The sequence below is a fragment of the Paenibacillus sp. P4_E11 genome, assembly GCF_056401635.1.
Window position 1 is genome coordinate 1 of record NZ_JBFUIX010000061.1, and the last position, 42,013, is coordinate 42,013.

The window sequence follows — 42,013 nt, forward strand, 5'->3', positions numbered from 1 at the left end:
TATATGGATATTAACCCCTGCCAGGATATAAATGAAGCTATGGAAATTATCCAATTCCATATTAATGACACAGGCTGTCGTTGGGGAGTGTTTGATAGAACGGATAATAAACTAATCGGGACATGTGGTTTCCACTGTTGGACAACGAAGAATGAACCGAAGGCTGAGATTGGTTTTGATCTATCTAAGTCCTTCTGGGGAAAAGGGTTGATGAATGAAGCCATTCAGCCCATTATGGAGTTCGGCTTTAAGTATATGGGACTGGAGATCATTGAAGCAACTGTAGACCCTAAGAACGTGAAGTCGATCCAATTATTGAATCGATTGGGCTTTAATCGGTCAGAGGAATTATTGAACAATTTACTGTATTTCTATATCAATATACGGTCAGATACGGAGGGGTGAGGAAATGGATTGTGAACAAGTAATCAAACGTACAAAGCATTTTGATGTACAACGTATTGCAGATGGAGTTTATGCTGCAATAGCGAACGAAGGTACTGGTGCAGTGGCTAACGCAGGATTTGTAGACCTAGGAGAATCCGTACTAGTATTCGATTCCTTCAACACCCAACAGGCTGCATCAGAGCTTCGTAACGTAATTGGTCAACTTATCGGGAAACCCGTCTCCTATCTGATTAACAGTCACTGGCACGGAGATCATATTCGAGGCAACCAAGTGTTTCGAGATGTAACTATTGTAGCAACCGAATGGACAAAAATCATTATGCAGGAGCAACATCCTGCGAGAATTGTGGAACAGCGTGCAAATCTCAATAAACTATGTACCTACATCCAAGAACTAGAACAACGTAAGTTATCAGTTGACGAAATGCAGGGGGGACAATTAACACAACAGATTTCCTTTCTAAAAGAACTTGAAATTTCACTACCAAACTTGGAATTGACTTTACCCAATGAGACGTTTGAATCGGAATGGTATTCACAAGAAACAAAACGAAGAGTGGAGTGTCATACGCTTGGGGGCGGGCATACCACGTCTGATTCCTTGCTGTATGTTCCAGAAGCGTACGTATGTTATGTAGGGGATTTGGTCGCCGTTAATAATCATATGTTAATTGTGGATGGAGACATTCGGAGCTGGATATCCATTCTCAACGAACTAACTAGTTGGGAAATCGAATACGTCGTGCCTGGTCATGGACCAGTGGGTGGTAAGGAATGGATTACACGAGCAATAGAGTACCTGAGTGATTTGCTTGAAACAGCCGAAACACTTAGAGCCAAGTCAATTACTGCAGCCCAACTCAATGAAATTGATGTACCCGAGAGGTATAGACATTGGGCTGCTCGTGAGGTTTACGTGAAAAATGTAAAACATTTGGTCAGTCAATAGCAACAGGTGATTGAATTGATAACCAAAAACTAGTTTTCTGATAATCAGGAATCGCCCTGCCATTATCGGCGCGCACTGTAAGTCGTATCGAGCAAGTGGGCGGTACTCGTCTTCTATGAGTTGGAAAGCGGAGCCAAACGTTATTCCGATCTGAAACGGCAAATTGAGAGCGTCACCCAAAAAATGTTAACCCAGACGCTTCGCCAACTGGAGAGGGACGGACTCGTGCAACGCACTGTTTATCCAACAGCCCCCCCCTTCCGTCGAATATGTGCTTACCGATCTTGGCAGAACCTTGATTGAACCGATGAGTATACTCCACAAATGGACAGACTCACATTATGATTCGGTTTTGCGTGCAAGAAAGGCGTTTGATCAGGCGAGCTCGTAAACCGGGTTATTGCAGCGTTCGGAGTTCCCTGCGGATCAATTCGTACACATCGTTCCCATCTGCGAACACGTCCGTCATCGCATAGAACAAGTGGATCATTCCCGGATATCGCTTTAACGTAACTTTCACGCCGCTTTCGATCATTTTGTGCGCATAGCGTTCGCCTTCGTCGCGAAGCGGATCGTATTCAGCCGTGACGACCAGAGCAGGCGCAACGTCTGCAGTTTCTCCGAACAGCGGCGAAGCGAGCGGATTTTCCCGGCTCCATTGTCCCAAATAATGGCCGGCACAGCAGTCCAGAAGCGCTTTGGTCAAGAAGTAACCGGTACCGTAATTCTCTTTCGATTCATATTCGCCGGACCAGTCGGTCAATGGGCACAGCAGGATTTGATAAGCGATGTTCGGGACTCTATCTTTGCCGGCCTTCTGTGCCACGACAGCAGCGAGATTGGCTCCGGCGCTTTCACCCGACACGATAATGCGCTCCGGATCCAAACCCAGTGACTCTGCATGCTCGCCCAGCCAAGCCGCTGCAAACAGGGCTTCCTCGACTGGAACCGGGAAAGGGTGCTCGGGCGATAACCGATAATCGACGGATAAGACGGCACAGCCGCTAATCGCGGCAAGCTTGCTGCACATCGGATCATACTGTTCCATCGTGGTGAAGACGAAGCCTCCTCCGTGGAAGAACAGGATGACGGGGAGGGAGCTTTCATCCGATGGCCTGTAGAGCCGTGCGGTGAGCGGTCCGTGCGGACCATTCCATTCGAACGTATTCGTATCCGCAAGCTCATAGGTTTCCGAAATCGCTGTAGCGATGACGGCTTTTCTCATTTCCTCCGGCGTCAGCATATGCAACGACGGAAATTTCGCGGCTTCCTCCAAAAATACTTTGGTTTGCTCAGGCATGGCCATAAGTGTCAGCTTCCTTTCTTTATTGTGTTCTTTTGGAATTTGTCGACTGACGCCTTGCAGAGTTCGCGCTCACTTGCACTTATTGAGGCGATTGATGATAATCCATTCCGAAATGGCAAAATTGACGACCAACCCGACCCAAATATTGACTTCCAACACATGCTCCAGAATCGCTGGAACACCTTGGAACGGCTCGTTCCGATGCCCCGCGATATACACCAATATGCATAACGGCGTCACGAGGCGCGCGCTGGCTGCGACGAGGGTCAAGGCGTAATTGCGGGTCATCCACACGCCGTGGGCGTCGAATTGCTTGCGCCGGGCGGCCGAATATCCCTTCCATCCGGTAAAGAGCCATAATGCCACCAAGGTCAAAAAAGCCATTTGTCGAATATAGCTTTCCGTGTACATTCCGACGACGAGCCCAGAAACGCTGCCGACGGCCACGAAGGTTAGATAAAACCGCCCGACCATACGGTGAACGTGCGGCCGTTTGGCCCGCAGGCTGGGAAGAAATTGTAGCCATCCGACAAGCAGGGCGAAAAGCGACATGAAAATATGAAGGAGCAGCAGCGGGTAATGCAAGCTGAACGAATCGTCGATCGCGACCCGACTGTCCCCGGGATCGAATAAGAAGTACGGGTACACGGCAAATCCGGCGGCGATTAACGTAAGCGCGACGATGACTTTCCAGCCGGTCCGGACTTTGCGCTCCCCCGTCATCCTCTTCCCTCCGCTGTTGCCTATAGGAGCTATCGACACCCGTTCTTTGGACATCATGAAGATCGCGACAGCAGCCAGCACGGCCGGGATTAACGCCCACAAGAACGTGCGCGATATCGAGTACGACAACGCTTGTACCATCGTATCCAGCACGTCGTGAGGGATATGAGCCCTGCCTTCAGGCGTAAGGAAGCTGTTGGCCTCCGCGCCGTTCCCGCCGTTCGCGGCAAGCCCTTTAATGCCGCTGTCGGCGATCTTGTTCGTGAACAGATTGCGTTGGATAATGCCGAATGCGGTAATGCCGAGCGTCGTTCCCAGCGAAATCATAAACCGGTTCGTAGACGTCGCCGCGCCCCGCTGCCTCATGTCGAACGAATGGATCGCAGCCATGCTAAGTACCGAAAACGAAAATCCGACGCCAAACCCCGTCAATAACATGTCCAGCACGAGCATCGTTCTCGTCGTATCCGGCGTAAGCATGCCCAGCATACAGATTCCGGCGACGAAGAACGCGCTTGCTCCGAGCATGATGTTCCGATAACTCGTTTTCGTCGTCAGAAATCCGCCAAGCTGGCTGCCGACGACTGACCCGAGCATCATTGGCGTCAAAATATTGCCGGAATTCGTCGCGGAGCCTCCCAGCACCCCCTGCACGAATATCGGAATATAAACGGTCGCGGAAATAAACGTGATACCGATTAACAACGATGCGGCATTGCTTGTCGCGAACAGCCGTTTTTTGAACATCGCGAAGGAAATGATCGGTTCCTGCGCCTTCGTTTCCGCCCGGATGAAAACAAGTAAAAACAGTAGGAAAGCCGCGAATAATCCGATGATGACGCCGGAATCCCAGTCGTATTTGTTGCCGCCCAGTTCGAGCGCGAACATGAGACTGACGACGGCCGCCACGAGCGTAATCGCGCCCGTCCAGTCGATTTTTTGCTTCACATGCTGCTTCGATTCGTGATAAAAAAGAGCGACCAAGATAAGTGAAATAATGCCGAGCGGAAGATTAATGTAGAACACCCACCGCCAGTTCAGCGTCTCCGTCAAGTAAGCGCCGAGAAGCGGTCCGAAGATGCTGGATACGCCGAATACGGCGCCGAACAAACCGCCGACTTTCCCCCTCTTCTCCGGCGGAAACACATCGAAAATGATCGTAAAAGCGATCGGCATGATCGCGCCGCCGCCGATTCCCTGAATGGCCCGGTAAATGCTCAGCTCAACGATGCTTTGGGCGGTTCCGCACAGGATGGAGCCAACGATGAAAATCGCCAAACCGCTGACGAAAAAGATTTTACGGCCGTACATATCGGATAGTTTGCCGAAAATCGGCGTTCCCGACATCATCGCGACCATATAGGCGGAAGTCACCCATACGAAGAGGTCGAAACCTCCCAAATCCGATACGATCATCCCCATGGCGGTCGCGACGATCGTATTGTCCATCGCCGCCATCAGAATGCCGAGCAGCAGCGCTGCGATGACCCAGCCGATCTTTGACGTACGGATGCTTGACATCGGATTGCTCTCCTTTCTTTCCGTTTAATTGGATATTTCGACGACGGCTTGATAGGACGCCGGGTCATGAACCGATTTGATCATGTAGTCAGCCAAATCCGCCCGCGAAATACCCTGCGCCTTGGACAAATGCTTATTAAGCGCCGTCCGGTAAGTCCCCGTCTTCGGTCCGTTCGTCAGCCGCGGAGGACGAACAACGGTCCAGTCCAGCCCGGATCTCCGCAGCTTCTCCTCCATCTGGGCCATGTCCTCGTAAGCGTATTTATACATCGGCTGGATAATGAGCTTGATCGTTTGCCGCATCATCCACGGCGTATCGTCAGGGATCTCCAAGCCGGCGGAGGACAGGCCGATCAATCGGCGCACCCCCGCCTCCTGCATCGCTTTCACGATATTTCCCGTTCCTTTGGAGTAGACGGTTGTAGGCTTGCAATGATTGACGCCAAGCGCGGATAATACTGCGTCTTGACCGACAATCCGTTTGCTGAACGATGCTAGGTCAAGCACGTCTCCCTGGAAAATTTCCAACCGTTCGCTGCGAATTTCGACGGCTTCGGGATTCCGTGCGATGACGGTAACTTCGTGGCCCGCCTCAATGGCCTGGGCGACGACTTGGCGGCCGGTTCCGCCCGTAGCTCCGAATACGACGACTTTCATCTCTCTTTGCCCCCGGTAAGACTTTCGACAACCCAACGAACGATCGCGATGTGACCGTCGATCGAAGGGTGGACTCCATCCGGACCGATGTATTTTGCCTGCGCCGGTTGTCCGAAAACCGCTTGCATGTTTACGACCGGATCGGACATGCCGCGGATCGTTTCGCCCACGGCAACAATGTCTTCGTTTCTCCATCTGAGTTGCCCCATCTGGAAATATGGATACGCGGCAACTCGCGCTTCGTCGAAAGTCGTCGGCGTAATCCATACCCAGCGGGATTGGGATCTCGCCGCGGCAATCCGCCGAATCTCGTGAAAGTTTTTGGCTGTTTCATCGGCGCTCACTTGCGTTTTGGCGTATTCTGGACCGACCCGCATAGCGTCGTTGCCTCCGATCATGCAAAGGATCCAATCCGGTTGTTTGGCGACGATTCCATTGATTCGGCCAAGCACTTGGGTTGACGTATTACCGGATATCCCTTCGTTGATCAGGCGAATTCCGTCCTGCGGCCTTTGCAGTTCGAGCAGGTGACGAAGAATTTCGAACCACGAAAGCAAGTCGTCCGTCGTGCTTTCGCCCACTCCGATAACGGTTTCGCCCGCTTTGAACGGCAAGCGGTCGACTCGAGCGGCAAAATCGGGATACTCCAGCAGATGCTCCGCCGCTTCTTTCGCTTGCTGCGTCAATTGGCCTTTGACGATCAGGTACGTATCCACATCCATGCCGTAAATCGCCGCTAACACTTTGTCATCCAGATGACGCGCAAAAGTCAATACTTTCTCGGGATGCTGCGATTGAATAAGTTTAGCCCATTGCGGATTGAAATTAGTTTCCATGGTATTCGATTCTCCTTTTTTTACAATTAATTCTCTCTTAGATACATTTAACGCATGAACATGCCGCCGTTGATCTCGATCGTCTCTCCGGTCACGAACGCGGACAAGTCGGATACCAAATACAACACGCCGTTGGCTACGTCTTCCGGCAGCCCTTCCCGCCCCAGCGGGATGCCCGCGATAATGGACTTGCGGATTTCCTCGGTTTTGAACCGGTCGTTCGACGTGTTGGCAATGACACCGGGAGTGATGGCATTGACGCGAATGCCTTGGCCGGCGAATTCCTTGGCGATGTTCTTCGTAAAGGCGAGCATCGCCGCCTTAGCCGATGCGTACAGTGCGACGCCGGGACCTCCGCCGATGTGGGCCGCGAGCGAGGCAATATTCACGATATTGCCTTTTTTCTTTTCCGCCATCGCGGGCAATACGGCCTTGGATAAAAACACGCTAGACTTGAAATTGGCATCCAGCATCTCATCGTAATAATCTTTCGTCAGTTCGAACATCGGTACCCGGCGGCTCATCTGGCCGGCGTTGTTCACCAGGATGTCGACGGAAGCGCCGAACGCGGTTCGAACCTGATCGGCCAAGGCGTTAATTTGGTCAAGCTTCGTCAGATCGGCTTGAAAGGCCGCGGCCTTGCCCCCCTCCTCCCGGATGACGCGAACTGACTCGTCCGCGCCTTCCCGATTCCGCATGTAATGGACCGCGACGATCGCTCCTTCGGACGCAAGCCGTCGCGCGATCGCGCTTCCGATGCCTCCGCTTCCTCCTGTTACGAGCGCCAGTTGTCCGTCTAAACGTGTATTCATCGTTTAACCCTCCTCTTCAGCTTGTCGCTTGAATTTCTTTCGGATTGTTTTTTACCGTTTGGACCGAACCCCAGAACAACACCAAAGCGACTACCGGGTGCAACGCCGCGATTAAGCCGGCCGACGAGAAAACTTGAATCGACAGAAACTGGAACACGACGAGCGCGAACAGTCCAAGACTCACCCAACGTTTACGCCCCTTGATTCCGCCGACGAAAGTCAGCAGGTACATAAGCAGGGGAGCCAGGGCGAATATTTTGATGAACGATTTGTGCGTCTCCCAATTCGTAGCATCCGAGAAAGTGGCCATTCCGGCGATAAATACTTGTGCCACAATACAGGCTAAAAATACCCAAGCCAATATTTTGAAAATGAATCCCCCGACTTGCATGCGCTTTTCCTCCCTCCCGCAGTGATTTCGCATATCGACATTGCTAACGATAACCTGCGAATATCACAAAACACTGAGCGAAAAAGTCACAAAACGCTCAACATGCGGTTACATTCCGCTCAATCGGGATACGGGCTAGGGTGGATATGCTATAAAGGTGCCAATTCAGGATCATCTGCGCTAATTTGGAGGAAACAACATGAATATGAAACGCACGGTATTGATCGTCGACGACGATATAGAAATCGCCGAATTAATGAGGGATTATCTCGAAGACGAACAGTTCGAAGTCTTGGAAGCATCTAACACCGCTCAAGCGATAGAAGCATTGGAGTGCAACCGGGTCGACTGCATTTTGCTGGACGTGATGATGCCCGGCCAGAGCGGGCTGGAGCTTTGCAGGCAAATTCGGAAAACGTAAGATACGCCGATTCTATTCTTTAGCGCGCGCGGCTAGGACATGGACAAGATCAGAGGCCTCAGCTTGGGCGGCGACGATTATATCGTGAAATCCGCGGCGTATGTGAATGAGACACCCATGGTATGTTAGATCAAAAAGAAAAACCCTTCCTAAGAAGAGTTTCATTTGAGGGTATGGTGCGGTCAAGAGGACTCGAACCTCCACGGTATTGCTACCACACGGACCTGAACCGTGCGCGTCTGTCAATTCCGCCATGACCGAGGATTTCCCCGATGTTATAAGTGTCATTCTCATGTCCAAACAATCTTATTGTGAAATTACGCCGAGAAAACTGTGCCAATACTTCTCTTTGGAAAGGGATGCTTGTTCTCCCTCAAGGGCGCTCAACAATAACATTTCTTCTTCCGGATCGGTTACTTCGTAATACCCGGATGGATTGACTTCCTCAACTTCAAAAAGAATAAATGTGACTTCCAATATGGATGTACATGTCACCGCTTGAAATGGCATTGAAAAGTCACAAGGAATTTAAGCTAAAGTAACATATTATTTATTACTTTTCCGCAAAACAATAAACTCTCCAAGATCACTTGGAGAGTTTATTCCATCGCTTATGATGCGGTCGAGAGGACTCGAACCTCCACGGCTGTTACCCCACTAGAACCTGAATCTAGCGCGTCTGCCAATTCCGCCACGACCGCATGTTGTCTTTAGCGGCGACAAGAAACAATATATCACATCTTCACAATCGATGTCAACAACCGATACAAATTTATTTGGCAGCCGCGCGTTGCCGCATCACTTCCAAGTAATCCAGCGCCGCTTGTTTCCCGGCGTCGTACACCGTTCTACCGATCAAATAACCCAGTCGTGTGGCTGTACCCGCATAAGAATAGCTCCTCCCCCGATCCGTCGCAGCAATCACAACCGCATCAGTCGTAGTACCGGTGGCGAGACGTCCGTCCGTACCGACGGTGATAACTAGATCCTGCAGCAGCGCTGTCTTTGCTTCCGTCACGGTAATGACCGCGTTGACCATGGCTGCGTCGCTTAGCTGGCCGTCCACCAGGACGATGCAGTTGATCGTCCCTGGATACAACCGATCGGTATCCGCGCAATCGCCGGATCTAGCCGTGTTGCCGAGCCCGACAGTTACCCACGAGCAGACGCTAAGCTCCTCCAGCGTCATCAGGCATCGGCCGGCGTGATCGACCCACGCGGCGGTCAACATACCTACGGACTCATCGGCTGGATAACCCGCCCTTTGCAGAAACTGCTGCATTTCCTCTGCTGGGTCATCGCTCATGTATGATTTGGGTACTTGTCGGTTCATAATAAACCGACTGCTTGAGAATCCGCCTCCCCATATGGAGGAATTCAATGTTTTCAATGGATACTCCGAAACAACACACAGTACCGGACTGTCCAGCGTTTCAATCAGGCCATGCTTAATCCCCGGGAAAGCATCTAATTCCAAGATGGGCCATTGCCCCATCGTATTCACTCCTATCCCATCACGTTCAACAACTAGAATTACTCCGGTTCGTTGCGATCGTGAGCTGTCGGCTGATACTTGTAGGTTCGCGCCAACTTAACGATCTTCCGGTTCGACTTGCGCACCATTACCGTCTCGTCGTCCCACGCTACAACGAAGCCCCGTACGTCATTCTCCGGCTCTGAATCTCGAACCACCCTGATCTTTGTGCCGTTCAGCCGGTACTCATCCAATTGCTCGTCCGTAATCATCGTTCTATGCTCCTTCCATTCCCGTGATCAAGGATAATCGCCTGACGGCGTCCTGACGCCGTGCGTTTACCGAGACGATGAACAATCAGCGAAGTTATACTTTCTGAATCGTACAAAAAAACGAACAGGACCGACAATGGCCGCCGCCACCTCGTCCTGTCCGCCTTCTATGATGATCAGCCTACATGTTCTTTGGAATCATTCTTCTCATACCAATCATCCAACACCTTGCCGGACATAACACGGCTTTCGACATAATCGACCTGTTGCTGGGTAAACATAGGCATCCATTCAATGGATAATTCCTTGCACAGCTTGACGATAGTCAATAGCTCCGACCACGCCACATAACGTTTATACCAGAAAAACTGAGGATGCTCGATCATATAGGGGTACAAATCATCAAACTCTGTGTGTTTACAATCGAGAGCACGCTCAAAATGAACCTTCGCTTCAGACAACTTGGTCTTCATGTAATCCGTAGATACTTGCTCATTCCCCATACCGATGCCTCCTCTCTAACGCATACATTTATTATAAATGAAAATGCACGCGTAGGAAAGATTCCAATTCATCTCAGTTTTGAGTTTAGAGGAAGCGTACCTCACCCTGATCAAGAGATTGAATTTGAACTAACGATTCCAACCGAATACCGCTTTCACGGATCGTACGCGCTCCGGCTTGGAAGCTTTTCTCAATGACAATACCAAGTCCGACCAGCGTAGCTCCAGAACGCTCGATGACACGTATCAGGCCGCGTGCAGCATCACCGTTCGCGATAATGTCGTCGATCAGCAAGACACGGTCTTCAGGTCCAAGGACGCGCTTCGATACGAGAATGTCCGTTACAATCCCTTTAGTAAAAGATGGAACCCGCTCGGCATACACTTCGGTCTCCGTCGTCAGCGTCTTCTTCCTACGAGCGAATACGAGTGGAACACCAAGCTCCAGTGCCGTAGCGAAGCCTACGGTAATTCCGGAAGACTCAATCGTCAGCACCTTCGTAATCGATTGTTCACGGTATAGCTTGGCGAATTGCTTGCCCATCTCCATAATAAACGGTGGATCCACCTGATGATTCAAGATCGTATCCAAATTCAACACATGATTGGACACGATGTTACTTTCTTGTATGATTCTTCTTTTCAGTTCTTCCATGTGATTCCTCCTAAAGCAATGTGGTTCGTGCGCTAAGCCCAAAGATGTTTCCTTTCCGTTAAAGTACCACATTCAAGAAAGAACATTCAAGAGGAGCTTACGAATTGGATTTCAAAATAATATAAAAAAGATGCAACTATTTTCCAATTACAATCGTCTTAATTAGTGAATACAACGTAAATGGTGCAATTTCATTGATACATATCGCTTCAAGTTCAACGAGTTGCTTTTATACTCATAAATCATCTGATTTGCGAACATTTGGTCTTTGTCGGAATTACTTCGGCGGAGTATGATGGATTGGTGCTTGTTGTTCAACTACAAAGAGATGCTTATACCGGAGAAGGAGTCCCATTATGAGAAAAAACCAGGTTGTGCAGTTGACAATGGCCGCCGTGCTGCTTGGAATGACAGCGGTAATCGGTGGTTGCAGCGGCGGTAACAAGGCGGATGACCCGCCAATAGAGCACGCCGAACAGACCGGGGTCAAGCTTATACCCGCCACACCACAAACAACAGACCGCCTGCTCGAACAGGTTCCTAGCAAGCCAACAGGTACCGAACCGCCTGATGCAGCGAATGGCGGACTTCAAACCGCTTCGGGCAACGGAACAGCGGGTGCGGACAACACTCCACCTGCAGGCAAGAATGTAGCAACATCTTCCGACAAATCGGTCCCTGACAGCAAGACCGCTCAACCTCCTGCAGTAGAGGCCTATTCGGTGAAGAAACCGACACTAATGGGGATTTCCTTAACGGACACCATCACAACCGTAACACAGAAGCTCGGAAAACCAACGGACGATTATTCCATGGACGATGAGGATGATCCTATCCTGGTCTATGAATATAACGGGTTCCTGATCGGCTTCAACAAAGTGCGGAACGTGCAGTTTGTGGAGATCACAACGAATGATGTCGATCCCGGATTGAACGGTTTGAAGCTAGGGCAGAACGTCAAGGATGCTGTTCAAGCACTCGGTAAGCCGGACACAAACAATAAGTATGCCTTATCCTACAAAAACGGTGGCACGATATTGAAACTCGATATCGACCCGACAACGCAAAACATCCTATCCATTAAGCTGTTCGCCGAAACCAAATAATATTCGACCAAGGAAAAACGCCTATCGGCGTCCTTTGACGCCGTGCGTTTGCCGAGACGATGAACAATCAGCGAAGATTTACTTTCTGAATCGTTAAGAATAAACCCCCTCACCTTCACAAGATGAACGGTAAGGGGGTTTTTGCTACTTCCAATCAACGCAGGGAACTGCCTTTTTTACGAAATCGCAAGAATAAAACAAGGGCTAACAGGATGACTGCAAGGGCAACAGCCAGACCTCGGCCCAAGTACAGATGAACAAGATCCATGACGGACTCCCAATTCCTCCCTATTATTCTCCCCAGTGTGATGAAGGTGAAGCACCACACAATCGCCCCGCTTCCGGAAAAGACAAGATAGCGCCAAAACCGCATGCCGCTCATTCCCGCCAAATAACAGGTTAAATGACGGACACCGGGCACGAAATATCCGAAGAAAATCGCCCAAACTCCGTATTTCTGAAACCATTTCTCTGCTCTTGCCAAGCGAGCAGGGGTCAGATGAAACCATTTTCCGAACCGGTCCAGAAAAGGCTTACCGACTCGACGACCGATCCAATAACTGATCAGCATCCCCGACATACTGCCTGCAAAGCTGACCGCTACGGAAGAACCGAACGACAAATGACCAAATGCGGTGAGTGAGCCCACAAACGTCATCAGGGTCTCGTCCGGGATTGGTAGTCCAATGATGCCTAACGCTAGCAATCCGAATAAGGCCATGTATCGGTATGTCCATATTAAATCTAGCACCAATTGCTGCAAAGGCCGCACGCTCCGTATTCAGGTATCGTCCTGCACGTATTATAAAAGATCGACCCGGCTTGTGCAAACCGGATATAACGATTGTAGTCCTTTTTTCAATACGCGCAACATAACTTGTACTAACAGCTAGGAACTGCATACGCCCTACTTCACAAACCATTCGAAGGACGTGCATGCCGGCATGAAATCTTGGGGAACCGTCTTGCAAATCGCATTCACCTATATCGGGACAATCGTCGGAGCCGGTTTCGCCACGGGACAGGAAATCTTGCAGTTCTTCAGCCGTTATGGCTGGATGGCAACACTTACGATCGGACTGGCGGGCATCCTCTTCATCTGGCTCGGCACGAAAGTGATGCTGCTGGCTCATAAGATCAAGGCTGCGTCGTATGAAGATTTGAACCGCTACATATTCGGGCCCAAGCTGGGTAATGTGTTCAGTCTGTTCTCGTTGGTCGTCCTGTTCGGCATTAATGCCGTCATGCTGGCGGGGGCCGGTTCCGTCTTCCACCAGCATTTCAATCTGCCTTACCAATATGGGCTGATCTTGACTCTGTTATTCGCGTATTTCGTCGTAACCGGAGGGCTGAAGGCACTCATGATCGTCAACTCGTTCGTAGTCCCCTCCATGTTCCTTTTCAGCATACTAATGGTTGTATCGACCATCCAATCCCCGAACGCAGGCAACTGGATCACTTTTACCAGCGATTACAATCTCCTGCGCATATGGACGGCCCCCCTGCTCTATGTAGCGTTTAACTTGGCGACAGCCCAAGCCGTGCTTGTACCACTCGGTGCCGCGACAAACAACCCGCTCCTCTTGAAGCGGGGGGGATGGGTCGGCGGAATCGGCATCAGCTTGATGCTGCTGGGCGGACACTTCGCATTATCGTCGCAAATGCCCGGCATTGCTCAATTCGAAATCCCGATGACCCACCTCATCGCCCGTCTCGGCCAAGGTATTCAGCTTGCGTTCGTAGGTGTAATCTTCGGTGAAATATTCACGACGCTCATCGCCAACATATACGGACTGACGCTGCAATTGCAGCAGCGCAGCCGCCTCCCCTACAACGGAATCGTGCTTGGAATATTGCTGGCGAGCTATGTAGTCAGTCAAATCGGCTTCAGCACGTTGTTATCGACACTATACCCGATCTTCGGTATGGTCAGCATGATGTGGTTCGTCCGAATGATCCGCCCCCATGGAGCGGCTCCCCCGGTTTAGCCAGAGTAGGGTCAAGATTCGAACAAAAGCGAATATCATACCCATGGTGCAGAATATGAACCCGCATAACAGATAACCGTAATGATAGGGCGGGAACTGCTCTCGATCCCGTGCAACCGCGATCAGGTCGGTGAACAGGAAGACAGCTCCGGTACCGAACAAGAGAACGACCGCCCAGTCCCATACCATCCAGCGCTGCAGCAGCGCCATCGACTGCAACATACTCGGGCGACTCTCTGGCACGTTAGCGTCCGACTCCTCCTGCTGCGCAGGCGGTGACTTCCGTTCTTGATACACGAACCAAGCGGTGAATAGAGCCGCACCTGTAACGAACAACCCAATAAGGCTTGCGAATATGGCAAGAGCCGTATACATAACAGACCTCCTCCTTCAAGCCGATTAGCCGAGCATATAGACGAGCAGCCACGTTAGAAGAAAGGCAACAGGAGGAACAACCCACAGCAGTGTCGACATCATATTGTCGGACAACGGAGGGATCGACTTCCAAGCGGTCCGAGCCATGAATCGCATCCATGCCGCTGTATTGAAGAACACGACGTCCGCGTGGCCGCCCGTTACCTTCCCGTTCTCGCCGATTTCCATCCGGCCTTTCTTCCAGCCAATCTGGTAGGTGATTTCCCGCTTATGCGGTTTCTTATCCCCCTCCTGCATCTAGCCCATCCTCCCTTCACACGTCATACTCAGCTGCCGTACGGCGAATCTGCGAAACTTAATGCTCTCATTGTACTACACCTCCCCGCTGAATTGTAGTATGATACGAGAAGCTTAAGCGTTGACGGAAAGGATTTTGCTTATGATGTGGCTTGTATACGCCGGTCTTGCCGCCCTGTGCTTCGGGTTGCGCGGCATCTTATATCATTGGACTTCGCAGAAACCGATCGATCGTAATGTATTGTTGTTAGGCGTATACATCTGCGGTGCGCTGATCGCGGGCTTGTTCGCTGTCTTGCTGCACCAACAATGGAGTGTGGCGGTATGGACGGGACTATCGATGGGGTTGTTCTCCTTCATCTCCAATGCCGCCATGTTCAAGGGCTTCGCGGTGGGCAAGGCATCGTTGGTTGCCATCTTCACAGCACTGACGCCGATCGTGGTGGTCGGAATATCGTACGGGTTGTGGGGGGAGACGCTCAGCCTGCCGCAAAGTGCTGCCTTCATCATCATCCTGGCAGGTATTATTATGATCCGGTACTCCAACGACATTTCCTTGCGAAATTTAAAAGGCGCCCAATGGGCGCTCTTGGCCATGATCACATTCGGCCTGACAGATGTTTCTTCCAAGCAAGCGATGCTGTGGGGGGCTGATAAACTACCGACGTTATTCGTTATGTATGCGACTGGATCGGTGCTGTTCTTCATCTCCTGGTACAGAAAGAATCTGACGACACGCAGGGGATCGGTCCGCTTCACCAACACCGGAGAAGTTGCTGTAGCTGCGGAATCGCAACCGCCAACTGTCGGTGTGGGAATGCAGCCAGAGAATAAGATGGAGCGTCCTGCACCATGGAGAATGGGCAAGACGCTGCTGGTAGGTATGGCTGTAGGTCTGAGCAACATCTCGGGCATGATGCTGATTCTACCCGCCTTCGAGCTCGGCGTTACTGGACTCGTATCAGCCGTCATCGCCACGAGTGTACTGCTCATCCTGCTGTATGCGCGTTTTGTACTGAAAGAAATATGGTCCCTGCTGGAATTCATCGGAATTCTGACTGCAATTGCAGGTGTAATCATATTACGATTGTTAGGGTAAGAACCTGCCGCAGCCTAGTTACTGCTTGCCGCTATGGCGTCTTCGCCGTAGGCGGCTGCTCGTTCAACAACTTCGTCAACTGCTCCTGAGCCCGCTTCTGGATCGACTTCACCGTATCCTCAACCGATTGCTTGCCTTTCACAGCCGCATCGATTTCTTCTACGACAAGCGTCTCATAGAACGTGTAGAAATTAAGCGGAACATCTGGGTAGAAGGACGAGCTTCGTTCATCACGGCTCAGCTTGTAGAACGCCTCCAGGCTACGCCCTTCCTTGTCATTCATGAACGACTTCCGCGTGGACAAATTATCCGGCGCCGTCTTCATAGTGACCTTGGCCGCCTCGTCTCCGTTGAAGTATTCAATCACTTTCCACGCTGTATCCGCGTGCTCGGCACGGGAAGGGATAGCGAAGATCGTCCCGACCGACAAATGCCGCGTCAAATTCGGGTTTTTCGGATCTACAGGTACTGTCACTAGATCCCAATTCAACTTTACATTGTTTTGCTGCATCCGCATCATTTGCTCCGGCGAGCTGATCATCATCGCAGCCTTGCCCGCGCTGAACAAATCCATTTGCTTCGTCTCATTAGGCCCATAGTTGATCGGCTTACCGCCGCTCTCGTAGTAATACAGATTCCCACTCTTGAACCCCTCGATTACGACGCGGAAGGTATTCAACCATTCCGGTGTATCCAGCGTCATCCGGGTGCCGTCCCCGCTCACATAGCTCAATCCATTCGTGGCAGCTATATCATAAATAAAGTCGAACGGCGTCCGGTATTTCTCATGAATGCCGTACACCCGCTTATCTACGTTTGGATCAACCGGGAACCGTCGAGCCAGCAGCATCGTGTCCTCCCAGCTCATATGATCAGTCGGGTAAGGAATCTGATAACGATCGAACAAGTCCTTGTTGAAGAATAAGGCTGTACTCGTAAACTGGGGGGTCAAGCCGTGCAACTTGCCTCCACCCTTGTTCTTCAGGAACTCAATGGCTGCCGGTGAGAATTGCTCCAGGTCGAACTTGTTTCTCTTGATGATCGGAGCTAAGTCCAGCAGCCGCCCGGAGGCAGAGAACCTCTCGTATTCCTGCAAGTATGTGAAGATCAAATCCGGCTTCTGTTCGTCAAGCAGCTTGCCGTATTCCTCATAGTACTGGATACCTGGTTTGCGCAGCTCCTGTGTCGGGATAATCTCCACATTCACATCTGGAAATCTGACCGCGAAATAATCGCCATACGTATAATAAAAGGATTGCTCGTCCGGGTAGGCGATTCGCAATACGCCCTTTACTTGTTTCGCCGGAGTCGTACTGCAGCCTGACAGCAAGCTCATGGAGGTCAGCACAGCGATCAAGACTGCTCCCACGAACATTCGGCTGCCGCCTTTCTTACTAGCACCCATCTAGTCTAGCTCCTTCCAATCTATAGTTGAACCGACCATAACGGCTACTTGGGCTGTACATTCGCTTTGTCCAACGCAGCTTGCCCCTTGGCCTGCATCTGCTCCATCATCCGTTCGAGTGATTGACCGTTCTTGACGTATACACCGATCTCTTCATTGATGATAGCGGCTAGCTCGCTATAGAACGAGGATGGTAGCGAGGCAACAGATTGCTTATCCACCTCTGGGTCAGGCATCAGCTTCGAGAACGCTTCTGTGTTGAAAGAGTCCTTCTTCGGCAAGACCAACTTACGCGTACTCAAGCCAGAGCGGGCAAATTGCATAGCCATCTTACGGGCCATCGGTTCGCTGTTGATATGCTTCAAGAGCTCCCAGGCGTCCTTCGGATTCGAGGTCTGGGCATTAATGGCGTACACACCATCCAATGAAAAATGGGTTGAAAGCTCTGGGCGATCTCGGTCGACTGGTTCGGTAACGATGTCCCAGGAGAAGGTAGCGAGGTTGTAGCGCTTCTTCGCTTCAAGCAAATCATCGGCAAAGCCCGGGAATTGCAGGATCATGGCGGCATTGCCTGTCATAAAGGTGTTACGCTTATAGAAGTCAATTCCCGATATGTTGCCCGTACTTCTCACGACTTGACTCATCCAACCCTTCTGCAGGCCGTCCGCGACGGACGACCAGATGCTGCGGAAGGTCGGTGTATTCAGCAGCAGCTTCTTGCCCTCCGGATCGATCATGCTTATTCGCTCGGTCCGAGCGATGATCGCCGCCGCATTATAGGCATCCGTGAACGAGGAGGCAAACCCGTATACCCGATCGTCCCCTGAACCGGTAGTCGGGAATCGGGCTGCCAGTCGCAACAGTTCCTCCCAACTCATCTTGTCGGACGGGTAAGGTACACCATATCGGTCGAACAACGTTTTGTTATAAAAAATGGATTCCGTGTTGGACGTGGGGGCAAGCCCGTACAACTTACCTCCACCTACTTCACTTATATAGTCAATGATTCCTGGCTGATAAGCGTTAAGATCGTACTTGTCCTTCTGCATGATCGTTTCGAGCGGATAGAGCAGACCATCAGCCGCCATGTCCTTGTATATCGAGACAGGCAAGTATAGTACATCCGGCTGCTCCTTGGACAACATGCTATAATAAGCCGATTTGACATCTTGCTGTGAGGCGTTCATCCCGATGCTCTCGATACTGTCAATGCTCATGTTCGGATGTAAAATCGTAAAGGCCGCACCATATTGACGCATAAATGTATCTCTGTGAAATACTTGTACTTTCACCGAGCGTTCCGTTGTCTTGTCGAATGCTTCCACAGCCGTATTGCGGTCCTGCTTCCATAGGTGCAGCAGCGGCTCGCGCAGCATGAAGAGTGTAACAAGCACCATAGCTGCCGCAATGGATCGGAGCCAGATCGTGGCCCCACGATGCTTCGGTTGAGCTTCCATCGCAATCCGTTCCTCTACTTTCTTCTTTAATGTGTCGGGAATTCCATTCGGATGAATGGGGAAATGACGCAGCTCCTTCTCCCATTCCTGTGTGATTCGCAATCGTTTCATCGGCGTTGTCTCCCTTCCGCAGCCTGGAGCACATACTGGACTTTGCCTCGGGCCCGATGCAGTCTGGACTTGATTGTGCCCTCGGACAACTTCAGCAGTGCAGCAATTTCCGGGACGGTCAATTGATGGTGAGCAGACAACACTAGCACCTCGCGCAGCTTTTCCGGCAAGTCCAGTACCGCCTTCCAGATGTCTCCCCGCTCCATGCGGCTAATGACTTCTTTTTCTGTGGAGGAGACGATCTCACGCCGTGGAACGGAAGACATCAGCAGAACCTTGCGTGTCCATGCCGATTTCCAATGGTCCTTCACGACGTTGCGGGTAATCGAGAGCAGCCATGTCTTGACTGAGGATTCACCGCGATATGAGAACATATTCCGATATACTTTGACAAAAACATCCTGAAACACGTCATCCGCGACATCGAATCGACCGGTCAGGAAATACGCATAGTTCCATACGTCTGGACCGAGCCCATTCATCAGGTCCTGCAGAACCTTATCTTTATCACTTGTGTCAGATAACGCACTCAAATATTCGAAGCCCACGTGGTTCACCTCTATGCATTAGACGACCGTCCAGTCAAATCGTTCCATCATTCTCGTAAAAAGGTATAGCAACTCACATTCGACAACAATTGCGTTTATGCTTATACTAGATTCATATGCAAGGAAAAAACGCCTATCGGCGTCCTTTGACGCCGTGCGTTTGCCGAGACGTTAAACAATCAGCGAAGATATACTTTCTGAATCGTTACAAAAATAATAGGCTGGAGATGTGATTCCTATTCTTTACGCACTCTCATTCCTGATCTCGTTCCTCATCGTTTATTTATTGATTCCGCCACTCGCCAAGTTAGCGTTCCATCTTGATTTTGTGGACAAGCCCCGCAAGGACGTGGAGCGTAAAATACACCGGGCTCCGATCCCGCTGACGGCCAGCTACGCCATATATGCTGGATTCGGCATAGCTTACTTGCTGTTCACTGGAGAATTCACTTTGCAAACAGCTGCAATTCTAGTAGGAGGCTTGCTCCTGCTAATCATAGGCACCGTTGACGACTGGTACAAGACCCAGGGCAAAGATTTCCCCGCTCTGCCGAAAATGATCGTCCAACTGTCTGCGGCCGTGCTCGTGTACGCTTCGGGCATCACGTTCGAAGGCTTCTACAATCCGATCAGCGGCGAATTCGTCGGGTTGCCAGTCGTCCTGCAGTTCTTGCTCACGATCCTATGGATATTCGGCGTCACCACCGTGATCAATTTCTCGGATGGGATGGATGGACTGGCGGGGGGACTTTCCGCTATATCCGCCGTCACATTGTTTGTAGTCGCTTTGGCCAAAGGACAGGGTAACTCCGCGATCATGGCGATCATACTCGTCGGTGTAGCGGTCGCGTATCTGCGGTACAATAAGCCACCAGCGAAGATCTTCATGGGCGACGCAGGGGCGACCTTCATGGGCTTCATCCTGGCCGTCATCGCTCTTGATGGCGCCTTCAAGCAAGCGACCATATTGTCGCTGTTCATACCGATTCTGGCACTCGGAGTGCCGATCTTCGACAATCTGTTCGTTGTCGCCAAGCGATTCAGGCAAGGCAAGCCGATCTATCAGGCGGATGCGAGTCAAGCGCACTATCGATTGCTGCGGATGGGGTTGAACCCTAAGCAGGTCGTTGCTGTACTGTGCTTGGTGAGCCTGTGCTTCAGCTTATCTTCGATTATATTGCTGCTCCTGGGGGATCGGTTCTAGACGATGTAAGTGTGAGAGGGGTTGTCCTGTAAGCCATTGTTAATGGCTGGAGGACAGCCCCTTTTTTGTGTGGCAGGGTACGGGGCGATGCGGCAGCTCATCGGGATACTTAGCATAGCGGATAGAAAGATTGCTACTATAGCGAAAAAAAGGAGGCTGTCGATTAACTGTAGACAAAAGGAGTGGAGAGTGAAAAAGAGGACCCCGGCGAGTTTTGGCTTGAACCTCCATACCACTGAATCCCTTATACAATCAAAGGAGGTTCAAACAAGATGTTTGAGCAAAAGGGGTCCCCGCAAAGTACTCGGAATATGCTCCGAAGCTTATCTTCACTTTGTGGGGTAAAGCTTAGGGGTCCTTTTTCACTCGGAACGGCCGTCTTAGCCCCTATCCACAGTTAATCGACAGCCTCAAAAGTTCCGTTATTTCTCGGTGAGACTGCCGTGTACCCGGTTCAGATAACTACACCATATCGATCACTTGAAGATCGGGGATGGCTTCATAGGCTGCTTGTCGGACATGCGGATGACAAGTGAAGAACAACACCTGATGCTGACCCGAAATATCACGAAGCAGCAGAAAAATTTGCTTCAGCCGCTGCGGATCGAAATTCACGAATACATCATCCATAATGAGCGGCAGCGCTGTCGTTGTACTGAATTCCGCTGCGAATGCGAAGCGCATTGCCAAATACAGCTGCTCTGCTGTTCCGCGGCTTAATGCGGAGGAATCCAGTATACTCCCGTCCTTATCGTGAACAAGCAATCGCTTGTCTCCGATTGGAGCCGTTACTTTGATGTAGCTCCCCTCTGTCATTTGCTCGAAATAACGGGAAGCTGTCAGTAGGACAGCTGGTTGACGCTCCGTCTCATACCGTTCCCGCGCATTGCGGAACAATGATGAAGCCAGAGCCAATGTTGCCCATCGGCGTGCCTGTCGTTCCACATCCGCTGCACTCGATTGCACCCGCAGCATTCGCTCGGCATGCTCTTCACCAGACTCCAGTTTGTCCATCTCGTTCATGAGCCTGCCCCGTTGATCGCGGAGCTTGTTCAACTTTTCCTGCAAATGATGGATTGCGGTCGTATAGTGAGCACTTTCCTCTTCTATGATTGAGACCGTGCACGAACGCAAAGTGTCTTGCGCTTCTTCCAGTCTTAGCTTCCCAACAAGCGTCTGCATGACATAGTCCAATTCTCTTTGCTCTTTCAATAACGATTCTCGCTCCGCATTTTCCTGTACATGACGCAAAAATTGATCCAACGTCTCAGCAGAAGCTTTCTGCCAAAGCTCAGAGATCTGGGATTCCTCGCGCAACTTATGTTCACTCGTTATTCGAATGTCCTCTACAAGCTGGGTCAACTCACGTTCCGCTTGCTGTAGACGAATATGTCTTAAGCGTTGATCGTCGGCTGAGGCCTGCAACTCTTTCAAGGCAGGTATGAGCTCCAAACCACTCTCTGACCATAGTGAAACACCACTATAAGCATGTTTCTTACATAGCTCAGTTGCTTGCTGCTGAAATTCGCGGATCGAAGCCTGCAGTTCTTCATACTGATTAGTCGTGATCTCCAGACGTTTCATCACATCCAAACCACGCTCAACTGCCTGCCATATATCTGCAGCCCCGCTCGGACTTAGACCGCTCGGCAGACCATGTTGCTGAAGCCAATCATCCCAATTTGCCGCCAAGATGGCTTGCTGACGTTCATTGTCTTCGCACCGGACCGCGACTAGTTCTCGCTGTCTGACCAGACTTTCCAGAGCTGCACCAGTATCTTCTGAGGAACATTCCAGATGGTCCAATTCCTGTTTGGCAGCGAGCCATGTATCGGTATCCAGCTCTAACTGCTCCAGCCATTGTTCGCCTAGCTGCAATACAAAGTCAATGGATGGTGATACCGTCTGAACGGTTGACTTCCGCCCACTTGTTGCTGCAACTTCACGATAACCGCCTTCTGCTTCTTCAACTCTGAGTGTCGAAAGGCGACTCTTGATCTTATCGCTCAGCGTAACACACTCTCGCTCTAAGCGAAGTTGCTCCTGCTCGGCGGCTTCGGATGCTTGAGCTGCGGGGCCGCTTGCAGCTGTAGAGCGGTAAGCGCGGAAGGCAGCGTACCCAGCGGCAACCGCGAGTACCGCGAAGCAGCTAGCGGCGAGCACGGGCTCGCCGGCCGCCCACGCGGCAGCGGGCACGGCGACGCTGAGCGCCGCAAGCAGCCACGCGACCGCGCGCAAGCCGCCGTCGCTATCGCGGCGCCGACCGCTGCGAGCGCTGGCGCGCGCGTCAGTTGCGCCGCGTGGCGCGGCGAGCACGGCTGATCCGCGGCGTGACGCTGGCGCGGGCAACGAGCCGTGAGCCGCAGCGCCGGTGACGCGCGCCTCGCTCGCGCCCCCGCGCTCGACCGCCCGCGGACGCGTTACGGCTCCCGTGAGCACCGCGCCAACAAACTGCTCGGCGGCCAGCCGCTGCAGTTCGCTGTACAGCCTCATCCACTCGGCCTGCTCACGGCGGAGCTGCTGCATGTGGAAGCGCAACTCCTCCGCTGAGAGCTCGCGCCAGCCTGAGAAGCGGCGATTCGTCTCTTGTCGCTTTCGCTCTAGCCTCGCCTGCTGCTGCAGCATTTCGCGATGAGCGGCTGATTCCAGACGCTCTGCTCCATCGAGCTCGGCCTGCAACATTTCCCGTCTGCGTACGAGCTGCGTGCGCTCGTCCTCCCAATTCCGCAACCGTTCCTTCACGGCAATCGTTACCGGAACCGTTGCAATCCGCTCTACATCCCATTCCGGACCTAGCTGCTCCAACAGCCGCTCTAGCTCCTTCTCCATCTGTTGTCGCTCCACAAGCCGTTGCACCACAGCAGCATGCTTGTCCCGATAGGCAGCAGCACCTTCCAGCAGCTCATCCAAACGAAGCTTGTCTGCAAGCAAAACATCATCTACTTGCAGCTCCTCGATTAGCTCCTGTTCCAATCGTGAACGCCGTGCTCCCAGTAGATCCAATTGACTTAATCGAGCTTCATGCTCAGTTGCAGCCCGCTCATATCGTTGACCCGCCTCTACAGGAAACGACTCGATTGCTGGCAGTTCTCCCAGCCGCACACGAATTCGCTCCAGCCTCCTGAACGGCTCCTCGGCCTGCAGCAGCTTGTCCGTCCATGCTGCCGACACTCGCTTCTGAAGGGCCTCTTCTTCGGCTTCGACGATATTCACATCGACCTCTGCCAGCTCTGCGGCCAACCGATTGTAGCCAGACAATTGCTCCCGACTCTGCCGCAGGCCGGCCTCTTCGTCCTCCCAGGCGCGAATAGCCAGCGCCAGCTCCTGGTTTTTGCCGCGCGGCCGGTACAACCGCTCGGCCTCCTGTGCGAGCCGCTTCTCGACGGCTATGACGGCGCGGCCGCTCGTGCCCCATCCGGCGCTGTACAAGTAGCCGGACAACTCGTCAGCCTGCAGAGCGCCTAGCTCCTGCAGCTCGGTCAGGCTGAACGCGAATAAGCTGCGGAACAGGTCGGCCGACAGGCCGCCCAGCAGCGCGTTCAGCTGCACTTCGGCTGCGCCGGAGGAGGCTATGCCATCCTCCGGGCCGACAAGGCGGACGCTCCCGGCCGAAGTGCCGGGCCGTCCGCGTCCGCTTTCGGCGCCGCTTGCGAAGCGGCGCTCGACGCGCACAGCGCGACCCTGACCATCGGTCAGGGTGAGCGAGCCGCCGTGGGCGCCGCCGCGAAGTGGCTCATGGCGCTCGGCTGCGTGGCCCCTTGCCGGTTGACCGAACAGCATCGCACGCAAGAATGCAAGCAACGTGCTTTTACCCGCCTCGTTAGGACCGTAGAAAAGTGTCATCGGCCCCTCCAGATTGTATCGGCGATCGCTAAGCTTGCCGAAGCCTTCCACATGCATTTCCCGTATCTCCGTCTTCATTGGTCCCTCTCCTCTCCCTCGCTCCGCTTTGCAGGTCATCCCTCCATGCCGGTTCTCCGTCCTCATTGGTCCCTCTGCCTCGCTCCTTCGCCCAACATCTTCAGCCTATCCACTAGCTCACCCATGCCATCACGCTCTACCCGCTCCTCGTCCATCACCAGACCTCCGTCGTTCCGGGTTACATCTACGCATCCCAGCCCTCCTCGTCCGCAACTAAGCCTAAAGCAAGCTGCTCCGCTGCACGTAGCCAATCGGCTCGTTCATCCTTCAACATCTCGCTTACAATTCGTCCCGCCTTCGGGTGAGAGAGCAGCGGCTCCAGAGCGCGGGCGCAGAATAACTCTAGCTCTCGCTCATCGTCCAGCAGACCACTCGTACTACGTAACAAATCGCTTATGAATCCGTCTTGGCCAAGCAGTCGCTCACGATCAATATCCAGTCCCGTTCTGAGCTGGACGGATTCCGGCCATACCCATATAGCACCACCATCACGCTCTAATTTCTTTAGTTGCTCGTCCCGCAGCTCGGCCAGCAGCTCCTGCAGCCCACTTCCGCTCTGGAGAACACGGTGCAGCGGACCACGCCCCTCAACGTACAGCCTTACCACCAAGGAGCGACCATCAGCTAGAGCCATGCACTGCTCTAGCTTCTGTTCCAGTTCATCCCGCAGCTCCTGCTCACTCGTCATCCCGTTGATCGAGACACTCTCCGCCAGCCAACGAACATGATCGGTCGTTCGAAACTGTACTCGCACATGCCCGGTCTCCGATACATCGACTAAGCAGCAGCCTTTCGGCCCCGTTTCCCGCACACTTCTTCCTTGAATGTTACCCGGGTATACGACCCACGGCGCTTCGCGCAGAATACGTCTGCTATGTATGTGGCCTAACGCCCAGTAATCAAGTCCGCTTGCGGATAACTGCTGTAGCGTGCAAGGCGCATAATTGTCATGACCAGCATCTCCGTCCACATTTCCGTGCAGCAAGCCAATATGGAACAGATCCGATCGACGGCTTGCATACAGGGCAGCCAAGTTATCTTTGACCGCTGAGGTCGGATACGACATTCCCTGAATATGAGCAAGCTTGCGACCTTGCCGGTCAACCGCTTCCACCCACTCCGGCTCCTTGGACGAGAAGAAATGGACCGATTCCGGCCAAGTAAGCTTCGCTTTCCGCCCATCATCCGGATCATGATTACCATGTACGATATACACAGGAATCGCCTGTTCCGATAGCTGCTCCATTGCCCGCTGGAACCGAAGTTGTGCCCTCAAGGATCGGTCTGCTCCGTCATAAATGTCTCCAGCCAGCACAACAAAATCTACCTGCTCCTCGATCGCCGTCTGTACCAAATTTCGCAGCGCTACGAATGTGGATTCGCGAATCACGCCCTTGATTGGCTCTGGAAGCGTCGACAAACCCTTGAACGGGCTGTCCAAATGCAGATCCGCTGCATGCATAAAACGAAAAGCTCTCATCTCAATAATCCTCCACAACGAACCGTTTCTGCCTATCTCCTATCTATTGTATAGCTTCCTCCCTATGCGCACAAGCGTTCGCTATTCTGAGCGAGCCTACAATATTTATGTTCCTATGCACCCAAGTGTGATAAACGTCACATCTAAGGCAAATATAATTTAATATACTTAACTAAAATAACCATTTCCCCTAACATCCAGATCAACCTGCCTAAGCTCCAAATGAACCCGCGTGTAAAATAGGATTGTGTGTGTTGATGCTTACAGCGCAGTTCGCGAGTCTACTAAATCCTCACACCTAATCTTTTCCTAATCGCCACTCCTAGCTGGAAGGAGGCTACACCTTCACATGTGCTGCACAATAAGCGTTGCCCCCGGGCACATCACGATTCATTTATCCGGGACGATCGGTGCTAAGGAGGCCACCTCCATACGACAAGAGCTGTTTCCATATATTCAGATCGGGATGAGCAGAATGACGATTAATCTTCTAGAAGTAACGGATATGAACAGCTCCGGACTTGGATTGCTTCTGGCGGCGGTCAAGCGAGCGGAGGAGGTTGGAGCGAAGGTCGAATTCATTCATGTAGGGAAACGGCTCGGTGTTTTTTTCCAGTCCGTTGGTATCGTATTCTGACAAAAGTCCATTCGAGCGAGGGGTCATCTTGAAGCTGCAACCAACCAACACCCTGCCTCTAGCAGGTACCCTATTAGCAGAGCGTTATGAACAAGCGTTTGAATACTTATTTCACACCTCGAACGATCCATTGTTTCTTATGGATGAACAAGGGGTTATTACCCGAACGAACTCGGCCTATAGTCGAATGACGGGCTTCAGCGAAGCTGAATCGACAGGACGGAGTATCACGCAATTTGAACCAGACTCGACTACTCAAGAACGGATCGAGGATCCTTTGATAGGGCTGCTAGCAGACAACAGATGCTGGAGCGGGGACGTACGACATCGGCACAAGGATGGTAACTCCTACAGCGCCCACTTAACGCTGCAAGCGATAAGTTCCTCCACTGACTTACCCACACCATATATCGGCCAGTTGGAGTTAATCTCACACCCTGCTTCCCTCGACAAGCTGCGCCTTCATGCACAAGTATTCAGCAATGCGAGCATCGGCATTATGATTACGGACACCCAGCTTCGGATTATGTCTGTCAACCAAGCCTTTACCGTTACCACCGGGTACACAGAGGAAGAAGCGGTCGGTCATACCCCTCAACTCCTGCATTCCGGCGTTCAGAACCAGCATTTTTATGTAAACATGTGGAAATCGATTCATACGACCGGCAATTGGCAAGGGGAAATCTGGAACAAGCGCAAAAATGGACAAGTGTACCCGCAATGGATCTCCATCACCACTTTACACGATCAGGAAGGGCGAATTTCCAACTATATTGGCATGTTCTCGGATATTACGGAACGGAAACAGTCCGAGGAGCAACTCAAGTACATGGCGCATTACGACATCCTGACCGGACTTCCGAACCGTACCTTGCTGCATGATCGGTTGAATGAAGCCATCTCGATGGCCCAAGCTTCGGGAACGATCGTCGCGATGCTGTTCGTGGATTTGGACCGATTCAAGATGGTGAATGACTCGCTAGGTCATGCCATGGGCGACAGGCTGCTTCAACGGATTGCCGATCGGTTGAAAGCGACGGCACGTGAGCAAGATACCGTATCCCGCCAAGGTGGAGATGAATTCCTGCTCGTCCTCCCCGGGTTGAGTAGATCAGATGAGGCACTGGAGCTGGCGCATTCATTCCTGCAAGAAATCCGGCGGCCGGTATGTATTGATGACCACGATTTGTTCCTGCATGCCAGTATCGGCATCAGTCTGTTTCCCGAGCACGGGTCCGATTTCGACACGCTGGTCAAGTATGCGGATCTCGCCATGTATCGGGCTAAGGAGCAACGCAGCGGTGTAAAGCTGTTCAACACAGACATCGGCCAAACCTTCCTTCGTAAGCTCAATCTTGAGAATGAACTGCGATGGGCGATCTCCCGACGCGAGCTGTCTCTCCATTATCAGCCCCAAGTGAGCAGCAAGGGAATGAAGTTGTGCGGCACAGAAGTGCTGCTGCGTTGGCATCATCCTGTCTTCGGCTTTGTTCCCCCTTCGGAATTCATCCCGATTGCGGAGGAGACTGGGAGCATTATCGACATTGGCCGATGGGTGCTGCAGGAAGTATGCACCCAGCTGAAGTCCTGGCAGCACAATGGGTATGACGCGCCAACTATTGCCGTCAACATCTCGGTCCGACAAATTCAACACAGTGACCTGGTCGAGTCCGTCCGCAGCTGCATTCAGCAATCCGGCTGCGATCCGCACCGGCTTCTATTCGAGATTACGGAGAGCAGCAGCATGTCCGATATCGAATCAGTCCTACCCACCCTGCTCGAACTTAAGAGCATCGGAATAAGGATTGCCATTGACGACTTCGGCAAAGGCCATTCCGCCTTGGGATCGATCAATCAATTTCCAATCGATGTGTTGAAAATTGACAAGAGCTTCGTTCAGGAGCTAACGTACGACACCAAGAGTCTGCTCATTATGAAAGCCATCATCGCTATGGCGCATGGTATGAATTTAACGGTCATTGCCGAAGGGATTGAGACGAAGGAACAGATGGAATCGCTGCGTGCGCTCCGTTGTGATATGGTCCAAGGTTACTGGATCGACCGCCCCATGCCGCTCGAACAATTCCAGATGCTCTACATGACCAAGCTGTCTTCGGCCTCCAAGATCAGATACCGGAAAAAGCTGAATCGATGAGCGCCTTCTCCTACTGTACCTGCACCACGCCGCTTAATCTTCACCGTGATCCAACCAAATTCGAATAGAAGAAGAGGAGGCTGATAATCCGATGCCCAAACGCCCGAAGCATCCCCTGGCAAAAATCTTTTCATTTTCCGATAAACAACAAAGAACCATTTCCCAACCTGAGCCTCAAGTAAATGCAAACACCGGGCAAGTTGTATTGAACATAGACCTGAACGACGAATTGGCCGAACAAATGGCTATGATTGATTTGACCGAACATGATTTATTACTGCTGAAATCGGTCGAAGAGCTGATGCGTGACAATATGGATGAGATTGTGGATAGCTTTTACTCCTCAGTCACAAGTGTACCCAAGTTAAAACATCTGATTGAACAGAAAAGCACGGTTGAACGACTGAGACTAACATTGAAAAATCATGTCCAGGAGATGTTCACAGGCGTTATTGATGAAGCGTTCATTGCGAAGCGGTTGCGAATCGCTCAAGTGCACCAACGAATTGGGCTAGAGCCGAAATGGTATATGGGTGCTTTCCAAAACATGCAGAACTCGTTATTGACTGTGATCTATAAGAACTTCCCGGATCGCGAACATTGCCTGAGTATCACCAAGGTCGTCACGAAGTTGTTGAACCTGGAGCAGCAAATTGTGCTGGAGGCATACGAGAAGGAGAACATGCTGCAACGAGTCAAGCAATACGAACTCATCAAGAGTGAATTGAAATCAAGCATTAGTGTGATTAGCGAGGAACTCGAGCTATTGACGGAAAACACAAGCGCCTCCGTAGAAGAACTGATCGCAACAAGCAACGACGTTCATTCTACCTTCTTGTTCAGCGTTCACAAATCCCAGGATACCGCAACGCTGGCTTCGAGCGGCAATGCAACGATTCAAGAATTGGCCGTGACGATTGCGAACATGCAGAACAGTACCGTCCAGATGGAGAACAAGATCATGGAGCTGAACGAATCGTCCAAGCAGATCAACAATATTGCTGCGATCGTCAAAGAAATTGCTGTCCAAACGAAGCTGTTGTCCCTGAACGCAGCCATTGAAGCCGCTCATGCAGGTGAGCATGGAAAAGGGTTCTCGGTTGTCGCAAGCGAGGTTCAGAAGTTATCCGGGGATACCCAGAGGGCTGTGGAACAAATGACCGATCTGCTTGTCCGATCAAGTAAATATACGATCAACGTTGTAGAGTCGATCCGCGAGGTGCAATCACTTATTACCGACGGTCAAACCAAATCACGTGATACCGCTTCTGTCTTCTTGACGATCATGAGCTCTATGGAGAGCAGCATGGTTGAATTGCAGAAGGTTGAAAGTGACATCCGCTCCTTAGTCAACGTAATCGAAGAGATCGGTGCTGCCACGAATCATGTCGCCGTCTCTGCCGAAGCTCTGAATACAACAACCAGAAACATTTAGCCGCTCCTCTGTGCCACAACCAGATGCAGCAGCTCATCGTCCAATGACTGGGCGTACGCGACATATCCATGGGATCGAAACCAGTCCAACAGCTCAGACCGATTCGCATAATGCTTGTTATTCAATGGGGCCTTCAGCGGCTCCTTGTTCCCTTGTTGCTCCCCCTGTTCACACCGAATCCGATGCTCTTCATCCACGAACATATGGTCAGTCAGACATATCCGGCCTTGTGATCGAAGAACACGCGACATTTCTTCCAAAGCGAGACGCTTCTGTTCCTCCGTCAGGTGCTGTAAGGCGAAGCTGGACACGATGAAATCAAAGCTCGCATCGAAATACGGCACAGCCATCAAGTTCCCCAGCTTGGTCTCCAGTGTAGGAACCTTATCCCTGCAACGCTTGAGCATCTCTGGTGATTGATCGACTCCGGCCATCTGAGCACCGGTCGCGATTAGCTTAGCAGCCAAATTGCCTGTGCCGGTGCCCAGATCGAGCCCTCTCTCGCCAGGCTGCGGATTTACGGCTGATGTCGCTTCTGCCAACACATGATCGTAGATGGATGTGGACGAGGCGTAGCCTTCCATCAGGGGCAGCCCAATATCGTATTCTCCGGCCAGCGCGTTGAAATCCCAACGGTCCTTCCACGCTGAACGAGCCGCCTTCATCCGTTTCTCCTGTGCTGCTAGCTGGAATACATCTTCCAATTCGAGCGTTTCCTGGCGTTGCGATTTCTCAATTAACGAATCCAATCCTGACAATAGCTGCTTGAGCTCCGTCCAGCGGGAGAACAGGAAGCTGCGCTGTACATTCAAGTAAGACGCGAATTCATCGGCATCTCCCGCTTCCAAGTGTTGAATCATATGCCTAATCTCATCCAGTGGAATATCGAGCTCGCGTAGCGCTCCGATCGTTTGTAGCTTCCAGGCATCCGCTTCCGAATAGACGCGATATTGATTATCTTGCTGTCTGTGCGGCTTAAGCAGCCCTTTCTCCTCATAGAATCGAATTGCCCTAGGCGTCATATTCAACTGCTCAGCTATTTGCTGGATATTCAACGTACTTCCTTCCCCCTTGTATGCCTGTTCATCGGTTTACGTTCCGTTCACATTGACCCCGGCGCCGGAGGCTAATCATACTGATCCAAGTCCATTTGTAGCTCATCATCGGCGTCCCTTCCATGTCAGTTGCATCACGATCCCATTTTACCACAAAATGGGTGGACATGAAGTTGCAAACACTAGGTTCGTGACGAAACGGTCGTTGCCAATTGCAGGAATGGCTAATATCTCCTATAATGTCCGTACGTGCGCACCGGTGAGAGCAACAAAGATAGAGAGAGGTAGGATCGGAGACATGAAGATTGAGATTGTATCGCTAAACGTTGGGATGCCAGCTATTCTTCGCCATGAGAAGATCGAGCTGATGAGCGGAATTATGAAAACAAGCGTGGGTGATGGGCCCCTCCCATTATCCGAGCTTGGATTCCAGGGAGATGGACAAGCGGATCTGGTTCATCACGGCGGTCCAGATAAAGCCGTCTGTGTGTATTCCTATGAGCATTATCCTTACTGGGAACAGGAGCTCAACAGTCCACTGGATTACGGAGCGTTCGGGGAAAACTTAACGGTGCTAGGCCTAACCGAGGATCGGGTGTGCATCGGCGATGTATACGCCATTGGAGATATTCGGGTGCAAGTATCCCAACCCCGGCAGCCTTGCCACAAGCTGGCCAAGAGGTATAACCGACCAGATCTGGCACTTTTGGTGCAGCAAGCCGGGTTCACCGGATTTTATTTCCGTGTGCTCGTCCCAGGCGTATTCGACTGCAAACAACCGTTGACCTTAGTGGAACGAAATCCAGCTGAGGTAACGGTTGTTGAGGCGAATCATACTTACTACATCGACAAACACAACTTGGCCGGTATTCACCGACTTCTTGGTGTACAAGAGCTGTCCAGCAGCTGGAGAAGCTCTCTGGAACAGCGCTTGTTGGGGGTTTGATTGCGTGTAATGTCTACACATACTCCGGGAAACGTTCCTTCAATCGACCGCTCATCCACAGGCATACGTCCCATAGGTCGGCAACAGGCTCGTTGTTGAAAGGCAGGGTGTGCATGTAGCCCGGAGGCCCGAATTCCGGCGTTACGGTGATGAACTCGCTGCCCTTCTTCTCGTGTTGGCTGAGAATGCGCGCCCACCAGCCTTCATGCGTCTCCAGCTCCGTCTTATACTCTGGAGCGGCTGGATGCGGGACCTGCGGTCCTTCGGCATAGCCTACACGAGCGTGTATATGTAGCGACCGATTCATAATCTTCACTAGATTGTCCTTCTGGTCTTCGAGCAGCGATTCGCATACACAGCAGAAATGGCTGAAATCAGCCGTCACATGAAGCTCCGGGTACAGATCGATCATGTGGGCCGTGTGCCATGGGGTGAAGAACGCTCTCCCGCGATGGGTTTCATGCGCGATTGGAATGCCGACCGCTTCTTCCAACCGAAGCGCCTTTTCGAAGAAAGAACGCTGTTGGTCATACGACGTACTGTCCTTCATGGAGTGAGCTACGATCAACCTCGGCTGCAGCTTGGCCGCTTGTTCGACCTGCGCACGCAAGGAGGCGAAATGGTCCCCGCCCTGCGTATATACTTGGAGGATGAGCTCCTTGTTATGATTACGAAGTAAGTTCAGGAAGGGCTTCTCCTCTTCTGCCCCTGGAATCCCGGTCTCTATGCCGTCATAACCTGCTGCTATCAACTGCTCGGTCTTCTGCAGCAGCGAATCCCCTGGCATTCCCCAAGTCGATTTGATCATTCTCAGCTTCATACTGAATCGCTCTCCTTTGTCAAAGGCGTTGTTTCATAGATTTGCTTGAGCTGACCGATAACGCGGCTAAGCGAATACGTCATCTTCGCCTTCATCCACGCAGAACGCGCCAGTTGGTAACGATATGTCGGATCTGCCATGACCAGCTCCAGTGCATTACACAGGCCCTCCGAATCGCCTGGTTCAACAAGCAAGCCGTTGCGTCCGTGCTCGATCTGCTCGGCAATACCGCCAACGTTCGTCCCCACGAGAGCCAGGCAGCAGAGCGCTGCTTCGGCGAATACGGAACCGAACGCCTCCGCACGCGAGGGCAGCACGAATATATCAAAGAATGGCATAAACTCCTCAGGATGCAACATGTAGCCATAAAAAATAATTTCTTCATAAATGTTCAGATCGATCGCCATCTGTTCCAGCTCTTCCCGAATCGGACCGTCCCCGATCAGATGCAGAACGAAGGGATGACCGCGTCGTTTCAACTCTGCGCACGCCTTCAACAGCGTATCGATCCCCTTGGCTGGTACGAGCCGACAAACCGTGATGAGCTGCGGGATCGTATTCTCATGAGCAACCGGACGGAACCGTTTCTCATCGAAGCCATTCGGGATGACTTTGATACGATCGGCGTCCTTCATATAACTGGCGGCATAGCTCTTGAATGATTCCGACACCGTCAATATACCGTCGAGACGCTGTTCCAACTCCCCATACAACGAGGTGAGGAATCGATGCTCCGGTCCGCCGGCGGCGATCTTTCCATTGAGAATCAATTCACGTTCATAACTGGAATGAATCGTTAGCAGCACCGGCGTATCGGGAAACAATTGCTTCATGACTAGCGCTGCGATAGGATGATGGGCATGTATAAGGTCGTAAGGTTTACGGATACGCAGACGGGTCCACCATACATAATCTTTGTAAGTCTGTATATATTTGTCCACAATCGGGTTGCCTGCGAATAAGGTCCAATCGAATGTAGCGAACGACACTTCTTCCGTCCCTTTGCTCCGAACCCGTTTCGGGATGGAGAACAGCTCCATCTCCCAACCCATACCCTCGAATTGTTGACAAATGTAAGGGACCATGGAGGAGACGCCGCCGGGCTGCTCGGGTGGGAAAAACAACGCTTGTAAAATATTCATGTGCATTCGCTCCCATTTGGTAATCTACGCTGTAAGAAAAAAAATCTGTTATAATACGGAGACAGTCCACCCCATAGACGGAGGCAGCCTTGAACTTCTCGGAACTGTTCCTAGGAACGTATGCGCAGGTATATTCATTGTCCTGCATGCTATTGATATTGCTACTTATGCTCATTATGTCGCTTCGGCTGCTCTGGGATCGCTGGCGTAGAGCGTATTTGACACTTACCGTATCCCTTACCGCCATTATTGTGCAGCATCTGCTGCTCATCGTGACTGCCGTAACATCCGGAGCCCATGTGATCTGGATCGGTTATGCGGAACAGCTGTTGAAAGTAGTGTCTTATATCTTGCTCAGCTTGGCGATATACCAACTATACAATTCAACAAGAAAGCGGGATTCCCTTTATTTTTATTCGCTACTACTCGTCACCTTGCTTCTTGCGGTCGTGCAATTTCAAATTCCTAATTGGCTGCAGGGTGCTCCGGAACAAGTCCAGTTGTTGCAAAATATCGGCCTTGAGCTTTATTTATTCGCGCTCATTCTAGGCAGCTTATTCGTCTTGCCACCGCGCATTGGACAAGCGATCAAGTACCAGGCCGCCACGATCACCTATTTGCTCTGTCACGTAGCTCATATCATGAACCGGTACGTGGTGGATGCGCCGCTGCTGTTCTTAAATCTGGTAGAATACTACTTTCCGTTATTGTATTTCTTCATTCTATTCATGTTCCTGTTCGATCGGATCGTCGAGTTGATGCATACCATATACCGGTCTTCCATTACAGATGGACTAACAGGCCTTTATAACCGCAAATTTTTCGTGAAACGGGTATCGCAATACACCGCTCGGGAGCTGCCTGTCTCTGTGCTCTTCTTCGATATTGATAATTTCAAGAAACTGAATGATACGCACGGTCACCAAGCTGGTGATGAAGCTCTACGCCAGGTCGCCCAAGTACTCTTGGAGGACAGTGAGCAGATCGGCGTCGTTGGCCGTTATGGCGGTGAAGAGATGGTCATCCTCATTACGAACGATTCCATCAAGCCCGGTGAACTGGCCGAGCAGATCAGGCAGCGGATCGAGCATTCCGTTGGCGTGACCGTCAGTATCGGCTACAGTAAATATCACAGCGGACAGACCGCTGACGAGCTCATTCGCGAAGCGGACCAGGCCATGTACATAGCGAAGACAACCGGTAAGAATAAAGTCGTGAAGTTCACGAAAAGTATGGCTAAAGCCAAGTGAATTCTAGGTTGTGGTTGCGGGCTTAGCGGGTCCGGTTCCAGAACATGGATCGGAATTCTAACGGCGTCATGCCTTCGTGCTCCTGAAATTTTTTGTGAAAATAACTGATTGTCGTGTAGCCCGTCTGTTCAGCAATTTGATTGATCGGCCAATCCAACCGCTCCAACAGCAACTGCTTGGCGGCTTGCATCCGGCACGTTGTCATGAATGTGGTAGGCGTCATCTGCGTCGCTTTCTTGAACATTTTGCAAAAGTAATACGGACTAACCTTCGCCCGCTCCGCCCATTCCTCCAAACTGAAAGGCTCCGCCGACCTGCGACGCATTTCGGGTAGCAACTGATGGATACGCTCCAGTGCCTCTGTACTTCGACTCGCTGTAAGTGGGATCGCTTGGTTGATGAACTCTGCCAGCAGCCAGTACGTAAGACCGGACAATCGCGGTACGTGCAGGAAATTGTGCTCCGACGATTCGTTCAGCAGCTCATCGTGTGCTTCCTCCCAAGGCTTCAACTGCTTCAGTGTCCAGAGTGGCGAGACTTGAAACCCTCGCTCATTCAGGAAAGGCTGAAGCTCTTTGCCATAGAAGTGCACCCAACGCACATTCCACGGCTCTTCCCTGCTGCTATAATACTTCTGTTCCTTCTGCGGATAGTATAGAAATGCATCGCCTCTCTGCAACAGTTGAGTGTCTTGCCCCATCTCCACATACCCTTTGCCGCTAATGATCACATGAATGCTGAATGTCTGCCAAGTCCCGGCTGGACGTTCCACGACATGATCAGGTTGCTCCGCATACCAACCTACTGATTCCGGTAAGCATAGATAAGGATGTTCGTTCCAAGTCGGCAAGGCCACATGCAGCTTCATCTATCTCACTCCAATGACAATATCGTGTTATTCAGATCAATAAAGTGTCATTTTCATTTTAAAGCTACCGATCTATAATGGCAATATAGTCCTATAAATTAATAATCGAGGTGTCGTGAGATGAACAAGGAAAAGAAGCTTCGTTGGGGAATTGTAGGTTGCGCAGGCATCGCCATTCGTTCCGTTATTCCAGGAATTCAGCAATCGCTTACAGGCGAAGTGGCAGCTATTGCAAGCCGTGATGAAGAGAAGGCGAAGTCAACTGCTGAGAAGCTAGGCATTCCTACCGCTTATAACAGCTACGAAGCTCTGCTAGCTGATGACTCGATCGATGCGGTGTACATCCCGCTCCCGAATCATCTGCACAAAGAATGGACCATTCGTGCAGCAGAAGCAGGCAAGCATGTGTTGTGTGAGAAGCCGTTCGCTCTGACTGCAGCGGAAGGCGAGGAAATGGTAGAAGCTTGCGCGAAGGCTGGCGTTCATCTTGCCGAAGCATTCATGTATCGACATCACCCTCGTTATGAACGAATCAAGGAAATTATCGCTTCGGGCGAAATCGGTACGATCCGCGGTATCCATGGGACGTTCACATTCAACTCCTCTGGCTCTTCGGAAAATGTTCGCTTCCACCGTCATATGGGGGGCGGAGCTTTATATGATATCGGCTGTTACCCGATCTCCGCTGCCCGCTACATCCTTGGCACGGAGCCGCAAGCTGCAACTGTTCAAGCCTTCTTCTCACCGAAGCATGGCGATGTGGATATGATGGCATCTGGACTAGTGGAATTCCCGGACAGCATTGGCTTGACATTCGATTGTGCGATGTGGGCGAGCTTCCGTAACACATTGGAGATTCTAGGGACGGATGGACGTATCTATCTACCATCCGCTTTCGTATCCCCTCCCGATCAGACATCTATGTTCACCGTGTTCGCTGCGAGCGGGCAACGCGACGAGACATTCCAGCTAACGAACCAATATGCGTTGCAAGCGGACGATTTCGCACATACAGCATGGGGTGAACAATCCGCTCGATTCGAACCGGTTGATGCTGTTAACAATATGAAGATTTTGGACGCTTGCCTGCTATCTGCTGATCAGCGCATCCGCGTTCAATTGGAGGGATAATCCGATGAATTCATTTTCCATCAAAGGACTCGACCGTCAAGTGACCCAGCTTATTATGGGGACGGACTATTATTCGCCTGACATTCAAGAGAAAGTTAATACTCTGCTCGATTCTTATGTAGCCATTGGTGGGAATACACTCGACACCGGACATATATACGGGGGTGGCAAGAGCGAGCGAGCTATCGGCAATTGGATCGCTGAACGCGGCAACCGTCAAGACATATTGGTGTTGACCAAGGGTGCTCATCAAAATGCGAACGGCCCACGGGTAAACAAGGAAGCGATCAACCAAGACTTAATAGAAAGTCTCGAGCGTCTGCAGACCGATTATGTCGATTTGTACGCCCTGCATCGCGATGACCCTGCTGTGCCCGTCGGCCCCATCATTGAAGCGCTTAATGAGCACATCGAAGCAGGCCGTATTCGTACGATTGGCGGTTCTAACTGGAGTCATCAGCGTCTGCAGGAAGCGAATGACTACGCCGCTGCGCACAGGTTGGTCGGGTTCAGCTTCAGCAGCCCGAACTTGAGCCTCGCTAAGGCTAATGAGCCATTCTGGGCGGGTTGCATCTCGGCTGATGCGGATTCGATCCAGTGGCATGAAACGACCCAATTGCCGCTTTTGTCCTGGTCTTCGCAAGCTCGCGGCTTTTTCACCGGCCGGTTCACACGCGACAACCTGGAAAACAAGGACTTGGTACGCGTCTTCTACAGCGATGATAACTGGGAACGTTATCGTCGTGCCGAAGAGTTGGCGAAGGCTAAAGGGTTGACGGCTATACAAATCGCGCTCGCCTTCGTGTTGAATCAGCCCTTCCCGGCGGCCGCACTTATCGGACCGCAAAATCAGCAGGAGATGGATTCCTGCAAAGAAGGCGCATCGGTTAAGCTGACGCCGCAGGAGATGGCTTGGCTGGACTTGTCAGYCGAGTAACACTTTTCAGCCCTTTCGCTTCCCAGTAGGAAGTCGGAAGGGCGTTRTTTGTGTTTTGCCCCCCCCTTCCGAGTTCGATACGATTATTGCCATAGGAACCCGGGTATGTGCTTGTGCTGATCGGACTCGAGAAGCCTGGTGAACGCGAACACGGGATTAAGCAGCTGCACGCCATGATCCGGCACGCGAAGAGCGAGACTTGGCAAGGCGTTGAAGTCGAAGCCGCCATCAGCCGCGTATATACTTCCGACACCGTCCATCTTCCGAAAGCCTACCAAGATATCGCCGATTGCTTCGATTACCGCCATATCGACGCGGACGACGCCATCATCGACTTCTTGCAGATCCATCCTACGTGGAATGTGTACGCGCCGCTCGACGAAATCGAGAAGGCGGCGCAGTGTCTTGTTGTCGGGAATGCAGGAGAGTGCATCCGTATCATCGAAGCGATCATCCGGCACAACGAAGAGCGCCGGGTCCACCGCGCTCAATTGGTGACTGTGGCTCGGACGATCTTCTACGAGCTGGTTAAGCATGGGGAAACGACAGACGTTGATGCCAAGCGCATTGTCGCTCTGGAGAAGGCATTCCTTCAACAGCTCGAACCGCCTGCTGGGGCTTCCGACATCCGAAGTGCGCTGATCCGAACGGTCCGCACCATCGCCGAATCGGCCAGATCGGATCCCAAGCGCAAGCTGGATCCCGCGTCGGTTGCGCAATACATTGAAACGCATTACATGGACAATTTACACTTGGACCATATGGCGGAGAAGCTGCAGACGACACCCAAATATTTCTCCAACTTCTTCAAGCGCACGTTTGCAATTAATTTCGTTGAATATTTGAATAAGGTGCGGCTTCATCAAGCCAAGCAGTTGCTGAAGAATACGGAGTTATCCATTTCCGAAATCGGGGAGAAAACCGGCTACTTGAATGCTTCCACGTTTACAACCACCTTTAAGAAGCACTACGGAATTTCTCCTAGCGAATACAGAAAGCAGCTGAAACCATAATTAGGGAGGAACTCCGGCTATGAAGGCTGTCCTTTCGGTTCAGCCCTTCCGCAAGCTGGTTGCTACAGTCCGCGTACTATGGCTTCTGCTGACTCCTGCGAATTCAGCGCGGCTTCTCAGCCGCGGTTACGAAGACACTTCGCGTGTTCCGCAGGTCTCCCCAGATAAGAACGTCATCTTTCTGCCTGCAACCACTCGAGTTTACAGGAATCAGATTCTGCCTCGCGGCAGACACCCTTGCTCTTGGCTAACGGTAGGCGTTCGCCAGACCCCGGGACTTTGACCCTAGAGATGACGCCCATGCTAGGCGTACGAAGAGAGAAGCCACCTGGAGAATGATTCTCCGGTGGCAGTTGGTGGTGCGTATCGGTTGTGGTGGCGGCACAATTGAATAACGCCGCACCTAACACAAACCAAACCGTGCTTATCGTAGAACTTATTGTTACTGTTCAGGTCGTATACCTGTGATTACGACACCTCAAGATCCATTTTCAAAGCCGGTCTAGAGAGCCATAGCTCGAATTATCAGGCTATCGCGTAACAAATCAGAACGAAGCCCACACAAATAGCTGTGTACTTGGAAATAAGAGAACACAGTTCCCTTATTTCCAATCCATTGCCTTCTTCTTCGGAAATAGAGGAACTGAGTTCTTCTATTTCCGAAGAAATGGATGGAATAGCCCCTACCAACAGAAATAAGAGAACTGAGTTCTTCTATTTCTTACGTTGATGATTGAATGTGATAAATAAGAGAACTGAGTTCCTCTATTCTCATTAATAGTTCTAACGATTCAGATTAAAGTCCGCGTCTACTTAAACGCCTACATAAGGGATCGGGTCGGTCAGTCCGGCATCGGCAAAACCTTTCAACCGCAATCGGCAACTATCGCAATCGCCACAGGCTTCCGCTTTCCCGTTGTAACAGGAGGTCGTCAACTCATATGGAACTCCAAGTCGATTCCCCTCTCGGATAATATCTGCTTTGGTTAGCGAGATGAGCGGTGTCTTGATGGAGATTCCTTTGCCCTCTACTCCTACCTTGGTCGCTAGCGCAATGACTTCTTCCACCTTGGCAATAAATTCGGGCCGGCAGTCGGGATATCCGCTATAATCGAGCGCGTTGACCCCAATGTAAATTGCCTCCGCCTCCATCACTTCCGCGAATGAAGTAGCGATGGATAAGAACAGCAAGTTGCGTCCTGGCACATAAGTAACCGGAATGTCGGTTTCCTGGCTGGCAGCATCCTCCTCGTGTGCAGTCGGAACTGCAATACTCTCGTCAGTTAGGGCGCTTCCGCCAAAATCCCGCCAAAATCCAAGTTGAACGATACGATGACGATCCTGTACACCGTAAAATTGAGCTACTTGGCTTGCATTCTCCAGCTCGATTCGATGACGTTGTCCATAGTCGAACGAAAGCGGGAACAGCTCGTAACCCGCTTCCTTGGCCATCCCCATACACGTTGTGCTGTCCAGGCCTCCACTTAGGATGATGACTGCTTTTGGGCTCATTCAAAGAACATCCCTTTCTACTGTTTATGTGAGTCGATCCCCTCGGATTCGAGGACACGGACGATTGAATCCATCTGTCAAAACCACGCTTATTATATCACTGGGCCTAGCTTCTCACAACGCGAACGAGTGGGTATAATAGGGAAGTACTCGACTCGACAATCAGAAAGGATTAAGTATTCATGCCGTCTTCCCAATCTTCCGAAACCAAAACTACCGAAACCGGAACCAAAGCCAAGCCTATCCAACTTCCTGCAGATTTCGTTACACGAATAAGCGATCAGCTCGGTGACGAAGCAACTGCATTCTTCCATAGCTATGAATTATCACGAACACAAGGGTTGCGACTCAACCCGCTCAAAGTGCATACTCCATATGCAGAAAACCCCGTTTATGAAGAGTTGGTGCGCCTATTCGGCCTGGAGCCGGTTCCCTGGTGCCCGACGGGATTTTATTACGCAGATAGTGCCCGGCCAGGCAAGCATCCCTATCACCAGGCAGGCGTCTACTATATGCAAGAACCTTCAGCTATGTCCGCTGCGGAAATGTTGAGTCCTGCTCCAGGAGACATCGTACTGGACTTAGCCGGGGCACCTGGTGGCAAATCAACTCAGCTCGCTGGTATGATGCAAGGAGTCGGTCTGCTCATAGCCAATGAAATTCATCCGGGGCGGGCCAAAATTCTCAGCGAGAACATCGAACGCTACGGGGTCCGCAATGCCGTAGTAACGAGTGCAACACCAGATCAGCTGGCTGAACGATTCCCTGCCTTCTTCGATAAAATCATGCTCGATGCCCCCTGCTCTGGCGAAGGCATGTTCCGCAAAGACGCTGACGCACGGGAAGAATGGTCACCTGAGCATGTCGCGATGTGTGCCACCCGCCAGCTCGATATCCTGGATTCGGCAGCCGTCATGCTGAAGCCGGGCGGACTGTTGGCTTACTCCACATGCACGTTCAATCGCGAGGAGAATGAAGAAGTCCTCGAGGCGTTCACCTCGAGGTATCCCGACTTTTCCGTCCTGCGGACGGAGCGCATTTGGCCGCACCGGCAACGGGGCGAAGGGCATTTCGTCGCGCTGCTGCGCAAGCAGGGCGGCGATGGCGACAGCAGCGTGGGCGCAGCAGCGACGGGCCGCAGGCCCGCGGCGCTCGCGGCCAGCGAGCCGCGCGGCGCACGCGGCCGCGACGCG

At 51.7% G+C, this 42,013-nt stretch carries 42 protein-coding genes, 1 tRNA gene and 1 pseudogene; 19 read left to right on the forward strand and 25 right to left on the reverse strand.

Features of this window, described 5'->3' with window-relative positions; all coding sequences use genetic code 11:
- From AC1DWB_RS21270 to AC1DWB_RS21285, 4 genes are all read left to right on the forward strand, one after another.
- The coding region (locus tag AC1DWB_RS21270) for a GNAT family N-acetyltransferase (RefSeq protein WP_477543095.1) at nt 1-405 on the forward strand (405 nt) is incomplete at its 5' end.
- Nucleotides 406-409: 4 nt separating this feature from the next.
- Nucleotides 410-1,357, forward strand: a complete 948-nt coding sequence (locus AC1DWB_RS21275) for an MBL fold metallo-hydrolase (protein WP_477543096.1) — start codon at nt 410-412, stop codon at nt 1,355-1,357.
- Between the two features lie 120 nt (nt 1,358-1,477).
- Nucleotides 1,478-1,660 (forward strand): winged helix-turn-helix transcriptional regulator, encoded by a 183-nt coding sequence (locus tag AC1DWB_RS21280; protein ID WP_477543097.1) that lies wholly within the window; start codon nt 1,478-1,480, stop codon nt 1,658-1,660.
- Nucleotides 1,629-1,748, forward strand: coding sequence for a hypothetical protein (locus AC1DWB_RS21285; RefSeq protein ID WP_477543098.1), 120 nt, complete (start codon nt 1,629-1,631; stop codon nt 1,746-1,748). Before AC1DWB_RS21280 ends, AC1DWB_RS21285 begins: the two co-directional genes overlap by 32 nt.
- Before the next feature lie 6 nt (nt 1,749-1,754).
- Here AC1DWB_RS21285 and AC1DWB_RS21290 read toward each other — a convergent pair whose 3' ends face one another.
- The 7 genes and pseudogenes from AC1DWB_RS21290 to AC1DWB_RS21320 form a co-directional block, all read right to left on the reverse strand.
- Nucleotides 1,755-2,663, reverse strand: coding sequence for an alpha/beta hydrolase (locus tag AC1DWB_RS21290; protein WP_477543099.1), 909 nt, complete (start codon nt 2,661-2,663; stop codon nt 1,755-1,757).
- A 69-nt stretch (nt 2,664-2,732) separates the two neighbouring features.
- Nucleotides 2,733-3,443, reverse strand: a complete 711-nt coding sequence (locus AC1DWB_RS21295; protein ID WP_477543136.1) for a DUF2306 domain-containing protein — start codon at nt 3,441-3,443, stop codon at nt 2,733-2,735.
- Nucleotides 3,420-4,907 (reverse strand): annotated as a pseudogene (locus AC1DWB_RS21300) (MDR family MFS transporter); the annotation flags it as partial. The pseudogene AC1DWB_RS21300 and the gene AC1DWB_RS21295, both read right to left, overlap by 24 nt.
- A gap of 24 nt (nt 4,908-4,931) precedes the next feature.
- The gene (locus AC1DWB_RS21305) at nt 4,932-5,564 is read right to left on the reverse strand and encodes an NAD(P)-dependent oxidoreductase (RefSeq protein ID WP_477543100.1); all 633 of its coding nucleotides are present in this window, start codon (nt 5,562-5,564) and stop codon (nt 4,932-4,934) included.
- Nucleotides 5,561-6,400, reverse strand: a complete 840-nt coding sequence (locus tag AC1DWB_RS21310; RefSeq protein ID WP_477543101.1) for an SGNH/GDSL hydrolase family protein — start codon at nt 6,398-6,400, stop codon at nt 5,561-5,563. The genes AC1DWB_RS21305 and AC1DWB_RS21310 overlap by 4 nt, the downstream gene beginning before the upstream one ends.
- Before the next feature lie 47 nt (nt 6,401-6,447).
- Complete coding sequence (locus AC1DWB_RS21315; protein ID WP_477543102.1) at nt 6,448-7,212, reverse strand: SDR family NAD(P)-dependent oxidoreductase; 765 nt, start codon at nt 7,210-7,212, stop codon at nt 6,448-6,450.
- Nucleotides 7,213-7,228: 16 nt separating this feature from the next.
- The gene (locus tag AC1DWB_RS21320) at nt 7,229-7,603 is read right to left on the reverse strand and encodes a DUF6220 domain-containing protein (RefSeq protein WP_477543103.1); all 375 of its coding nucleotides are present in this window, start codon (nt 7,601-7,603) and stop codon (nt 7,229-7,231) included.
- Nucleotides 7,604-7,802: 199 nt separating this feature from the next.
- Between AC1DWB_RS21320 and AC1DWB_RS21325 the strand changes: the two genes are divergently transcribed.
- Entirely contained in the window at nt 7,803-8,024 is a 222-nt protein-coding gene (locus tag AC1DWB_RS21325; RefSeq protein ID WP_477543104.1) for a response regulator, read from the forward strand.
- Between the two features lie 617 nt (nt 8,025-8,641).
- On the opposite strand, the gene AC1DWB_RS21330 is transcribed toward AC1DWB_RS21325, so the two are convergent.
- The 5 genes from AC1DWB_RS21330 to AC1DWB_RS21350 form a co-directional block, all read right to left on the reverse strand.
- A tRNA-Leu gene (locus AC1DWB_RS21330) sits at nt 8,642-8,725 on the reverse strand.
- 71 nt (nt 8,726-8,796) lie between these two features.
- Nucleotides 8,797-9,519 (reverse strand): adenosylcobinamide amidohydrolase, encoded by a 723-nt coding sequence (locus AC1DWB_RS21335; protein ID WP_477543105.1) that lies wholly within the window; start codon nt 9,517-9,519, stop codon nt 8,797-8,799.
- Nucleotides 9,520-9,557: 38 nt separating this feature from the next.
- Nucleotides 9,558-9,770, reverse strand: coding sequence for a hypothetical protein (locus AC1DWB_RS21340; RefSeq protein WP_477543106.1), 213 nt, complete (start codon nt 9,768-9,770; stop codon nt 9,558-9,560).
- Between the two features lie 176 nt (nt 9,771-9,946).
- Nucleotides 9,947-10,273: a hypothetical protein gene (locus tag AC1DWB_RS21345; RefSeq protein ID WP_477543107.1), complete on the reverse strand. Its 327-nt coding sequence runs from the start codon at nt 10,271-10,273 to the stop codon at nt 9,947-9,949.
- 85 nt (nt 10,274-10,358) lie between these two features.
- Nucleotides 10,359-10,928, reverse strand: coding sequence for a xanthine phosphoribosyltransferase (locus AC1DWB_RS21350; protein ID WP_477543108.1), 570 nt, complete (start codon nt 10,926-10,928; stop codon nt 10,359-10,361).
- Between the two features lie 356 nt (nt 10,929-11,284).
- Here AC1DWB_RS21350 and AC1DWB_RS21355 point away from each other — a divergent pair, with 356 nt between their 5' ends.
- Complete coding sequence (locus AC1DWB_RS21355; RefSeq protein WP_477543109.1) at nt 11,285-12,034, forward strand: hypothetical protein; 750 nt, start codon at nt 11,285-11,287, stop codon at nt 12,032-12,034.
- Nucleotides 12,035-12,188: 154 nt separating this feature from the next.
- Here the strand turns inward: AC1DWB_RS21355 and AC1DWB_RS21360 are convergent, their stop codons facing one another.
- On the reverse strand, nt 12,189-12,797 hold the full coding sequence (locus tag AC1DWB_RS21360) for a DedA family protein (RefSeq protein ID WP_477543110.1): 609 nt from the start codon (nt 12,795-12,797) through the stop codon (nt 12,189-12,191).
- 181 nt (nt 12,798-12,978) lie between these two features.
- Here AC1DWB_RS21360 and AC1DWB_RS21365 point away from each other — a divergent pair, with 181 nt between their 5' ends.
- Nucleotides 12,979-14,022: a YkvI family membrane protein gene (locus AC1DWB_RS21365; protein WP_477543111.1), complete on the forward strand. Its 1,044-nt coding sequence runs from the start codon at nt 12,979-12,981 to the stop codon at nt 14,020-14,022.
- Here AC1DWB_RS21365 and AC1DWB_RS21370 read toward each other — a convergent pair.
- Nucleotides 13,942-14,397: a hypothetical protein gene (locus AC1DWB_RS21370; RefSeq protein WP_477543112.1), complete on the reverse strand. Its 456-nt coding sequence runs from the start codon at nt 14,395-14,397 to the stop codon at nt 13,942-13,944. The two genes, AC1DWB_RS21365 and AC1DWB_RS21370, sit on opposite strands and share 81 nt — an antisense overlap.
- A gap of 24 nt (nt 14,398-14,421) precedes the next feature.
- Nucleotides 14,422-14,694, reverse strand: a complete 273-nt coding sequence (locus AC1DWB_RS21375; protein WP_477543113.1) for a hypothetical protein — start codon at nt 14,692-14,694, stop codon at nt 14,422-14,424.
- Between the two features lie 142 nt (nt 14,695-14,836).
- On the opposite strand from AC1DWB_RS21375, the gene AC1DWB_RS21380 reads away from it, so the two are divergent.
- The gene (locus AC1DWB_RS21380; protein ID WP_477543114.1) at nt 14,837-15,793 is read left to right on the forward strand and encodes an EamA family transporter; all 957 of its coding nucleotides are present in this window, start codon (nt 14,837-14,839) and stop codon (nt 15,791-15,793) included.
- Nucleotides 15,794-15,824: 31 nt separating this feature from the next.
- On the opposite strand, the gene AC1DWB_RS21385 is transcribed toward AC1DWB_RS21380, so the two are convergent.
- The 3 genes from AC1DWB_RS21385 to AC1DWB_RS21395 are packed head-to-tail and all read right to left on the reverse strand — an operon-like array spanning nt 15,825 to nt 19,314.
- Nucleotides 15,825-17,198 carry an extracellular solute-binding protein gene (locus tag AC1DWB_RS21385; protein ID WP_477543115.1) on the reverse strand — a complete coding sequence of 458 codons (1,374 nt, stop codon included), beginning with the start codon at nt 17,196-17,198 and terminating at the stop codon, nt 15,825-15,827.
- Nucleotides 17,199-17,242: 44 nt separating this feature from the next.
- Nucleotides 17,243-18,766 carry an ABC transporter substrate-binding protein gene (locus AC1DWB_RS21390; RefSeq protein ID WP_477543116.1) on the reverse strand — a complete coding sequence of 508 codons (1,524 nt, stop codon included), beginning with the start codon at nt 18,764-18,766 and terminating at the stop codon, nt 17,243-17,245.
- Complete coding sequence (locus tag AC1DWB_RS21395; protein WP_477543117.1) at nt 18,763-19,314, reverse strand: RNA polymerase sigma factor; 552 nt, start codon at nt 19,312-19,314, stop codon at nt 18,763-18,765. The genes AC1DWB_RS21390 and AC1DWB_RS21395 overlap by 4 nt, the downstream gene beginning before the upstream one ends.
- 229 nt (nt 19,315-19,543) lie before the next feature.
- On the opposite strand from AC1DWB_RS21395, the gene AC1DWB_RS21400 reads away from it, so the two are divergent.
- Entirely contained in the window at nt 19,544-20,518 is a 975-nt protein-coding gene (locus AC1DWB_RS21400) for an MraY family glycosyltransferase (RefSeq protein WP_477543118.1), read from the forward strand.
- Nucleotides 20,519-20,980: 462 nt separating this feature from the next.
- Here AC1DWB_RS21400 and AC1DWB_RS21405 read toward each other — a convergent pair whose 3' ends face one another.
- Together AC1DWB_RS21405 and AC1DWB_RS21410 are read right to left on the reverse strand one after the other, a co-directional pair.
- On the reverse strand, nt 20,981-24,439 hold the full coding sequence (locus AC1DWB_RS21405; protein WP_477543119.1) for an AAA family ATPase: 3,459 nt from the start codon (nt 24,437-24,439) through the stop codon (nt 20,981-20,983).
- Between the two features lie 184 nt (nt 24,440-24,623).
- Nucleotides 24,624-25,919, reverse strand: a complete 1,296-nt coding sequence (locus AC1DWB_RS21410) for a metallophosphoesterase family protein (RefSeq protein ID WP_477543120.1) — start codon at nt 25,917-25,919, stop codon at nt 24,624-24,626.
- A 349-nt stretch (nt 25,920-26,268) separates the two neighbouring features.
- Here AC1DWB_RS21410 and AC1DWB_RS21415 point away from each other — a divergent pair, with 349 nt between their 5' ends.
- From AC1DWB_RS21415 to AC1DWB_RS21425, 3 genes are all read left to right on the forward strand, one after another.
- On the forward strand, nt 26,269-26,556 hold the full coding sequence (locus AC1DWB_RS21415) for an STAS domain-containing protein (RefSeq protein ID WP_477543121.1): 288 nt from the start codon (nt 26,269-26,271) through the stop codon (nt 26,554-26,556).
- Between the two features lie 28 nt (nt 26,557-26,584).
- Nucleotides 26,585-28,711: a sensor domain-containing protein gene (locus AC1DWB_RS21420; protein WP_477543122.1), complete on the forward strand. Its 2,127-nt coding sequence runs from the start codon at nt 26,585-26,587 to the stop codon at nt 28,709-28,711.
- A gap of 91 nt (nt 28,712-28,802) precedes the next feature.
- Nucleotides 28,803-30,146, forward strand: coding sequence for a protoglobin domain-containing protein (locus AC1DWB_RS21425; RefSeq protein WP_477543123.1), 1,344 nt, complete (start codon nt 28,803-28,805; stop codon nt 30,144-30,146).
- On the opposite strand, the gene AC1DWB_RS21430 is transcribed toward AC1DWB_RS21425, so the two are convergent.
- Nucleotides 30,143-31,201: a methyltransferase domain-containing protein gene (locus AC1DWB_RS21430; protein ID WP_477543124.1), complete on the reverse strand. Its 1,059-nt coding sequence runs from the start codon at nt 31,199-31,201 to the stop codon at nt 30,143-30,145. The two genes, AC1DWB_RS21425 and AC1DWB_RS21430, sit on opposite strands and share 4 nt — an antisense overlap.
- Nucleotides 31,202-31,499: 298 nt before the next feature.
- Here AC1DWB_RS21430 and AC1DWB_RS21435 point away from each other — a divergent pair, with 298 nt between their 5' ends.
- Nucleotides 31,500-32,147 carry an MOSC domain-containing protein gene (locus tag AC1DWB_RS21435; protein WP_477543125.1) on the forward strand — a complete coding sequence of 216 codons (648 nt, stop codon included), beginning with the start codon at nt 31,500-31,502 and terminating at the stop codon, nt 32,145-32,147.
- 13 nt (nt 32,148-32,160) lie between these two features.
- Here AC1DWB_RS21435 and AC1DWB_RS21440 read toward each other — a convergent pair whose 3' ends face one another.
- Both AC1DWB_RS21440 and AC1DWB_RS21445 read right to left on the reverse strand, forming a co-directional pair.
- Nucleotides 32,161-32,967, reverse strand: coding sequence for a sugar phosphate isomerase/epimerase family protein (locus AC1DWB_RS21440; RefSeq protein WP_477543126.1), 807 nt, complete (start codon nt 32,965-32,967; stop codon nt 32,161-32,163).
- Nucleotides 32,964-34,109 (reverse strand): glycosyltransferase family 4 protein, encoded by a 1,146-nt coding sequence (locus tag AC1DWB_RS21445; protein ID WP_477543127.1) that lies wholly within the window; start codon nt 34,107-34,109, stop codon nt 32,964-32,966. Before AC1DWB_RS21445 ends, AC1DWB_RS21440 begins: the two co-directional genes overlap by 4 nt.
- Before the next feature lie 89 nt (nt 34,110-34,198).
- Between AC1DWB_RS21445 and AC1DWB_RS21450 the strand changes: the two genes are divergently transcribed.
- Nucleotides 34,199-35,359 carry a GGDEF domain-containing protein gene (locus AC1DWB_RS21450; RefSeq protein WP_477543128.1) on the forward strand — a complete coding sequence of 387 codons (1,161 nt, stop codon included), beginning with the start codon at nt 34,199-34,201 and terminating at the stop codon, nt 35,357-35,359.
- Between the two features lie 22 nt (nt 35,360-35,381).
- On the opposite strand, the gene AC1DWB_RS21455 is transcribed toward AC1DWB_RS21450, so the two are convergent.
- A complete protein-coding gene (locus AC1DWB_RS21455) occupies nt 35,382-36,227 on the reverse strand; it encodes an AraC family transcriptional regulator (protein WP_477543129.1) in 846 nt (281 codons plus the stop codon).
- Between the two features lie 120 nt (nt 36,228-36,347).
- Between AC1DWB_RS21455 and AC1DWB_RS21460 the strand changes: the two genes are divergently transcribed.
- From AC1DWB_RS21460 to AC1DWB_RS21475, 4 genes are all read left to right on the forward strand, one after another.
- Nucleotides 36,348-37,358 carry a Gfo/Idh/MocA family protein gene (locus AC1DWB_RS21460; protein WP_477543130.1) on the forward strand — a complete coding sequence of 337 codons (1,011 nt, stop codon included), beginning with the start codon at nt 36,348-36,350 and terminating at the stop codon, nt 37,356-37,358.
- Nucleotides 37,359-37,362: 4 nt separating this feature from the next.
- Nucleotides 37,363-38,295 carry an aldo/keto reductase gene (locus tag AC1DWB_RS21465; protein ID WP_477543131.1) on the forward strand — a complete coding sequence of 311 codons (933 nt, stop codon included), beginning with the start codon at nt 37,363-37,365 and terminating at the stop codon, nt 38,293-38,295.
- A 107-nt stretch (nt 38,296-38,402) separates the two neighbouring features.
- The gene (locus AC1DWB_RS21470; protein WP_477543132.1) at nt 38,403-39,308 is read left to right on the forward strand and encodes a helix-turn-helix domain-containing protein; all 906 of its coding nucleotides are present in this window, start codon (nt 38,403-38,405) and stop codon (nt 39,306-39,308) included.
- Nucleotides 39,309-39,327: 19 nt separating this feature from the next.
- Complete coding sequence (locus AC1DWB_RS21475) at nt 39,328-39,591, forward strand: hypothetical protein (protein ID WP_477543133.1); 264 nt, start codon at nt 39,328-39,330, stop codon at nt 39,589-39,591.
- A gap of 530 nt (nt 39,592-40,121) precedes the next feature.
- On the opposite strand, the gene queC is transcribed toward AC1DWB_RS21475, so the two are convergent.
- On the reverse strand, nt 40,122-40,820 hold the full coding sequence (gene queC, locus AC1DWB_RS21480) for a 7-cyano-7-deazaguanine synthase QueC (protein WP_477543134.1): 699 nt from the start codon (nt 40,818-40,820) through the stop codon (nt 40,122-40,124).
- 182 nt (nt 40,821-41,002) lie between these two features.
- On the opposite strand from queC, the gene AC1DWB_RS21485 reads away from it, so the two are divergent.
- Nucleotides 41,003-42,013: RsmB/NOP family class I SAM-dependent RNA methyltransferase (locus AC1DWB_RS21485; RefSeq protein WP_477543135.1), on the forward strand; the 1,011-nt coding region annotated here is incomplete at its 3' end.

Excerpts from the sequence above, each read along its gene's own strand:
- AC1DWB_RS21275 (WP_477543096.1), top strand. The coding sequence starts at position 410 with ATGGATTGTGAACAAGTAATCAAACGTACAAAGCATTTTGATGTACAA.
- AC1DWB_RS21290 (WP_477543099.1), bottom strand. The coding sequence starts at position 2,663 with ATGGCCATGCCTGAGCAAACCAAAGTATTTTTGGAGGAAGCCGCGAAA.
- AC1DWB_RS21295 (WP_477543136.1), bottom strand. The coding sequence starts at position 3,443 with ATGATGTCCAAAGAACGGGTGTCGATAGCTCCTATAGGCAACAGCGGA.
- AC1DWB_RS21305 (WP_477543100.1), bottom strand. The coding sequence starts at position 5,564 with ATGAAAGTCGTCGTATTCGGAGCTACGGGCGGAACCGGCCGCCAAGTC.
- AC1DWB_RS21310 (WP_477543101.1), bottom strand. The coding sequence starts at position 6,400 with ATGGAAACTAATTTCAATCCGCAATGGGCTAAACTTATTCAATCGCAG.
- AC1DWB_RS21315 (WP_477543102.1), bottom strand. The coding sequence starts at position 7,212 with ATGAATACACGTTTAGACGGACAACTGGCGCTCGTAACAGGAGGAAGC.
- AC1DWB_RS21320 (WP_477543103.1), bottom strand. The coding sequence starts at position 7,603 with ATGCAAGTCGGGGGATTCATTTTCAAAATATTGGCTTGGGTATTTTTA.
- AC1DWB_RS21325 (WP_477543104.1), top strand. The coding sequence starts at position 7,803 with ATGAATATGAAACGCACGGTATTGATCGTCGACGACGATATAGAAATC.
- AC1DWB_RS21335 (WP_477543105.1), bottom strand. The coding sequence starts at position 9,519 with ATGGGGCAATGGCCCATCTTGGAATTAGATGCTTTCCCGGGGATTAAG.
- AC1DWB_RS21340 (WP_477543106.1), bottom strand. The coding sequence starts at position 9,770 with ATGATTACGGACGAGCAATTGGATGAGTACCGGCTGAACGGCACAAAG.
- AC1DWB_RS21345 (WP_477543107.1), bottom strand. The coding sequence starts at position 10,273 with ATGGGGAATGAGCAAGTATCTACGGATTACATGAAGACCAAGTTGTCT.
- AC1DWB_RS21350 (WP_477543108.1), bottom strand. The coding sequence starts at position 10,928 with ATGGAAGAACTGAAAAGAAGAATCATACAAGAAAGTAACATCGTGTCC.
- AC1DWB_RS21355 (WP_477543109.1), top strand. The coding sequence starts at position 11,285 with ATGAGAAAAAACCAGGTTGTGCAGTTGACAATGGCCGCCGTGCTGCTT.
- AC1DWB_RS21365 (WP_477543111.1), top strand. The coding sequence starts at position 12,979 with ATGAAATCTTGGGGAACCGTCTTGCAAATCGCATTCACCTATATCGGG.
- AC1DWB_RS21370 (WP_477543112.1), bottom strand. The coding sequence starts at position 14,397 with ATGTATACGGCTCTTGCCATATTCGCAAGCCTTATTGGGTTGTTCGTT.
- AC1DWB_RS21375 (WP_477543113.1), bottom strand. The coding sequence starts at position 14,694 with ATGCAGGAGGGGGATAAGAAACCGCATAAGCGGGAAATCACCTACCAG.
- AC1DWB_RS21380 (WP_477543114.1), top strand. The coding sequence starts at position 14,837 with ATGATGTGGCTTGTATACGCCGGTCTTGCCGCCCTGTGCTTCGGGTTG.
- AC1DWB_RS21385 (WP_477543115.1), bottom strand. The coding sequence starts at position 17,198 with ATGGGTGCTAGTAAGAAAGGCGGCAGCCGAATGTTCGTGGGAGCAGTC.
- AC1DWB_RS21390 (WP_477543116.1), bottom strand. The coding sequence starts at position 18,766 with ATGAAACGATTGCGAATCACACAGGAATGGGAGAAGGAGCTGCGTCAT.
- AC1DWB_RS21405 (WP_477543119.1), bottom strand. The coding sequence starts at position 24,439 with ATGAAGACGGAGATACGGGAAATGCATGTGGAAGGCTTCGGCAAGCTT.
- AC1DWB_RS21410 (WP_477543120.1), bottom strand. The coding sequence starts at position 25,919 with ATGAGAGCTTTTCGTTTTATGCATGCAGCGGATCTGCATTTGGACAGC.
- AC1DWB_RS21415 (WP_477543121.1), top strand. The coding sequence starts at position 26,269 with ATGTGCTGCACAATAAGCGTTGCCCCCGGGCACATCACGATTCATTTA.
- AC1DWB_RS21425 (WP_477543123.1), top strand. The coding sequence starts at position 28,803 with ATGCCCAAACGCCCGAAGCATCCCCTGGCAAAAATCTTTTCATTTTCC.
- AC1DWB_RS21435 (WP_477543125.1), top strand. The coding sequence starts at position 31,500 with ATGAAGATTGAGATTGTATCGCTAAACGTTGGGATGCCAGCTATTCTT.
- AC1DWB_RS21440 (WP_477543126.1), bottom strand. The coding sequence starts at position 32,967 with ATGAAGCTGAGAATGATCAAATCGACTTGGGGAATGCCAGGGGATTCG.
- AC1DWB_RS21445 (WP_477543127.1), bottom strand. The coding sequence starts at position 34,109 with ATGAATATTTTACAAGCGTTGTTTTTCCCACCCGAGCAGCCCGGCGGC.
- AC1DWB_RS21455 (WP_477543129.1), bottom strand. The coding sequence starts at position 36,227 with ATGAAGCTGCATGTGGCCTTGCCGACTTGGAACGAACATCCTTATCTA.
- AC1DWB_RS21460 (WP_477543130.1), top strand. The coding sequence starts at position 36,348 with ATGAACAAGGAAAAGAAGCTTCGTTGGGGAATTGTAGGTTGCGCAGGC.
- AC1DWB_RS21475 (WP_477543133.1), top strand. The coding sequence starts at position 39,328 with ATGAAGGCTGTCCTTTCGGTTCAGCCCTTCCGCAAGCTGGTTGCTACA.
- queC (WP_477543134.1), bottom strand. The coding sequence starts at position 40,820 with ATGAGCCCAAAAGCAGTCATCATCCTAAGTGGAGGCCTGGACAGCACA.